Source organism: Streptomyces sp. NPDC059816 (assembly GCF_042732055.1).
GTDB lineage: Bacteria > Actinomycetota > Actinomycetes > Streptomycetales > Streptomycetaceae > Streptomyces.
Genome location: NZ_JBHWIQ010000021.1, coordinates 1 through 57,671 on the forward strand (window position 1 = coordinate 1; position 57,671 = coordinate 57,671).

Sequence of the window (57,671 nt, forward strand, 5' to 3'; positions counted from 1 at the left end):
AGGCGCCGGGGATCCCGCCGTTCCTTGCCAGCCCCCAGGGGGGCGGGTGTCAGCGCTTCCAGACGGTCGCACGCCAGGTCGTCGCGTTGCCGGCGCCGTCGGTGCCGACGGAGAATCCGGTGATCACTCCGGCGTCGTTGATCCCGAACGCCGCGGCGTAGGGGCCGAGGGACGACGGCGGCAGCTGGACGACCGTACCGTCGGGCTTCCACAACAGGGCCTTGTCCAGCGCGGGGTTGCCGGCTGGCGGCCAGGCGTACCCGACGGCCGCGCCCCGGTTGTTGATCGCCAGCACCTCGCCGGCGGCTTCCGCCGGGTTGGCGAGCACGGTCCTGGTGCCGTCCGCGTTCCAGCGGGCCGTGTCGCCGTTCGGGTTGTCCTCCAGCGAAGCCCCCACGGCGGTGCCCGCCCGGTTGACGTCGTATCCCCGCCCGCGCCCGGCGTCACGGACGGTGCCGTCGGCCGCCCACACCAGGACCCGGTCGTACGCCGTGCTCCCGGCGAGCCGCCCGTGGCCGAAGACCACGCCGTTGTCGGTGATCTGGCTCGTCCGGGCCCCGACGATCCCCGCCGGAAGGGGCAGCGCGCTCACGGCACCCGCCGCGTTCCAGCGCACGGGGTGCGCGGGACCATCGGTGCCGTCGCGCTTCTCGGTCCACCCGACCGCGGTGCCCGCCCGGTTGATCGATGTCGCGGTGCCGCTGTCGTCGCCGGGCAGCACGGGCAGATCGTTTCTGCTGCCGTCGGACTGCCAGCGCAGGGGCTGGGAGCGGTTGTTCTCCACGGACGCGTCGCCGACCGCGACCCCGGAGTTGTTGACGGCCGAGGCGTTGCCGTTGCTGGACCCAGCGGGAAGCGCCAACCGGGTCGGGACCCCGTCCGATCTCCACCGCACGGGGTGGGAGTTGGGCTGGGTGTCGTAGGACAGGCCGACCACCCATCCGCGGTCGCTGAGCGCGGTCGTGCGGCTGAACTTCTCACCGGGCAGCGGCGCCAGGCGGGAGTAGCCGGGGCGGCCGGCGTTCCACCGGATCCCGAGTGGCCCGTCGGAGCCCTCCACGTAGTAGTCGCCGACGACCGTGCCGCTGCTGTTCAGCCCCTTGACGAAACTGTGGATCCCTCCCGACGGGATCGGGAGCAGCCGTGAGGTCAGCTGCCGTTCGGAGGGTTCGGCCACCGCTGCGGGCGCCGACCCCAGGAGGAGCAGGGCGGTTGCCGCGGCGGCAAGGGATGCAGGTCGGCGAACGCGGAAGCGGGCCATCCGGACACTCCTGATCTCTTCAGTGACATGGACGTATACATGCATGGGCGTTGCGTCTGTTCCCAGCCAGCAAGGAACCCGCAAACAGAGCAAGTTTCCGCCTCCACCGACCCGTTGGCAGCTCGATCTACGAAACGGCTGGATTCGTACGCCCGTTCACTTTGACCCGTATCACCTGCTGTCCGACACGTCCGCCCCGCCCCATGGACGGGTGCGGCCTCCAGATGACGGCGCCCCAGCAGCACTTCCAGCCCCACGGCGACGGTCACGGCCGACGGGCGGTGACCACCCTCGCCCGCACGTGCACGGCAGGAGAGCGCGACGGCTTCCGGCCACCCGCTCGGCCCCATGCCCCCGCGCGGCACGGTCTCCAGAGACCGCCTGGCTGCGTCAGGCGGCGGTTCTGACGACGCTGAGGCTGGGCATGCCCACATTGCGCAGTCGCAGCACGCTCCCGTTCAGTCGCATCAGGGGCTGCACGAGAAGGTCCACCACGACCAGGAAGCAGACGGTGCCGATGCCCACCGGGCCGCCGAGCAGATAGCCGCTGACCAGAAGCAGCAGTTCGGTGCTGAACTTGGCGGCCCAGAACGGCCAGCGCCAGTGCTCGGTCATGCTGATCGCGATGAGGTCCATGGCTCGGATGCCGATGCCGCTGATGATGATGAGCGAGGACCCGTACGCGCACAACAGGCTGCCGAGCACCATCAAGGCCGTGTCGGGAACGGGCAGTCCGGCGAGGTCCCAGGCGCGCATGAGGTCGATCATGCTGCCGCAGAAGAGGAAGGTGACGAACGGCGAGAACACCGGGCGACGGCGGTTCCAGATCGACCAGACGGCGATGCACAGGGCGGCGAACAGCGCCTGGGCGATTCCGATGGTCAGCGGCAGGTGCTCCAGCAGGCCGAGCGCGAAGACGTCGAGCGGGTCGGTGCCCAGGTCCGATCTGATGAAGCACGCGGCACCGTAGGAAAAGGACACGCATCCGGCCAGGTAGGCCGCGAACTGGGCGGGCTCGAAACCGCGTGACCGCTTCGGTCCGGGGATCACCGACTTCGCCATGAACATGCCTCCGATGGGTCGAGCAACTGGCACGGGACAGTGCTGAACCACCTGCCGGGGCGGGAAGCGCCCCGGCAGGGTCGGGCAAGTGGTCGCGCGGTGCGTGCGGAACGTGGGTCAGGCGTTGATGTCGCGACGGGCGAACGCCCGCATTCCCACGGCCAGCGCCGCCGCAGTGGCGGCGAGGAGGATGATCACGCCCAGGACGTCGAACCCCTCACGCAGCGGGTGGGTGCCCTGCGCCCAGTAGAAGGGCGTGATGCGCTGGAGGAAGTGCGCGCCGTCGATCTGCGAGGCGATCGCGTTGAGCACGTACGTCCCCACCGCGACCGCACTGGTGGCGCCGAGGGTGAACGGCCTGCTCCCGGTGTAGGCACCGATGGAGAGCGCCAAGGCACCGAAGAACAAGGCCAGCAGGCCGAGTTGCACAGCGCCCGCGATGATGTTCCCGGCGGGTACGCCCATGTCCTGGGAGGACGCCAGTGCCGTGACCTCCAGACCGATCAGCACGGTCAGGGCGAGCAGGGCGACGGACAGGGCGCCGAAGCGCTCAAGTGCCAGGCGTCGGCGGGTGATCGGATAGGCGAGATAGAGGTCCAGCACCCCGGACTGCTCCTGGGCCGCGACGGCCCTGGTCCCGGTGGAGATGGCGAAGATGAGGAGCAGCAGCGGTCCGAGCAGGCCGAAGACCGTGCCCTCCAGGAATCCGGCGCCGCTCGACAGGTCGTCGAAGTTCATGGCGCCGGACATGCCGGAGGGGAGCGAGTCCAGCGAATCGGCCTGGTCCTTCACCTGGGCGTACGACGAGGTGTAGATGGCCGTGACCACCGCGAGGCCGATTCCCCAGAGCAGCAGCCCGCGCCGCTGGTCGCGCACCGCCTTGCCGAACACGGGGAGTTCACTGGACAACGGAGGCGCCTTCCTTGACGTATTCGTCCATGAAGAGGGATTCCAGGTCCGGCTTCTGGCAGAACAGGGCCTCGACGCGGTAGCGCGCGGCCTGCTTGACCAGGGCGTCGACGCTGCCGTCGACGGTGCAGTGCAGCGTGTGGCCGTCGGTCCGAACGGCGCCGACGTGGTCGAGGCCGGTGAAGTCCGATGCGCTGAACGACTCGGCGAAGCGGATCTCGACCTGGCTCACGGCCTGCTGCTGGAGCGCGGCGACGGTACTGGTGGTGACCAGCCGGCCGTCCTTGATGATGGCGACGCGGTCGGCGACCTCCTGCACCTCGCTGAGGATGTGGGAGGACATGAAGACCGTCTGTCCGTTGGACTTGGCCTCGGTGACCAGGGTGAGGAACACCTGCTGCATCAGGGGGTCCAGACCGCTGGTGGGTTCGTCGAGCACCAGGAGCGCGGGCTGGTGCATGAACGCCTGGATGATGCCGACCTTCTGCTTGTTGCCCTTGGAGAGGCTCTTCACCTTCCGCGAACGGTCGAGTTCCAACCGTTCGGCGAGCTCGGTCACCCGGGCCTGCTCCACGTTGCCCTGGAGCCGGGCGAAGAAGCCGAGCAGTTCTCCGACGTTCTCGGTGCCGTCCAGGACGAGTTCACCGGGCAGGTAGCCGAGCTGCGCCCGCAACTCCGCTCCCTGGGCGGCCGGGTCGAGCCCCAGGACCCGGATGGTGCCGGACGTGGGGCGGATGAGGTCCAGGATCATCTTCATGGTCGTGGTCTTCCCGGCCCCGTTGGGGCCGAGGAATCCGAAGACCTCCCCGCGCTGCACGGTGAGATCGAGATCCGCGACGCCGCGACCGCCGGGGTACCGCTTGGTGAGACCGGACGTCTCGATGGCGGCTAAGGTCACTTCTTTCCTCCGTTGAGAAGCCGTTGCTCCCGGTGACGGGCGAGCAGCGGCGGGAGTTCGCGTTGCATCCAGCGGTACAGGTCCGCGACGTTCTCCAGGCGCGCCCGGCGCACCGGGGTGTCCTGCGCGAGGAGTTCGCTGCCCTTCTCCAGCACCTTGAGGATGTTGGTGACAGCTGCGAGCCGTTCGAAGACCGAGTCGACCCAGCCGCTGTCATTGATCCGGTAGTACGTGCGCCGGTCGCCCGGCGCCGAGACCTTCTCCACCAGTCCGGCCTGTATCAACTGCCGGGTCGACGTGGAGATCGACGCTTTGCTCGCCTGTAGGGTCTCCGCCAGTTGACCCGCCGTCTGCTCCGGCGGATCGCAGATCAGCAGCCACCCGATGACGCGACCGGAGATCCTGGGAAGTCCGGCGTCCTGTTCGAAGTACAGGGCCACGTCCTCGGCGAAGCGCACTGCCTCGTCGTGTGTGATAGCCATGACGTTCAGCGTATTCCGAACGTACTGTATCTACAACGCAAGAAGAACCGATGTCACTCGGACAGGTGAACCCGGTGTGCACGGGCTGAAGCGTCCGATGCGGTCGCACCGGACAGGTCGGGACAGGACAGGTCGGGACGGGACGGGACGGGACGGGCTAGGGCACCACTGTGCGTGCCAGGTCCTGGGTCAGCCGGTCGAGGAGGGACTCGCGGTGCTCTTGGAGGAAGAAGTGACCGCCGCGGTAGGAGTGTTCGGCGAAACCTCCCCTGCCGTGGTGCCGCCAACCCCGCATGCCCGCCGCACTCGCCTCCGGGTCCTCAGCTCCGCAGAGCGCGGTGATCGGGCAGCGCAACGGCGGCTCGGCGCGGTGGCGGTAGGTCTCCAACATGGTGATGTCACCGCGCAGCACCGGCAGATAGAGGGCCCGCATCTCCGGGTCCCGGCGGATCTGTTCCGGTACGGCGCGGAAACGACGGTCCAGGGCGTCCAAGAACGCGTCGTCGGAGAGTAGTCGGGACATCCGGCCCGGCTGGGGGACATCGGGTGCGTTCCGCGCCGAGACCGTCAGATGGGAGGCTTCCAGCCGGTGCGTACGGCTCAGTTCCCGCGCCATCTCGTAGGCGATGAGCGCACCCAGACTGTGACCGAACAGGGCGAAAGGGCGGTCGAGGGCGGGTGCCAGCGCCTGGGCCGCCTCCCCGGCCAGGGTCAGCAGGTCGGTCCGCGGCTCCTCCCTGAGCCGCACCTCGCGCCCTGGCAGCCTCAGCAGCCACACGTCGATCCAGTCGGGGAGTCCGGCCACCCAACCGTGGAAGACGGTGGTGCCTCCCCCGGCGTACGGCACGCACAGCAGTCGCAGTGCGGCGCCGTCCCGGGGCTCCGGGCGGAGCACCCACCTGGGGTCGACCGCCTGAGTGGCGGCCGAAGCCGGTGTCTGCATCGATGAGCTCCCCTTCAGAACGCGTCAGGCGAGGTCGGCGCTGGTCTTCTCGTAGCGGTGCCAGAGGGCCGGCATCTCGGCGGCGAGGTAGCGGAAGAGCTTCTCCATGTTCCGCAGCCGGGCCAGCCGCCCCGGATCGGCACCTTCGGCTTCGAGGGCTTCGAGGCCGTCCGCCATCGTCCGGTGGAAGTTCGGCCAGCTGAGGAAGGTGTGTTGGATGACCCGGGGCCAGGTGGCGTCCTGAAGGGTGAGGTAGTAGTCACCCTCCTCTGCGTTCTCTGTGTTCTCTGTGTTCTCGGCCTCGGCGTCCTCGCGGATGAAGAAGCCGGCCGGAACCAGCTGGTCGGACATCTTGTCCACCGCGTCCCGGGAGATGCCCAGCCCGGCACTGATCTCCGACGCGCGCTGACGCGGCGGGTCGGAGATCAGCAGGTAGCCGATCACCTCTCCGCGGTCGGCGGCCATGCCGTCCTTCTCGTAGTAGCGGCCGATCCGGGTGACGATCTCCCGTTCGGCCTGCGGGATGGCGGATGCTGCGGTCATCGGGCGTGCCCTTCGCTAGCGGTGGATGGAGGTGGTGTTCCGTCAGTTCACGGGCGGGGTGACGCCGACCGAGCGCAGGTGCACGGCGTGGCGTGCGGGGGTCGAGTGGTCCAGGAAGGCCGCGAGGCCACTGCCGGCTCCCCAGTCCTCACGGATCCGTCCGACGATCTCTATGGCGGCCAGGGACTGACCGCCGAGCTCGCTGAACTCGTCGTGGGCCCCGATGCCCGGGCGGCCGAGGACCTCCTCCCAGAGCCGGATCACGGCGGCCAACAGGGCGTCGCCCTGTTCGGCGACGGCTTGTCCGGGCTGCGCCGGCTCTTCGGGGAAGGGGAGTGCGGAGCGGTCCGCCTTGCCGTTCGGGAGCAGCGGGATGCCCGAGAGGAAGAAGAAGCGGGTGGGCAGGGAGTGCGCGGGTACGGTCCGGGCCAGGTGCTCGCGGCACTGTGCGGGGGTCAGCAGGCGGCCGACCTCCGGCACGACGTAGGCGACGAGGACTCCCTCACCGACCCGGGGATGACGGGCCACGACGACCGCCTCACGGATGTCCGCGTGCTGTTCCAGTGCGGTCTCCAGCTCACCCGTCTCCACCCGGACGCCCCGGATCTTCACCTGGCCGTCGAGGCGGCCGAAGAACTCGATGCCGCCGTCGGGCAGGACGGCCGCGAGGTCTCCCGTGCGGTACATGGTCGCGCCGGCCGTCGTGACGAAGGGATCCGGCAGGAACCGTTCGTCGGTCAGCTCGGGCAGACGCCAGTAGCCCTGGCCCACCCCCACACCGCCGATGTGGAGCTCGCCGCGCTCGCCGTCGCGCACCGTGCGCCCCTGGTCGTCGAGGACGTAGGCGGTGTGACCGGGCAGGGTGCGGCCCCAGGGGATCGCGTCGCGCTCCGCGTCCTCCTTGCGCACCGCGAACACCGTGCTGCAGCAGGACACCTCGGTCATGCCGGCCACGTTGTACGCGCGGATGCCGGGGCCGAGTTCTGCCAGTGCGGTCACCGTGGAGGGCGGGAAGCGGTCACCCGCCAGCACCACGGTGCGCAGCGTCGCGGGCAGTCCGCTCCCCCGCCGTCGGGCGGTGTCGGTGACCGGGCGCAGCAGCGCCGGGGCCGAGGACCAGGTGGTGACCGACTCGGTGCCCAGCAGGTCCAGCAGCGCCCCCGGGTCGGTGCGTTCGGCCGCACTCGGGATGACCACGGTGCCGCCGACGGCGAAGGTCGCGAAGAGCTCGATCACCGACAGGTCGAAGTTGAGGGAGGACACCTGGAGCACGCGGTCGGTGTGGTCCAGTCCGACCGCATCGGCCAGGGACCGCATCGTGTGTGCCACGCCGCCGTGCCGGTTCATGGCGCCCTTGGGGCGGCCGGTCGAGCCCGAGGTGTAGATGAGGTACGGAAGCCGGGCCGGGTCGGGCTCCGGGAGCGGGAGCGTTCCCTCCGGGTCGACGGCCCGGTCCGCACGCAGGCCCTCCAGTCCGGCCAGGTCGGGAACCCAGGCCGCGGCCTCGTCCACCAGGACGGTGCGGGCGCCGCTGTCCGCGAGGATGAACCGGATCCGTTCCTCGGGGTACGCGGGGTCGACGGCGACGTACGCCGCACCGGCCCGCATCACGGCGAGCACCGCGACCACCAACTCCGCGGTGGGCGCCATGGACACCCCGACCAGCTCGCCCGGGGCCACTCCCCGCCGCAGCAGCAGACGGGCCAGGGCGGCACTGCGTGCGTCGAGCTCGCGGTAGGTCGTTCCACGGCCCGCGTGCCGGACCGCCGTGGCTTCCGGGCGCTGCTCGACCTGTGCCAGAGCCAGCCCGTGCAGGGTCCACCCGGAGTGCCGGTCCACGTCGCCGTCAGTCCTGGTATCAGGCATGAGTCGATTCCTCCTACGGCGGTGATAATTCACTGATGAGTTTCCCGCGGATCCCGACAGCGATCGATACTAGCGACCCGAACACGGCCGGCACAATGGCCCTCGAAACAAATTTCGTGCGAGCCTGTCGACGCCGTCCGAGCGCCCTTTCGACGCCCTCCTGCCATTCTTCCGGCGTCCGTCCGCGGATTCTTCCGGATGCTTGACCGACCCGGGTCCGCACTGCTCTATCATCTCAGCCCATGACCGAGACTCAGCTGGATTCCGACCGCTGGTTTCTCCGTGCCGGGCGCAGGCAGAACCCCCGGCTGACCGTCCTGGCCGTGCCCTGGGCAGGCAGCGGAACCGCTGCCTACCACGGCATCGCCGATCTGCTGCCGCCGGACGTCGCGCTGTGGATGCTCCGGCTGCCGGGCCGTGAGGTCCGACGCTCGGAACCGCTCGCCACCTCGATGAGCGAGCTGACGATACCCGCGGCAGCCGCTTGCGCCGAGGCTCTGAACAGTGACTTCGTGCTCTTCGGGCATAGCTCGGGTGCCCTCGTCGCGTTCGACATCGCTCGTCGACTACGCCGGGACCATGGGCGGCTGCCCACCCTGCTCGCCGTGTCGGCGCAACCCGCACCGCACCTCCCGCCGCGCTACGCCCCCATCCACGCACTGCCCGCCGACGGCTTCCTGGACGCCCTCGACGCACGCTGCCACAGCGTCCCGCAAGCACTGCGCGAGGACGCGGAAATGAGGGAGGTATATGTTCCGGCCATGCGGGCGGACGTGACCGTGGAGGAAACCTACGAATACATTCCGGAACCGCCACTGGAATGCGCACTATCGACCTTCGGAGGGAAATCCGATACCGAATGCAGGATTTCCGATCTGGAGGCATGGCAGGTTCACACGTCAGGGACGTTCACCCTCAACGCGCTACCGGGTGACCATTTCTTCTTCCAGACCTCCCGCGAATCGGTGGTGAAACTCATCGTCGATCAGGCCGGCTGACCCGAACCCGGTGCCCCGCCGGGCGGGGCACCGGAGCGTCCGCGCCGGTCACCGGTCCCGGACGCTCACTGGTCGTAGTAGCCGGCCAGGGTGCGCGGTCGGGGCCGGTCCTCGTCCGCGGAGGGCGGCAGGCAACTCCGGCGCAGTGCGTCGAGCCTGGGCAGGCCGGCCATCACCTCGTCGAAGGGCAGTCCGAAGTCGACCAGGCAGGCGATCTCGTCCACACCGATCCCGGACAGCCGCTGGACCACCTCGGTGCACTTCGCCGGGGTTCCCAGCAGCGAGCGGCGGTCGTAGAAGTCCCTGGCCACCAGGCCGGCGAGTTGGTCCTGCTCGGCGTCCGACATGGCGGTCGAGGTGTCGTCGCTGCGCTTCTGACTCAGGAACGTGGACAGGTAGCGCTGCACCGGATCGCGCACCAGCGCCCACACCTGCTCCTCGTCCTCACCGACGTAGGTGTGCATGCCGACGGTGACCACACCCGCGGCCGGGTCGAGCCCGGCGGCGGAACGGGCCTTGCGGTAGGCGGCGACGTTGTCCGCCAGCCGGTCCCAGTTGTCCAGCAGGGTCAGCACGCCCAGGTCGCGACGGCCGGCCTCCAGCCAGGTCTGGGGGTTGGACGTGTGCACCATCCAGAGCGGCAGTTCCGGCTGGTGCGGGCGGGGATAGGTGCGGACCGTCAGCGTGCTGTCCTCGGGCCCCTCGAAGTCGGTCGGCTCCCCCCGCCACAGGGCGCGCAGGGTGTCGACGGTGCTGAGGGTGTACTCGCGCCGGTCGGCGAAGTGTTCGGGCTGGAACACGAAGTCGCCGCGGTGCCAACCGGTGGCCAGGCACAGGCCCACCCGCCCGCCGGACAACTGGTCGACCAGGGCCCACTCCTCGACGATGCGCACCGGATGGTGGTGCGGCACGACCACGCTGCCCGCGCGCAGCTGGATCCGCTCGGTGACGGCTGCGATGGCCGCGGCGAGCACCGAGGGGTTGGGGAAGCTCCCGCCGAACTCCTGGAAGTGGCGCTCGGGGACCCAGATCGCCCGGAATCCGCGCGGGTCGATGAAGCGGGCCACGTCGAGGATGAACCGGTACCGCTCGCGCGGAGTCCGCCGGTCGTCCGCGGCGAAGAAGTACACACTGAAGTCCATCGCTCACTCCTGGTCCAGTGAGGGCCGCAGCAGGCCCGCGATCCGCTGGAGGTTCTCCTCCAGCACGATGGTGAAGTGGTCGGCGTCCATGGCGTGAACGGTCAAGCAGGTCGAGGGAACGAGGCCGGCGAGCCCGTTGCTGGTGTCGCCGTCCGTGCGCGGGATGGCCGGCATCCCGAAGGGGTTGCCCGGGGCCGAGAAGCCCCGCTCGGCGTGGAAGACGGTGACGTCCACCGCACCGGGCAGCGGCACCGCCTGGTAGCCGTCCAGGAGTTTGCCGTTGAGCTGGAGCACGTCCCACTTGCTGCGCATCAGCTTCAGCACGTGGTCGTGGGCCAGGGTGGCCGGCGAGTTGCCGACGACGTGCCGGGCCATCGCGTCGAACCGCTCGTCGAGGGTGAGACCGCGCAGCGCCTCGACGACGATCTGCTCGTCGACCCGCCACAGCTGGCATGCGGAGTTCCCGATGAGCATGAGGGCCAGGTTCTCGCCGTCGCTCTCCGCCACACCGCTCGCGTCCACGCCGTCCCACGCGCCGGTGCCGGGCATCAACGGGTCCACCAGGTACAGGTGGGAGACCTCCTCCCCGGCGGCCAGCAGTTGCTGCGTCATCTCGTAGGCGATGACGCCGCCGAAGGAACAGCCGCCCATCCGGTACGGGCCGTGCGGTTTGCGCCGGCGCAGCGCGGCCAGGTAGGCGGAGCTCATCTGCTGGATGTCGTCGAACGACCGGAAGGTCAGTTCGTAGTCGACCTGTTCCAGGGCGAACACCGGGTAGTCGGGGCCCAGGTGGCGGGAGAGGTAGACGCAGTAGCTGACGTCACCGAAGAGGTGGTGGGTCCAGAAGGTGGCGGGGCGCTCGCCGCCGCCGTTCACGGAGACCAGATGGGCGCCTTCGTCCTCGTCGACGCTGCTCTCGGTCCCGTCCGCCGTGTTCGGCTCCGGCTGCCGCTCCGCCTCCGTGGTCGGGTCCGCGGCGCGGAGCCGGTCGGCCGCCGACGCATCTCCCAACAGCCGCATGTTCGGGGGTAGTTCACGGACGATGGGCGGCGGAACGATCAGACGGTGCCAGTCGGCCGGTTCGGTCTCGGCGGCGGCGAGGATCACGGTGCGGGCCACGCCGGCCAGCGGTCGGGGGGCGTAGTCCGCAGCGGCTCGTCCGAGCGTGCCGCGCCAGCCGCCGGCCGACGACAGCCAGGGGGCCAGTCGTCCCTCCGGCACGGGCGGTTCGGCGAGTGCGCGCAGCAGCCGGGCGGCGCCGGCCGCCACCGTGGGCACGTCGGAACCGGCGGGCAGCATCCCCTCGTCCAGCCGCTCGCGGGCGCCCCACGCCTCGGCGAGGTCGATCGCGGCCCGCCGGACCTCGTCGGCCTCGTCGCCGCCCGTGGGCCGGCCGGGCACGGCGGGGGCGACCAGGGTCAACCGTTCGACCTCGTGTCCCTGTTCGGCGAGGGCGCGAGCCGCCTCGACGGCCACCAGCGCGCCGGTCGAGTGACCGGCCAACCGGAAGGGCCCGGAGGTCCGTTCGCGCAGGACCGCGTCGGCGCACTGCCGGCCGAGTTCGGCCATCGTGGCGGTGGTGGGCGGTCGCGTTCCGAAGCCCGGGGCCTGGACTCCCAGGACCGCTCCCGCTCCCGTCAGACCGTCGAGGAGGTTCACCAGCCAGCTGAGTTCACCGGTGTCGCCGTACAGGGCGAAGACGGGTGGGCTTTCGGGGTCCGTGGGCGGGGCCAGCTCGAAGACCTTGGCCGCGAGCGGAACCGGGGGCGCGGCCTGCTCCGGGGCCGGTGCCGCCCGGTCCGCGGTCCCGGTGCCGGGTGCGGTGCCCTGTGCGTCCCGGGCGGGCGCCTGCTCCGTCGCGTGCCCGTCCGCCGCCAGGTGGGCCGCCAGGTCGCGGACCGTGGAGTACTCGAAGATGGCGGCCATCGGGACGTCTTCGCCGAACCGGGCCTGGACGCGTTGCATGATGCGCAAGGCGGCGATGGAATCGATGCCGTACGAGGCGAAGTCCCGGTCGAGGTCGAGGCTTTCCGCCGTCATGCCGACGCCTTCGGCGATGATGGCTCCCAGTTCCTCCGCCGCTGAGGCCGGGGTCCGCGCGGCCTCAGCGGCGGGGTCCGGGGCCGGGGCGGGCGGCGGGGTCTGGCGGGCGGGAGCCTGCGCCCGAGCGGGAGCCGACCGGAGAGCGACCGTGGGGTCGGCCGCCCGGTCCGCGCGTGGCTGCGGCTGCGACTGCGGCCGGGTCTCCAGGGCCGGCTCCACGGCGGGCGGCACCGCCGCGACCGTGGGCGCCGTGGTGACCGCAGCACCGGGAAGCCAGTGGCTCTGCCGGGCGAACGGATAGGTCGGCAGGTGCAGTCGGACCGGTCGGCGCCCGTCACCGTGCAGCGCCGACCAGTCCACCTTCGCTCCCCGTGCCCAGAGGGAGCCGATGCGGCGCAGGCCCTCCTCTGCTCCCGAAGCGAGCAGCCGCACGGGATCGGGGCCGACGAGCGCCGCGAGGTCGGCGCCGTCGTCGGCCCGGCCGAGCGTGACGGTGCCGTCAGTGCCGTCAGTGCCGTCGGTGGGGGCGGCGCCCTCGACCACGGCACGCAGTGCGGTGGTCAGTTCCTCCCGGCTGGACGCCACCAGGGCGAGCCGGTGAGGCAGTTCGGGGCGCCCCGTCTGGAGCGTCCTGGCCAGGTCCGCCAGATCGACATCCGCGTCGACGCCCCGGAACAGAGCCCGTTCGACGTGCGCCAGCAGGGCGGCGGCGTACTCGATCAGCTGCTCCTGGTGGACCGCGCTCAGCACGACCAGTTGCGGTCCGGGGGCGCCGGGACCGACCGGCCGACCGCGGTACTCCTCAAGCACCACATGGGCGTTGGCGCCACCGAAGCCGAAGGAGCTGACCCCGGCCCGGCGCGGCTGCTGGCGGCCGTCCACGGCGCGGCTGTCCCAGGGGCGGGCGCTGTCCACCAGGTGGAACGGGCTGCGCTCCAGTTCGAGCAGCGGGTTGGGGCGGTCCAGGTGCAGCAGCGGCGGCAGCATGCGGTGCCGCATGGCCAGGGCGGTCTTGATGACGCCGGCGATGCCCGCAGCGGTCTCCAGATGACCGACGTTGGTCTTCACCGTGCCGAGTGCGCAGTCACGTCCCGAGCCGCTCCATCCGTTGTTGCGGAACGCCTCGGTGAGACCTTGCAGTTCGATGGGGTCACCGAGCACGGTGCCGGTGCCGTGGGCCTCGACGTAGCCGATCGTGTCCGCTCCGACCCCCGCCCGCCGCAGCGCACTGCTGATCACGGCTGCCTGGGCGTTCGGCGAGGGAGCCGTGAGGGACGTGGCCCGCCCGCCGTGGTTGACGGCGCTGCCCAGGATCACCGCGTGGATCTCATGGCCGTCCGCCTCCGCACGGCTCAGCGGCATGAGGAACAGCGTGCCGACGCCCTCGCCCCGGGCGTAGCCGTCCGCCCGGTGGTCGAAGCTCTTGCAGCGTCCGTCGGCGGCGAGCATCCCCGCACTGCCGAACGCCTGGAAGCCGTTGCTGTTCAGGATGAGGTTGACGCCGCCTGCGAGGGCCGCCGAGCAGTCGCCGTCCTGGATGGCCCGGACCGCGCGGTGCACGGCCACCAGGCTGCTGGAGCAGGCGGTGTCCACCGGCTCGCTCGGGCCGTGCAGGTCGAGCAGGAAGGAGAGGCGGTTGGCCAGCATGCTGTGCTCGTTGCCGGTCGCCATCTGCCCGTCCACCGGAACACCGCGTGCCAGCAGGAGTTGCGAGTACTCCGAGGAGGCGACGCCGACGAACACGCCCGTGTCGCTGCCGGCGAGCCCGAGCGGGTCGTGACCCGCGTCCTCCACGGCCCGCCAGGCCGTCTGGAGGAAGAGCCGGTGCTGGGGGTCCATGAGCCGGGCCTCGCGGGGCGAGATCCGGAAGAACTCGGCGTCGAAGTGGTCGATGCCGCTGAGGAAGCCGCCGGTTCCGTCGGGGGCGGCCTCGTCCGGACGACCGGCCGGGACGGTACCGACCAGATCACGGCCCGCGATCAGGTTGGCCCAGAACGCCTCCAGGTCGGGGCTGCCCGGGAAGGCGCCGGCCATGCCCACGATGGCCACCGGCTCGGGGCCGGTACGCGGGACGGCCGCGCGGGACGGCCGTTCGCGGGGTGCCGTGGTGGGCTCGGAGACTGGGGGCGGTGCCGGGGGCGCAACGACGGCCTCCGTGGCCGGGGGTACCGGTGGGGGCGTGGCGATGAGGTCCACCAGCCCGGCGAGATCCGGTGCGGCGTACAGGGCGGTGGGGCTGACCGGCACGGCCAGGTCCGCCTCCAGACGGGCGGCCAGGGCCAGCACGCTCACGGAGTCGAAGCCGTAGTCGCTGAGGTGATCCGCGAAGTCCACGTCACGGGCCGAGACCCCGAGCACCTCACCGATCGCGGAGACCACCGCGGCGCGCACCCGGTCCGGCGCGGCCGTCGCCGCTACGGGCACGGGCTCGGCCTCGGCAGCGGCCTCGGCAACGGACAGGAGCTCTGCGGGCGAGGGGTCGGGCACGGGCGACCCGGTGGGCTCGGCCGCCCGATCGGCACCCACGCGTGTCGGGACGGCTTCCGGAAGGGAGGGGGGAGCCGGTGTGTCGGACATCCAGTAACGCTCCTCGGCGAAGGGGTAGTGCGGCAGCGGGACGACACGGCGGTCCTGGTCGCGGTCCTGGTCGGTCCAGTCCACCGGGGCGCCTGAGATCCAGGCGGCAGCGAGCGCCGCAGGATCGTCGGTGGGCAGGGCGGTCGGCTGCGGGGTGCGCCGCGCCCGGCCGGTCAGTACTCCGTGCTCGGTGCCACGACCGTCCAGGTGGGCGGTGAGCGCGGCCACGGCTCCGGCCGTGTCCGCGGCGACGAAGGCCAGACGGTAGGCAAGTGCGGTGCGGCCCCGTTGGAGCGTGCGGGCCACGTCGGGGAGCGCCAGGCCGGCGCCTTCGGTCGCGAGGTGGTCGCGCAGCCGCTGCGCAGCGCACCGCAGTCGCTCCTCCCGGTGGGCGGAGACCACGACGACCTGTGGCCGTGTCGGGCCGCGCCCTTGCCTCGGCCGGGCGGGCGGAGCCTCCTCGACGACGACGTGCGCATTGGCACCACCGGCGCCGAAGGCGTTCACCGCCGCGCGCCGGCGGCCACCGGTCGGCCGGGGCCAGGGGGTCTCCGCGCGAACCGGGCGTAGGCCGGAGCCCTCGATGTCCGGGTGCGGCGGGTCGCAGTCCAGCGTCGGCGCGAACCGTTCGTGTCGGAGCTGGAGCAGCACCTTCGTGAGCTGCGCCATTCCGGAAGCCGCCTCCAGGTGGCCGATGGCGGGTTTCACGGAGCCGACGTACAGGCCGCCTTCGGCGCCGTACAGGTCACCGAGCGCCATGGCTTCCAGTGGGTCGGCCAAGGGGGAACCGGCGGACGCGGCCTCCACGTACTGGATGTCCCCGGGGCGCAGTCCGGCCCGGTCGAGCACATCGCTCAACAGGCGTTGCTGTGCGGCCCGGTCCGGTGTCGCGTAGGCACCGGTGGAGGCGTTGGCGTTGATGCCGGAGGCGAGGAGCACGCCGTGCACCCGGTCTCCGTCACGGAGCGCGGCCTCAAGCGGTTTGAGGACCACGGCGCCGACGCCCTCCCCGGTGACGATTCCGTCGGCGGCAGCGCTGAAGGCCCGGCCGTGGCCGTCGGGGGAGAGCATGGTCGCTGCGGACAGGGCCAGGTGGTGGGAGGGATGGAGCACCAGACTCACTCCGCCGGCCACCGCGACCGCGCACTCCCCGCTCCGCAGTGACGCACAGGCGAGGTGGAGCGCGGTCAGCGAGGAGGAGCAGACGGTGTCCACCGCGATGCTGGGCCCGCCGAACCGGAAGACGTGCGAGACGCGGTTGGCCACCGACCACGCGCCGGAGGGCGGGGCTTCCCGGTGGCCGCGGCCCCAGCGTTCCAGGGACAGCTGTTGGTACGGGGCTCCGCTGGCGCCGACGAACACGCCCACGCCTGTCGTGCCGGCCTGGTCACGGAGGCCTTCGGCCGTGCTGCCGGAGTCTTCCAGCGCCTCCCAGACGCAGTGCAGGAACAGCCGTTCCTGGGGGTCCATCCGTTCCGCCTCGCGGGGCGAGATCCGGAAGAGACGCGGGTCGAACAGGTCCACGCCGTCCAGGAAGCCGCCCCAGCGGTGCGGGGGCCGGCCGGGGGCGTCGTGATGCTGGGCGGGTGTCCAGCGGTCCTTCGGCACCTCGCTGATGGAGCGCCGCCCGGTGCGCAGGTTCTCCCAGAACACGTCCGGGTGGTCGGCTCCGGGGTAGCGGCCGGCCAGCCCGACGACGGCGATGGGTCGGGGCGGGTGGGTGCTCCTGACGGCCGGATCAGCGGTTCCGATGAGCTGTTGTTCGGTGGCCGTGGAAGCGCGTGCGCGGAGCGCGGTGGCCCCGGCGCCGACCGCCGCAGCGTGGTCGCCGTCCTCCCGCTGCCGGGCGACGGCGGCGGGGTCCGGCGTCGTGCCCGCACCCTCGTGGGCGAACCGCCCCGCTGCGGCCAGCGCCTGTGCGACGGAGTCGATGGTGCCGCCGAGGAACGGCAACGGGCCGATGTCCTCGCCCAGTTCCCGCTCGACCCGGTCGGCCACCTCCATGGTGATCAGCGAGTCGACGCCGTAGACCTCCAGCGGCGCGGCCGTCTCCAGTTCCTGTGCGGGAAGGTGCAGGGCTTCGGCGAACGCCCCGGTCAGCCAGAGCACCGCCCGGCTCCGTGCGTCGGCCGACGGCGCGGCGACGGCCACCGTGCCCGGGGCCTGCTGCGGCGCCGACCCAGACAGCGCCGGCCCAGACGGCACGGGTCGGGACGGCACGGGGGCGGTCACCGGTGCCGCGGCCCCGGTCGTCTCCTCGGTCCAGCCGTCGTGTTCGGCGATCAGGACGTGCTGCCCCGACTCCGCTTCGGGCACCTCGGGCACCCCCTGGGCACGGACGTCCCGGAAGCCGGAGGTGGCGAGCACCGCCCGCCAGGCGGCGAGTCGCAGCAGGGGCGCGTGCGGCAGCCGCAGTTCGCCGTCCCGGTAGGCCCACCAACCGTCCGTGAGGCCGAAGACCACGTTCACCGAGTCGAGTACCCGGGTGGCCTCGTTGAGTACCAGGACGCCGCCCGGACGCAGCAGCCGGTGGCAGTGCGCGAGGGTCTGCCGCAGGTCGGGCGTGGCGTGCAGGACGTTGGCGGCGAGCACCACGTCCCAGCCGCCCGCCGGGAACCCCTGCGCCTGCGGATCGGTGGACACGTCCAGCGTCCGGAAGCGGACGAAGGGGTGTGCGGCGCCGAGCCGTTGCTCGGCCCGCCGCACCAGGCCGGTGGCGAGGTCGGTGTAGTCGTAGCTCAGCCGGGACCCGTACGGCGCCAGGGCGTCGAGGACCGGACGGCTGGTGCCGCCGGTTCCGGCGCCGATCTCCAGTACCGACACGGAGGCGCCCGGGTCCGCGTCCAGCACGCGGGTGACCGCCGCCCGCACGGCGCCGGCACAGACGTCGTTGAAGAAGGCCGACCGCGGGTCGTCGTGGTAGAGGGGGGCGACCCGCCGGTCGGAGCCGCCCGGGAAGAGGAGCTCAAGGCCCGCTCTGCGGCCCGCGAGCACGTCGGGCAGTGCCGCGGCGCAGTCAGCGATGAGTTCCAGGGCGCCGGCACTGTGCGGATGGGTTCTGGCCAGGTCGGCGCGGAGCGCGGGGGCGTCGTGGTGCAGCGCGGTCACCGTGCCGTCGGCCGTGAGGTGTCCGCCGTGCACGAGGGCCGCGTACGCGGCGGCCAGCAGGCGTCGCCGGCCGGGCAGCACCGCCAGGCGCTCCGCCAGCTGCCCCTGGTCGATCCGCTCCCCCGGTCGCAGATCCCCGAGGCCGCGCAGCGCGTCCATGATCTGCTGCCTGGCCAGTCGTTCCACCCCGTCGAAGTAGTCCCGGCCGGGGAGCGCCGCCGGCCCGGCGCCCAGGGCGTCGGCCGCGCCTTCGGCGGCCGGGCCTGCCAGCCTCGGGGCGGCGGTCGATCGGAGCCGTCGGGCCGGGCCTGTCGGTGGTGCGGCGAGGCGGATGGGCGCCAGTTGGACGACCGGTGCGGCGAGCACCCGGCGGAAGGCGTCCAGTCCCTGCTCGTCGCTGAGCGGCTCCACCCCGGACGCACTGATCCGGGCCCGGTACTCGTCCGTGGCGACGGAGCCGCTCTCGCCCCAGAAACCCCAGTTGAAGAGCCGCACACGACGATGCAGGCGAGCGCTCAGATAGCGCCCGAAGGCGTCCTGGAAGGTGGATCCGGCCGCGTAGTTGGCCTGGCCGGGGTTGGCGGTGTGCGAGATCGCGGAGGAGAACAGCGCGACGAAGTCCAGGTCCTGGTCGGCCAGCACCTGTTCCAGCACCACCGTGCCGCGCACCTTGGGGTCCAGGGCGGCGCGGAAGGTGGACTCGTCCATCCGCTCCAAGGTGCGGTCCGCCAGGACGAAGGCGGAGTGCACGACCCCGTCGATCGCGCCGAAGCGTCCGCGGACCGCGCCGATGACGCGGCGCATCGCCTCGGGGTCGGTCACGTCGGCCGACTCGTAGAGCACGTCGGCGCCCGCCTCGCGCAGCCCGTCGAGGTATCCGGCGGGCAGCTCCTCGCCGGGCCGCCGGCCGACGAGCGCCAGCCGTGCCCCGTACCGGACGGCGAGATGACGGGCGATCACCGAGCCGAGCCCGCCCGCTCCGCCCAGCACGAGGTAGCAGCCGCCCCGACGCAGCGGCAGCGCGTTCTCGTCGATGGGCGGTAGCCGTGCTTCGGTCAGCCCGCACTCCAGGAGCACGCCGCCGCGCAGCGCGCGTTCGACGACCGTCCCCGCGTCGGCTGCTGTGGTGACCGTGTCCAGCAGGGCTCGGGGGGCGTCGCCTGCGGCGAGTTCGGCCGGATCGAGATCGAGCAGCCCGACCTTCAGGAAGGGCAGTTCCCGGGCTAGCGAGCGGGTCAGACCGATCAGCGAGGCCGCGAACGGGTGGTCGGCGGGCACGGCCGGGTCCGGTTGTTGGACGCCGGAGGTGATCACGGTCAGTCGGGCTCCGCGCGGGCGTGCGGCGGCGAAGGCCCGGGCCAGGTGGAAGAGCGCGACCGCGCCGCGTTCCTGGCTCCGTTCCAGGTGGTCCAGGTCCTCGTGGCTGTAGCGGATGCGGTCGACTCCGCCGAGGAAGTACACATCGGGGGCGGGTCCCGCCTCCGCGAGCAACCGCGGCAGGTCGGTGGCGGCGTCGAGCCGGGCGAGGTCGGCCACCAGCGCGCCCGGGGACCGCTCGGCGAGTCGTGCACCGAGCCCGAAGTCGTCCGGGGTGGACAGCACCAGGGTCCGCCCGCGCCCGGTGTCGGCAGGACGTGCGGGCTCGATCGCGGACCACTGGGGTCGCAGATAGGTGACCGGTTCCCCGGTGGCGCGGGCCCGGCCCGCGACCGTGAAGTCGTCGAGGACGAGCACGGGTCGTCCGTGCTCGTCGGCGACCACCACCTCGCAGCGGGCGGTGGTGGCGTCCGAGCGCCGCAGCCGGGCGTACGCGTAGCGGGCCGCGGCGGGCTCACCGAGCAGGCGCACCGCCGCGACGGCCGCCGGTACGGGGGCGCGGGCCGCGAGTTCCTCGGGAAGGACACCCTGGACCGCGTGCAGTGCGCTGTCGATCAGGCCGGCGGGGAGGACTCCGGGGGCGGTGGGCTCCGCCGTCGGCTCCAGTTCCACCAGGGACTCGCCAGCGCCGTGCAGCAGTCGGCGGACCCGGCGGTAGGCGGGTCCGTAGGCGAGTCCCGCGGCGGCGGCCCGCGCGTACAGTTCCTCGCCGCTGACGGTCTCCGGGCAGCGGGCGCGCAGTGCGTCCAACGGGAGCCGTTCGGCGGGGTCGTGGTCGCCGTCGTGGAGGGTGCCGGTGCTGTGCACGGTCCGGGCGCCCTCCTCGCCCGTGCTGATCTCGTACGTCACGCCGTCATCTGCCGGACGCAGCACGACCCGTACGTCGCTCCCGTCGGCACCGACCTCCAGCGGTACCCGCCAGCGGACGTCCGTCAGGGCCACGGGGTGGGCGCCCCCCGCCGCGGCGGCGGCTCGGGCGAGTTCCAGTTGCAGGACCCCCGCGACGAGTCTGCGGCCGTCCACCACGTGGTCGGAGACCAGCGGGTCGGAGGGTTCCAACCGGACGGTGACGGTCTCGGTTTCGGTCTCCGGCCGGTGGGCGGTCGTACGGATCCAGTGGCGGCCACCCGCGAACGGATAGGTGGGCAGCGGCACCCGGCGCACCCCCGGGCGGTCGACGCGCTGCCAGGGAATGTCCGCTCCGGCCGTGAACGCACGTGCCAGTTCGTGGAGTTGACCCTCCTCCACGAGGCGGAGCAGCTTCCCGGTGTCCGGGTCGGCGGGCCCCGCCGGGTCGGCCCGGCCGGTGAGCAGGCCGGGTACGGTACGGCCGGCGAGGTGGCCGCGCAGGGCGGGAGCGATCTCCGCGACGTCCTGGACGACGAGGGCGAGCCGGGTGTCGAGCGGGTCGCGTCCCTGTTGCAGGGTGACGGCCAGCGCATCGAGCGGGAGCGTGGCCCCGGACCGTTCCAGGTGATCGGCGAGCCGTGCGGCGACGGTCCGCAACCGCTCCTCGTCGAGCGCGGACAACACGATCAGCTCGGGCCGGGTCGACGGGCCGGACTGCCGTGCGGCCGGCCGGTACTCCTCGACGATGACGTGGGCGTTGGCCCCGCCGGCCCCGAAGGAGCTGAGCGCCGCGAGTCGGGCCCGGTCACCGCGCTGCTCCCAGGGCCGGGCGGTGCGGGGCAGGACGAAGGGGGTCCGGGCGAGGTCGAGGGTGTGGTTCTCGTCCTCGCAGTGGAGGGTGGGCACGATGGTGCGGTGCTCCATCTGGAGCAGGATCTTGGTGAGGCCGCCGATCCCCGCCGCCGACTCCGCGTGCCCGATGTTGGACTTGACCGACCCGAGGGAGCAGAAGCCGGTCGCGTCCGTGTACTCGCCGAAGGCGCGGCGCAGCCCCGCCACCTCGATCGGGTCCCCGAGCTGGGTGCCGGTGCCGTGCGCCTCGACGTATCCGACGTCGCGGGCGTCGACCCCGGCGGCGCGCAGCGCGTCCGCGACCACCCAGCCCTGCGCCTGCGGGCTGGGCACGGTGTACCCGTTGGTGCGACCGCCGTGGTTGACGGCCGTGCCGCGGATGACGCCACGGATCGGGTCGCCGTCCGCGACGGCGGCCGACAGCGGCTTGAGGACGACGGCGCCGACGCCCTCCCCGGGCACGAAGCCGTCTCCTCCCTCGCCGAAGGCCCGGCACCGCCCACCGGGTGCGAGCATCCGCAGCTCGGAGAGGACCACCCATTTGCTGGGGTGGACGTTGATGCACACGCCCCCGGCGACGGCGATCCGGCTCTCCCCGGACCGGAGACTCTCACAGGCCAGGTGGAGCGCGGTCAGCGAAGCGGAACAGGCGGTGTCGACGACCATGCTCGGGCCGTGCGCGTCGAGCCAGTACGAGAGGCGGTTGGCCGCCGAGAAGTCCATGGCCGGTGCGATCACCCGATGGCCCCTGCCCCACTCCTCGGCGCCCAGCAGCCCGTAGGAGGAACCGGTGACGCCGACGAAGACACCGATCGCGTGGCGTCCGCGGGCATCGCGGGTGCGCTCGTGGAGCAGGCTCCGCGAGTGGCCGGCGTCTTGCAGGGCGCTGGCGGCGACCTCCAGGAACAGCCGCTCCTTGGGGTCGCTGCGCTCCGCCTCGCGGGGTGAGACGTGGAAGTAGGCGGCGTCGAAGCGGGCCACGTCGCGCAGGAAGCCACCGGAGTCGCCGTACGACATGCCCGGCCGTCGGACGCCGGGGGCGTGGTAGTCCGCGTGTTCCCAGCGGTCGGGTGGTATCCGGCCGACGCAGTCGCGGCCCTCGGACAGGGAGTGCCAGAACTCCTCCAGGTCCTCGCCTCCGGGGTAGCGGCCGGCCAGGCCGATGACGGCGATCGGCTCCTGGGAGGGCACGGGTCCGGGCCGCGCCTCGACCACGGCCGGTCCCCGTTCGGCTACGGGTGCGGGCCGGGTGGACGGCAGCAGGCGGCTCAGTTGCTCGGCGTGCGTACGGACCAGTCGGGCGGCGAGTTCCGCCACGTTGCGGTACTCGAAGAAGAGCGTCACGGGCTGCGGGCCTAGTTCGTCCTCCAGGACGGTGGTGAGCCTCCTGATGAGGATGGAGTCCACCCCGATGGTGGAGAACTCCTGGTCACGGCCGAGCCGTCCGACCGGGAGCCGGACGGTGTCCGAGACGAGTCGCAGCAGCCACGCCTCCACCGCGACGAGCAGTTCGGGAGCCGGACCGGTCGCCGGCTCCGGGTTCGAGGTCAGACGGGCGCTGGGCTCGACGGCAGTCGGATCGACGGCAGTCGGATCGGCGGCGGTCAGGTCGGCGGTGGAGTCGTTGGCGCCCGGGTCGGTGGACGGATCGGTGGACGGGTGGTCCGGGGTCGGGTCGGCGGTCCGGTCCGCCATCCGTGAGGCGATGAAGTCCGCGGCCCGGGACGGGTTCCCGTAGACGGCGAGCCATTCGGCGCCCTCACCGCGGACGGCTGCCTCCAGCGCGGCGAGGCCCTCGGTCGGCGGCATCGGAACCATGCCCTGGAGCTGCTCCAGCACGCGCTGGTCGCTCGGCTCCAGGTCCATGCCGCCGCCGCTCCACAGCGGCCAGCAGACGGAAACGGTCCGACCGCTGCGCCGCCCCTCCCGCACCAGGGCCTCGCGGGCTGCGGCGAATCCGCCCAGGCCCCGGTTGGCCGCGGCGTAGTCGCTCTGGCCGGCCATGCAGAGGTAGGCGGCGGTGGAGGAGAACAGCGCGAAGAAGTCCAGCGGCAGTTCGGCGGTGGCGAGGTCGAGTTGTCGGGCACCGGCGAGTTTGGGCGTGGTCACCGCGAGCACGTCGCGCGGATCCTTGTTGACCACGTAGGTGTCGTTGTTGATCCCCGCGGAGTGCAGGATTCCGTGCAGGGCCCCGAACTCCCGCAGGGCGAACCGCACGGCGGTGGCGACGTCGGCGGGCGTGCTGACGTCCCCGCGGACGTAGTGGGCCGCTCCGCCCAGCTCACCGATCCGAGCACAGGCCGCGCGGACCCGCTCGCCGGGCTCCGACCGTCCCATCAGGACGAACCGGGCACCGTGGCGCGCGGCCAGCAGTTCGGCGAGGCGCAGGGCGATGCCGCCCCCGCCGCCGGTGATCAGATAGCCGCCCCCCTGTCGGAAGACCGGCCGGTTCGCCTCCGGTGCCGCGGTGGGCAGCACCGTGCGAACGGTGCGGCCGTTGCGGTCGTGGCGGACCTGGGCGGCGCCCGGCCGGGCCTGAGCGAGTTCGACGAGCCCCAGTCGCAGTGCCGCCGCGGCCCCGGCCACTCCGGTGGGCAGCTCGGGGGCGTGGACGGCGACGGCGCGGATGCGGCGGTCCTCGAAGCCGGCGATCTGGCAGAAGCCGCCCAAGGACGAGGCCACCGCTTCCCGGCCGGGGCCGGTGACCACGCAGACGAGGTCCACCGGCCCGTTCTCCCGGTCGACGACCACCGCTCGGACGGCCGCGAAGACGGGGTCGAGGGCGTGTTCCGCGGCGTCGGCCGCGGTGTCGACCAGGAAGACGGCGCGGCGCGGTGGCCGCCCCGTCCGGCGCTGGTCCGCCCAGAGCGCGGACCAGGCGGCCGTGTCGGTCGGATCGACGAGGTGCACCGTGTCGTCGGGCCGTGCGTCGGCGGCTTCGGTGGCGTCGGTGGCTCCGAGGGCGACGCGGAGCGCGCCGGCCGGCGCGGCGGCGAGTGAGCGGCTGTCGGTCGCCACGACCATCAGGCCCGGCGGTTTCGACCCGACCGGCGCGGCGGCCGGCCGACGCTGCTGCCACTGCGGGCGGAACAGGGCGAGGCTGTGCCCGCCGGGTCGCAGCAGCGACACGGCTTCGGCGGGTGTGAGCGCGCCGGCGTCGACCCGGGCCAGGATGCTCCGGCGGAGGGAAGCGGACTCAGCGGTCATGCGTGGGATCCGTTCTCGCTCGTGGCCATCAGCCGGTCGGCCTCGTCGACCGACAGCTCACCGCGTTGCAATGCCTCCAACACGCCCTGGAGCCGACCGTTGGCCGGGGCGTCGGCGGGAGCGCGGACCGTCTCCGACGCCTCGGCCTGCTGGGTCGTCGACTGGGGCGCCTCCTGCGCCGGGCCGTGGGCCCAGTGCCACTCCGGTGCGAACGGGTAGGTCGGCAGGGAGACCCGCCGGGCGTTGCCCCGCGGGCCGTGGAGCAGGGACCAGGGGAGGTCGGCGCCCGCCGCCCAGGCCCGGCCCCGCTCCAGGAGGTCCTCCGGGACGGAGCCCTCGGGCCGCGTGGTGGGCGGCCCGGCGGTGTCGACCGCGTACCGGCCGGGCCGCCCGGCCAGGAAGGCGGTCAGTTGCTCCCGTACGCCCTCCTGGTCGCAGGCGACCAGGGCGAGCCGCGCGGCCATCGCGTCCCGGCCTTCCCCGAGCGTGAACGCCAGGTCGGGCACGGTGATCTGATGGCGCGACAGATGGTCGAGCAATCGTCGCGCTGCTGCCCGCAGCCGGTCCTCGTCGCGGGCGGAGAGCAGCACCAGCTGCGGGCCCCCGGCCGTCGGCACGGGGGTCTCCCGGCCGGGCGGCTCCTCCAGCAGGACGTGGGCGTTGCCGCCGCCGAAGCCCATCGAACTGATGCCGGCCCGGCGCGGAAGCTCCCGCCCTGCGGCGTCCGTCAGCCGACGCCACTGCCGGGTGGTGCCGACCACGTGGAACGGGCTGCCCTCCAGTTCCAGCAGCGGGTTGGGCCGGTGGTAGTGGATGCTGGCGGGCAGCGTGCCGTGCCGCATCGCCAGCACGACCTTCACCAGCCCCGCGATGCCGGCGGCTGCCTCCAGGTGGCCCATGTTGGACTTGATGGTGCCCAGGCCGCACCAGGGGGCCGTCACCTCGCCCTGTTCCCCGGTGAGTTCCGCGAAGGCGAGCCGCAGACCGCGTACCTCGATCGGGTCGCCGACCGCCGTGCCGGTGCCGTGCGCCTCGACGTAGGTCACCGTGCGCGGGTCGACTCCCGCCCGGCGGTACACCGAGGAGACGAGGTCCGCCTGGGCGGCCGGGCTGGGCACGGTCAGGGACTGCACGTGGCCGCCGTGTCCCGTGCCCGTTCCCCGGACGACGGCGTGCACGGTGTCGCCGTCCGCGAGGGCCCGGCTCAGGGGCTTGAGCAGCACGGCGGCGACTCCCTCGCCGCGGACGAAGCCGTCGGCGGACGCGTCGAAGGTGCGGCACCGTCCGGTGGGCGAGAGCATCCCGGTCTGGCCGAGCGCCACGTACAGCGGTTCGGTGAGCACCAGGTGGACGCCGCCCGCGACGGCCTGGTCGCAGTCGCCGTCACGGATGGCGCGGACGGCCGCGTGCAGGGCGAACAGCGAACTGGAGCAGGCGGTGTCGATGGACTGGCTCGGCCCTCGCAGATCCATCAGGTACGAGACCCGGTTGGCGATGATGCAGTGGGCGAGTCCACTGCTGGAGTGCGCCTCGCGGTCCCGGCCGATCGCCGTGAGGTGGCCGTCGTAGTCGTGCGAGGTGGCGCCCACGAACACTCCGGTGCGCGTGCCCCTGAGCTCCGAGGGTCGGTGGCCCGCGTCCTCCACCGCGGCCCAGGCGGCCTGGAGGAAGAGTCGTTGCTGGGGGTCCATCAGATCGGCTTCCAACGGGGAGATCCCGAAGAAGCCCGCGTCGAACTCGCCCACGCCGTCGATGAAGGCGCCCCACTTGCTGTTGGTCCGCCCGGGGGTGCGGACCGGGTCCCCGTGGATGCGCCGCCAGTCGAACCGCTCGGCGGGCACTTCGGTGACCAGGTCGGCGCCGTCGTGCAGGTTGCGCCAGAGCGCGTCCGCGTCGGGCGAGCCGGGGAACCTGACCGAGAGCCCGACGACGACGACCGGGTCCTCGGCGGCCGCCCCGTCCGCTGCGGGCAGCGGCGCCGGTGCGGGCGCGGACGCAGGGGCCGAGGCCGCGGTGAAGCGGGCGCAGGCCGCCGGGGCGTGCTCACGCAGGTAGTGGGCTACGGCGTCGAGTGCGGTGCGCTCGTAGAGCAGCACCTTGGGCAGCCGCCCGAAGTCCTTCTCCAGTCTGCGGACCAGTTGGATCGCCCCGAGCGAGTCGAGACCGTAGCGGTCGAAGGTCGCGGTGGGGTCGATGTCTGTGACGGGCAGTCGGAGGAACTCGGCGAAGATCCGGCCGAGGTGGGCGATCAGGGAGTCCTGCGACCCGGCGTCCGGTGCGGGCGGGGCCATGGCGGCGGTGTTCCCGGTGACGGACTCGGCGGAGGGCTCCGCGGCGTCCGGTGCGCGCACCGGACCCGCGGCGACGGCGAGCAGCACCGACTGGTCCCGCTCGGCCTCGTCGAGTCCGGCCGCACCGAGCGGACTCACTCCCGTGAACCCGGCCGCCACGAGCGCGTCCCGCCAGCGCGGTACGTCCAGCAGCGGTGCGCCGGGCAGGCGCTCGGCGGGCTCCTCGAACGCCCACCAGCCGGGGATCATGCCGAACATCAGGGCGAGGTAGTCGAGGTTGCCGGTGACTTCGTTGAGCACCAGCAGGCCGTCATCGGCCAGCAGGGTCCGCATCCGGTCGAGGCTCCGCGAGACCCGCCGGGTGGCGTGCACCACGTTGGCCGCGATCAGCAGATCGGCCGAGCCGGGTGCGAAGCCCTGCTCCGCGGGGTCGCGCTCCAGGTCCAGCACGTCGAAGCGGAGCGGGACGCCGTGGCTGCCGAACTCCTGTTCGGCGGCGCGGAAGAAGGACGCCGAGACGTCGGTGTAGCGGTAGTCGACCAGCCGGGCGTCCGGCCCGAGCGTCGCGAGCAGCCGCAGGACCCGGTCACTGGTCCCGCCGGTGCCCGCTCCGATCTCGACGATCCGCACCGGCCGGCGCGGATCGGCGGCCAGCCGTGCGGCGGCGAAGCCGTGCACGGCGCGGGCGACCAGTTCGTTGTAGTGGTCGGCGATGGCATTGCCCCGGTAGATGTCGGCGAGCACGTTCGGGTGCTCGCCGGAGAAGTACAACTCCAGGGGGTCGACCCGGCCCGCGAGCACGTCGGGCAGGGCGGGCAGGCACGCGCCGACCAGCCGCACGTGGGCCGAGAGTTCGGGGTGCCGGGCGAGCAGCAGGTCCAGCTCGTCCGCTGTGTACGGGCTCGGGTCGGCCGCCCGGCCACGGCGCAGCACGCCCTCGATCACTGCGGTCAGCCGCTCGTACGACGGATCGGCGGCCAGCGACGCGATCGCCCCGGGGGCCAGCGGGTCACCGCCCAGGCGGTTGCGCAGATCCGCGTCGAGCATCCGTGCCGCGACCGTACCGAGGCTCCGCAGGGCGGTCGCGACGCGCCGGTCGTCGTACGTGCTGCCCCGCAGGTGGGTGTCGACGGCCCGCTCGGCAGCTCCGGCCGGTCCGGCACGGCCGGTGGTGCCGACGGCCGTCGCGAACGGCTCGCCCGGCGCCGGCACGGGAACGAACCCGGGCACAGGCGCAGGTGCATGCGCAGGCATCGTGGCGGGGGGCGGCGGGCCGGGGGGCGCTGTCGGGAGCGCGGCAGCCCGTTCGGGTCCGGGCGCCGCCAACCAGTAGCGGTCACGCGCGAACGGATACGCCGTCGTTGCCAGCCGGGGCGCGGACGCCTCGGGGCGTGACGACCAGTCCACGGCTTCCCCCTCGGTCCACCGCAGTGCCGTCCGTGCTGCTTCGGCTGACGGGTCGGTGCCCACCAGGCGCAGCGGATCGCCGGTGAGCCCGGCTGCCAGGAGCTCGTCCAAGCCGCGCAGCAGCGCCCCGCGGTCGGACGCGACGACGGCGGCGCGGGCCTTCAGCGCGAACCGACCGCGTTGCAGGGTGACGGCGATGGAGTCGAGCGGGTCGTCCGAGTCGACCAGGAAGGCCCGCTGACGGGAGATGACCTCAAGCAGTCGTCCGTGGTCCGCGGCCGAGTACGGGAACACCAGCGGCCCGTCGAACGACGGGGTCCGCCCCGGGCGCGACGGGGCCTGCTCGACCACGACATGGGCGCACGCCCCGCCGAACCCGAACGAGCTGACTCCGGCGCGGCGCGGCCGGCCGTCGGCGGGCTCCCACCGTTCGGTCGTTTCGTTGACGCGGAGCGGTCCGCCGGCGAAGTCGCAGTACGGGTTGGCGCGGGCGTACCCGGGCATGGCGGGAACGAGGCCGTGACGTACGGTCAGCGCGGCTTTGATCAGGCCGGTCAGGCCGGCCGCCGCTTCGGTGTGACCCAGGTGGGCCTTGGCCGTGCCGATGGTGCAGAAGCCGGTGGCGGACGTGTGCCGGCCGAAGGCCGCGACGATCCCGTCGACCTCCACGGGATCGCCCAGCTTGGTGCCGGTGCCGTGGGCCTCCAGATAGCCGATGGTGTCCGGGCTGATGCCCGCATCGGCCCAGGCGGCTTCGAGGAGCGCGCTCTGTCGTTCGGGGTTGGGCGCGGTGACGGCGCCGGCGCGTCCTTGGTGGTTGGCCGCGGTGCCCCGGATCACCGCGTGCACGGGGTCGCCGTCGCGCAGCGCGGCGGCGAGCGGTTTGAGCAGGACGGCCGCGACCGCCTCGGCGGGCACGTAGCCGTCGGCCCGTTCGTCGAAGGCGTGGCAGGCACCGCTCGGCGACAGCGCACCGATGGCGGAGAGCTGCGTGTAGTGCCGGGGGGCGAGGATGAGGTTGGTGCCCGCGGCGAAGGCCATCGCGCACTCGCCGCGGCGCAGCGCGGCCACGGCCAGGTGCACGGCGTAGAGCGAGCCCGAGCAGGCCGTGTCGACGGTGAGGCTCGGCCCGGTGAGGTCGAAGAAGTGGGAGGGCCGGTTGGCGGACATGGACACGGCGGTCCCGATCGGCTCGTAGGGCCCGACCGGGCGGTCGCCGCGGATCATCTCCTCCTCGTAGTCCCGGAAGGAGCGGCCCACGAACACCCCGGTGTCCGAGCCGGGCAACCGGTCAGCCGCCGCACCGTCCTCGGCCGTCTCCCACAGCACTTCGAGCAGCAGCCGGGACTGTGGGTCGGTGGCCTCCGCCTCGTCGGGCGACATCCCGAAGAGGGCGGCGTCGAAGCGGTCGGCGTCCGCGAGGAAGCCGCCGCGCGGGCAGTCCGTCCGGCCGTCGCCACCGTGCGGGTCGTAGACCGAGCGGTGGTCCCAGCGGTCCGCCGGCACCTCGGTGACCAGGTCGGTGCCGCTCAGCAGCCGTTGCCACAGTTCGGCGGTGTCGCGGGCTCCGGGGAAGCGGCCGGCCATGCCGATGACGGCGATCGCCCCGTCGGCGGATGCCCCGTCAGCGCAGGACGTTGCCGGCTCGGGCACCGGGCGGGCCAGTCGGGAGCACTCCTCGGGGAACTCGGCGCACAGGTGTGCGGCCAGCCGTTCCACGTCGGGGTGGCGGAAGAAGACGGTGGACACCAGGGGACGGCCGAGATCGGTCTCGATCCGGTCGTTCAGGGTCATCAGGTCGGCCGAGGTGAGCCCCAGGTCGAGGAAGCCGCCGGGGTCCGGGGCGACGGGTGTGCCCAGGACTTCGCGGACGAGTTCGTGGAGGTAGCCGGTGACGGCATCGAGGACGTCCTCGCCCGATGTCATGTCGTTCGCCTCCTCGGCGGTGGCGGTGCGGGCGGTCTGCGGTCCGCTCGGGTGAGGAGCGGTGGGCGGCGGCAGGGCGCTGCCGGGGCCGCCGGCGCCCCCCGCGATCCACCTGCGGCGCCGTTCGAAGCCGGTGAGCGGGAGCGGGGCGCGGCGCGGTCGATGGCCTTCGGGTGCCTGCTCCAGCACCACATGGCAGTTGGTGCCGCCGAAACCGAAGGAGGACACCGCCGCGCGGCGCGGTAGCCCGGGCTCCGACTGCCACGGGCGACCGGTCGTGACGGGGCGGAACGGGGTGCGTTCGAAACCGAGCCTCGGATGGGGTTCCGTGCAGTGCAGGGTGGCGGGCAGATAGCCGTGTTGCACCGCGAGCACCGTCTTGACCAGCGAGGCGATGCCGCCGGCGTGCAGCAGTGCACCGAGGTTCGACTTCACCGAGCCGACCGCGCAGTGCGGGGTGTCACTGCCCATGCTGCGGTAGACCTCCGTCGCCGCGTGGATCTCGATGGGGTCGCCGAAGCGGCTGGCGGAACCGTTGACCTCCAGGTAGCCGATGGTGGAGGAGCCGACCCCCGCGGCCCGCATCGCGGTGCGCAGCAGGTCGGTCTGCGCCTCGTGGCTGGGGGCGGTGAGGCCGAGGGTCCTGCCGTCGTTGTTCACGGCGGAGGCGAGGAGGGTGGCGAGCACCTGGTCGCCGTCGCGCAGGGCCGCCTCCTCGGTCTTCAGCAGCACCATGCCGAGTCCCTCGCCGGGCACGGTGCCGGTGGAGGCCCGGTCGAAGACCCGGCTGTGGCCGTCCTGCGAGAGCACGCCCGCCCGGCCGAGGCCGAGGTAGACGAACGGGTCGAGCAGCAGCTCGCAACCGCCCGCGATGGCGTAGTCGCACTCGCCGGCCAGGAGGCTCTGCGCCGCCTGGTGCACGGCGACCAGGGAGGAGGAGCAGGCGGTCTCCACGGCCAGGGACGGGCCCCGGAAGTCGAAGACGTGGCTGATCTGCGTGGCCACCATGTTGGGCAATGCGCTGACCAGGAGTTGCGCAGTGGTCGGCGGGCCGCCGATGCAGTTGCGGCGGACGTAGTCGTTGGCGCCGACTCCGAGGAAGACGCCCACGCGTTCTCCGGCGACTTCCCTGCGGGAGTAGCCCGCCCGATCGAGGAGTTCCTGCGCCAGTTCCAGGCAGAGCCGCTGCTGGGGGTCCATCCAGGCGGCGTCCTGCTCGCTGATGCCGAAGTACTCCGCGTCGAAGCGGTCGATGCCGTCGATGAACCCGCCCCAGCGGGCCGCGGCGACCACTTCCGGGGCGGCGCCCGCGAACCAGTCGGGCGACCAGCGGTCGTCGGGGGTGCGGGACACCGAGTGGATGCCGTGCACCAGGTTCTGCCAGAACTCCTCGACGGAGGGTGCCCCCGGCACGCGGACCGCCGCCGCCACGACGGCGATCCGCCCGGTGGGCGCCGCCGGCCCGCGCGCGGGGACCGTACCCGACGAAGCGGCGGGTGGCCGATCCGGGACGGAGACAGAGACGGACACGGACACGGGGTCGGAGGTGGAGTCGGGGTCAGGGTCCGGTGCGTCCGCAGGACCCGCGGCGGTGGCCGGGAGTTCCTCGGCCAGGTGCTCCGCCAGGGCCCGCAGGGTGCGGCGGCGGGCGACCACGGACGGCGCGATGGCCGTGCGGTACCGCTGTTCGAGCACGTCGAGCGCGCGCATCGCGGCGATCGAATCCACCCCGTAGTCGGCGAGGTCCTCCTGTGGGTCCAGGTCCTGTGCGGGCAGCTTCAGGACCTCGGCGAAGACCTCGACCAGCTCTCGGCAGAGCGCGTCGGCGCTGACAGCGGTCCGCTCGACCTCGACCTCGACCGGGTCGGCGCCGGTGGGCGCCTGAGCGCGGTGCAGGGTGAGCCGCTGCTCCAGCCGTGCCGCATCCCCCCGGAACACGGCGAGTTGGGGCGCGCGGTGCCGCAGGGCGAACTCCAGGGCCGCCAGTCCGTCGGGGGTCTTCAGCGGTTCGAGGCCGTTGACTTCCAGCACCGTGCGTTCCACCGCGGGGTTGATCCGCATGCCGCCGTCGGCCCAGAGCGGCCAGTTGACCGACAGGCTGCGTCCGTGCCGGGTGCCCCGGGCGCGCAGTGCTTCGCGGTGGTGGGCGTAGGCGTCGAGGTAGCGGTTGCCCGTCGTGTAGTCGGTGGTGCCGACGGTGCCGAGCACCGATGTGGTGGAGGAGAACAGCAGGAAGTAATCGAGCGCGGCCTCGCTCGTGGCCTCGTCCAGCAGACGGGTGCCGAGGATCTTGGGCGCGGTGACGCGGCGGACGCCTGCGCCGTCCTTGTTGAGCAGCAGCCCGTCCTCGACCACGCCGGCCGCATGCAACACCCCGGTCAGTTCGCCGAGTTCGGCCACGACGGCGGAGACCGTCCCGGCGAGCGCCGACCGGTCGGTGATGTCGCAGCTGTAGTAGCGGGCACGGGCGCCCAGCGCGACCAGTTCGGCGACCGCGGCCTCCTGTTCCGCTCCGCGCGCGGAGCGGCCGAGGAGGGCGATCGCCACCCGGGCCCGCCCCGCGAGGTGACGGGCCACCAGCCGTCCGAGGCCCCCGGCCCCACCGGTGATCAGGTAGGTGCCGCCGTCCCTGGCCACGGGCACGGCCGGGCCTTCGGCCGAGAGGACCCGGCGAAAGCCCAGCACCTCCCGTCCCGCGGGGGTGACCCGCACTTCGATGTCCTGCCAGGCGGCGGCCTCGGCAAGTAGGGCACGGCACTGGTCCGTCCGGCCGAGGGCCGGGTCCACCCGCACCGTCTTCAGCGCCAGCTTGGGCTGTTCCCGCCGTACCCCGCGGGCCAGGCCCCCCACGGCGGCGTGTTCGGGGTCCTCCTGGGCCCCGGCATGGGCGTACACCACGGGCAGGGTGGTCGCACAGCACGTCAGCCAGGCGCGGGCCAGCGCGAAGGCTCCGTCACGTGCGGCGGCACCGTCCCGGTCCAGTGGCCACAGGTACAGGACGGCGGCGGGGGCGGTGCCCTCGTCGCTCAGGGCCCGTGCCAGGGCCCGGTGGTCGCCCTCGTTCGACGGGTCGAGCGTGAAGTCGTCGGGGCCCGTGCGGGCGAAGGCCGCCGCGGACCGCACGGCGATCACCCGGCCGGTCAGGCGGCGCAGTGCGGCCAGGCGTTCGTCGTCGTCGTCCAGGACCAGCAGCACGCCGTCCGGCCGGGCGTCGACCGCGGCCCCGGGCGCCCACACGGGCTCGTAGATCAGCAGGTCCGCGGGTGCCTCGACGCCCGCGACCGCGACCGTGGCCGTGTCCGTGTCCGTGCCCGTGTCCGTTACCGGGGAGGCGGAGGCGGCGGGTGTGCTCGCCGGCGCCTCCTCGGTACGAGGAGCGCGGTCGGCCAGCGGGATCCAGCACCGGCGTCGGTCGAACGGATAGGTGGGCAGCGAGATCCGCCGCCCGGCGGTGGCCGACCAGCCGGCGTCCGAGCCGACGACCCAGGCCGCCGCGGTCTCGGCCGGACCGCTGCCCGCGGCCGGGCCGCCCGCACCCCGCTCGACCCGGCCGGTGAACAGTCGGGTCGGGTCCGCCCGGCCGGCTCCGTACCGGGTGAGCAGGTCGATCAGTTCCGCGGTGTTCCGGGCGAGGGCCGCGAGCCGGTGTTCCATGGCCCGCCGTCCGATGCGCAGCGTGTGGGCGACGTCGCCGAAGTCCACTTCGGGGTGTTCGGTCAGGAAGCGGACCAACTGGTCGGCCTGGGCCCGCAGCGCCTCGGGGGTGCGGGCGGACAACGGCACGACCTGGACGTCGGAGGGTCCGGTCCGCGCGCCGTCCCCGGCGGCGGGATCCGGGTGCCCCTCGTACTCCTCCACCACCATGTGGACGTTGGCCCCGCCGAAGCCGAAGGCGCTGATCCCGGCCCGTCGCGGCGCGGGCAGGCCGGTGCGCGGCTCGGTCACCCGCGGCCAGTCCCGCCGCTCGCGCGCGACGTAGAAGGGGCTGTCGTCGAAGGGGATCTCCTGGTTGAGCCGCTCGGTGTGCAGCGTCGGCACGATGGTCCGGTGGCGCATGGACAGCAGCACCTTGGTGAGGGCGGCGATGCCCGCAGCGGCCTCCAGATGACCGACGTTGGACTTCAACGAGCCCACCGCACAGAATCCGCGGCGGTCGGTGGAACGGCGGTACGCCTTGGTCAGCGAGGCGATCTCGATCTGGTCGCCCAGTGTGGTACCCGCGCCGTGCGCCTCGATGCTGGTGATCGTCTCCGCATCGACGTCCGCCCGCCGCAGCGCCTCCAGCACCACCCGGCCCTGCGCGTCCGGACTCGGCACGGCGAAGCCGCTGGTGCGGCCGGAGTGTTGGACGGCCGACCCCCGGATGACCCCGTAGATGTGGTCTCCCGCCGCCTCCGCCTCGGCCAGCGGACGCAGCATGACGGCTCCGACCCCCTCACCCGGCACATAGCCGTCGGCGCCCGCACCGAAGACCCGGCAACGGCCGTCGGTCGACAGCAGGTTGTTCTCGGCGAGCCGGAGGTACTTGAACGGGTGCAGGGACAGGTTCACCCCTCCGGCGAGGGCCGCCCTGCACTCACCGCGCCGGATCGCCTCGCACGCCAGGTGGATGGTGGTCAGCGAGGAGGAGCAGGCGGTGTCGAGCGAGACGCTGGGGCCGCGGAAGTCGAAGGCGTACGAGACCCGGTTGGTGATCAGCGAGAACGTGGAGGCCACGATCTGCGGGTTGTCCCGGGCGAGTTCCTCGATGGCGTGGAGCTGGTAGTCGTTCCACATCACGCCCGCGAAGACTCCGACCGCGCCATCGGTCTGCCGGCCGAGTTCCTCCGGGGTGTAGCCGGCGTCCTCGACGGTCTGCCAGGCGGTCTCCAGGAAGAGCCGCTCGTGCGGGTCCATCAGTTCGGCCTGGCGTGGCGAGATGTTGAAGAACAGCGGGTCGAAGTCCTCGATGCCGTCGACGAATCCGCCCCACTTGCCGTGGGTCTTTCCCGGCTCGTGGCGTCCGGGCGCGAACCAGGGCGCGTGGTCCCAGCGCTCGGCGGGAACCTCGGTGACGCAGTCCCGGCCGTCCCGCAGCACCCGCCAGAACTCACGGACGTCCGCCGCGCCCGGATAGCGACCGGCGAGACCGACGATGGCGATGTGCCCGCCGTCGTCCGCGGACGGCTCGGCCGGGGGACGGGCTTGGGCGACCGGCCGGGAGTGTGACGCGGCGACCGGCCGGGTGCGTGGCGCGGCGGTCGGGACCTCCACCGCGGCCGGTTCGGCCCGTTCCTGCGGCGTCGCCGTGCCCGCGCCGCCCAACCGGTGTCCCTGGTCCTTGAGATGGACGGCGAGGCTGCTCACGGTCGGGTACTCGAACAACAGCGTCGGATAGAGCTCGGTGCCGAGCAGCTTCTCCAGCGAGACGGCGATGGTGAGCAGGTTGACCGAGTCCAGACCGAGGTCGTAGAACCCCCGCTCCTGGTCGACCGGTGCGTCCCCGTTGTCCAGGGCCTTGGCCACCAGATCGCTGATCGCCTCCTCCAGACTGCGGTGCTCCTCCTTCGCCTCCTCCCCGGCCTCCTCCCCCGGCGGATCGGCCGGGGGCAGTGCACGCGGCGCGGGCGGAGCGGACCCGGCGCCGGCCTCGCTCTCGGCCAGTCGGGTGATCAGGTCGGCGGTGCGGACCCGCTTGGCGCGGAAGCCCGTGATCCGGGCGACGACGCTGCCGTCCGGGTGGCAGATGTGGAGGTCGGCGGTGACCGTTTCGGCGTCCAACTCCCTTTGCTCCACGCGCGGGACGTACACCTGGGCCGCAGCGCCCAACCTGCCGTACGCGCGGAAGCACTCGATGTAGATCGGGATGAACGGCCGCGCGGCCTGTTCCCGTTGCCCGGGCTCGAACTGGAGGAACGGCACCAGGGTGGAGAAGTCGAGGGTGACCGGGTGGATGTGGAAGTGGTCCAGGTACTCCTGTGCGTCGGGACCGAGACGGACGTCACCGAGGGAGAAGCCGTCGCCGCGGTAGACGGTCCCGTCGACCTTCATGAAGTCGCGGTGCCGGATGTCCACTTGGCGGGCGAAGGCGTACAACGTGTCCGCGTCGTAGATCTGGTCGGCGGCCGACTTCAGTCGGTCCGTGTCGACGCGTCCCGGCTGTTCGGCCTCGGACAGTCGGATCTCGGCCTGGAAGTTGGTCTCCCACGCCTCGTCCAGCACGACACCACCGCTGGTCGGGCGGCTGCGCACGGTCACGGGGAGGACGCCCTGCGGGGACGGGGGGTCCACCGAGATCTGCAACTGCCGGTCGCGGTCGCCCGCGGCGACCACGGGCGCGATGAACAGGCAGCGGCGCAGTTCGGCCGCGGCCGGGTCCACACCGGCGTGGCGGAGCAGCCGCAGGACCAGGTCGAGGAAGAAGACGCCCGGCAGGACGGGGGTGCCGTGCACGAGGTGGCCGCGCACGATCTCGTCCTGGGCGGTGACGCTGGTGACCAGATGGCGGCCGGCCAGGCGGTGCTGGTCGGCCTCGAAGCGGGGATCAACCACGGGCGACATCGTCAGGTCAGCTCCTCGTGGAGTTCGAGCACGGGTCGGCGCGGAACGGCCGGCGGCCGGGGACTTGGTGGCGGAACGGAGGGGCCGGGGTCGGGCGCGGTGGGCAGCGGCAGACCGGGTTCCGGCTCCAGGGCGAGCAGTGGTTTGGCAGTTCGCCGGGGGGCCGGTGGCTCCGGGCCGTCGATCCAGTGGCGGGCGCGGCGGTACTCGGCCGGCGGGCGTGGCGTGCGGGTCGGCCGGTACGACGTCCGTTCCTCGGGCAGCAGTTCACGGACCAGCGCGTGGGCGTTGGTGCCGCCGAAGCCGAAGGCGCTCAGTCCGGCGCGCCGGACACCGCACTCCGGTTGCCAGGGCGCGGCGGCGAGCACGGGGTGGAAGGGCGACGTGGCGAAGGAGAAGCGGGGGTTGGGCCGATCGCAGTGCAGGGTCGGTGGGAGGGTGCGGTGGACCAGCGAGAGGATCACCTTGTGGAGCCCGGCCATGCCGGCCGCCATCAGCAGGTGTCCAATGTTGGACTTGACGCTGCCGACCGCGCAGTGGCCGACCGCGTCCGAGGTGCGGCGGAAGGCACGCGTGAGCGCCTGGAGTTCCATCGGGTCGCCGATCATCGTGCCCGTTCCGTGGGCCTCGACGTAGGTCACCGTGTCCGCGGTGACGCCGGCAGCGGCCAGGGTGTCGGCCACCAGTTGTTCCTGGGCCCGGGGGCTGGGAGTGGTCAGTCCCATCGTCCGGCCGTCGTTGTTCAGCCGGCAGGACTCGATCACGGCGTGGATGCGGTCGCCGTCGGCGAGCGCCCGGTCCAGCGGTTTCAGCAGCACGGCACCGGCGCCCTCACCGAGCACGATGCCGTTCGCCGAGGCGTCGAAGACGTGGCAGGCGCCGTCGGGGGAGAGTGCCCCGGAAGCGCTGAGCTTCAGGAAGGGGGTCTCGTCCAGGAGCAGGTCGGCGCCGCCGACGAGCGCGGCGTCACAGTCTCCGGCGTCCAGCGCACGCAGCGCGAGGTACAGCGCGGACAGTGCGGAGGAGCAGGCGCTGTCGACCGTCAGATGGGGCCCGCGCAGGTCGTAGACGTGGGCGGCGTGGGCGGCGATGAAGTTCTGGTTGAGGCCGGTCACCGTGTTGCGGTGCGGGACGGGCACCCGGCTGCCGTAGGTGCTGGTGCCGGAGCCCATGAAGAAGCCGATCCGCCCCCCGGCCACGTCCTCGCGGCGATAGCCGGCGTCGCGCAGGGTCTGTTCCACGGCTTCCAACGAAAGCCGGATCAGCGGATCGACGTGGGCGGCGTCGGCGGGTGCGATGTCGAAGAACTCCGGGTCGAACTCCTCGATCCCGTCGAGGAATCCGCCCCATTTGCTGATGCTGCGGCCGGGTGCGGGTTGCGGCGACCACAGGTGGCGGTGGTTCCATCGGGAGCCGGGGACTTCGGTGATCCCGCTGCGCCCTTCGCGCAGCAGTTCCCAGTAGCGGTCGAGATCGGGAGCACCGGGATAGCGGCCGGCGGCCCCGATCACGGCCACCGGTCCGGGGGCGGGGGCGGGCCGCCGGTCGGCGTATTCGTGGGCGACCGGGTCGGATGCCGTCGGACGGTCGTCCGTGCGGAGGGTGCCGGTGGGCCGGGCGTGGTCGACCTCTCCGACCGGCCGGGTCCAGCGGGCCGTTCCGGCGGGGTGTTCCGCCACCAGATGCGCGGCCAGCAGCGCCACCGTCGGGTACTCCAGGACCAGGGACGGCGACAGCGGCTCGCCGATGCGTTCCTCAAGGTCGGCGACGATGCCGGCGACCAGGATGGAATCGACGCCGAGTTGGCTGAAGTCCGTTCGGTGGTCGATCTTCTCGACCGGCATCAGCAGTGCGCGGGCGAGGAGTGCGGCCACGGCGCCGGCGACGGTGGTGAACGTCGGGCAGGCGTTCTCCACAGCCTCCCCGACCCCGACCCCGGCCTTGGCCTCGCCCCCGACCTCGTCATCGTGTCCAGGCGCGTCCTCCTGCACCCGTCCCTCCTCGTCCTCGTGAGCGGGCGACGGCGCGGGCCACACCGCCGGGTCGACCGCGGCCGCCACGACGTGCGAACGGCCGGACGCCAAGGCGGCTTCCAGAAGGTCCAGGCCCTGTTCGACGGTGTGCGGAGCGAACCCCAGCTCGGCGTAGCGCGGACTGCGTACAGCGCCCATGCCGGCGCCCGTCCAACTCCCCCAGCCCACCGAGACGTGGCGGGTACGGCCGGTGGCCCGCTCCGCCACGGCGTCCAGCACCGCATTGGCCGCCGCGTAGTCGGCCAGGCCGACGGCCAGCTTCGGCAGGGCGGCCGACAGCGAGGAGAAGAGGACGATCCAGTCGGGTTCGTCCGCGCGCAACTCGTCGAGGAGTGCGAAGAGTCCCTCGCCCTTCGGTCGCCAGGTGTCACGTATCGAACCGAGTTCCTTGCGGACGAATGCGGGTGTCTTCCGCTCGACCGACCCGGCGCAGTGCAGCACGCCCGCGATCGGCCCGAGGTCGTCACGGACCCGACCGAGGAAGGCGCGCAACTCCGCCGAGTCCGTCAACTCACCACTATGAACGGCGATGTGGACGCCCAGGTGCTCCAGGTGCAGGAGTGCGGCGACGCGCTCGTCGGGCGTGTCCGGGCTCCAGGCGGAGCGCGGGGGCAGGGGGCGTAGGCCCATCAGCGCCAGCCGCCGGGCGCCGCGTTCGGCCAGCCGTCGCGCGCTCGCGAGACCGAGTCCACCGGTGCCCCCCGTGATCAGGTAGGTCCGGTACGGGTCGACCCGTAGGGGTTGTCGCCCGTGCTGCGGCAGCCGCACCCACCGGGGTGCCAGCCGTCGACCGCCGGTGAGCCGGACCTCCGGTGCCTCCGGTCCCCACCGCCCCGCGCCGAGCGCCAGTTCCCCGCACACCAGACGCACCAGTGCTTCGCCGTCGGCGAGCGGCGCGTCGCACTCGACCGTGACGGCCGACACGTCGGAGTACTCGGCACCGATCGACCGGACGAGGCCCGCCATCCGGGCTGCCGCGGGCCAGGGCGCCCCGCTGGCGGCGGGGGCGAGGTGCACCAGCAGCAGCGGTCGGCCGCCGGACGCGGACACCAGTGTCTGGAGCAGCCCCAGGCGCCCGAACTGTCGTGCCAGTGTGGGCGGGCCGGCCAGATCCACGAGGTCCACCACGGCGTCCACCCGGGGGTGGGCGGCGCGCAGTCGTTCCCCGAGCGCGCGGCCCGCCGCACCGTCGTCCAGATCCAGTTCGTACTCGTCGCTCCCGAGCCGGGGCAGGGTCGAACGTTCCCGCACGACGATCCAGTCGGCCTCCTGCGCGCCCGGCAGTGCGGCGGTCACCGGCAGGGTGGTTTCGCGCCCGAGGAGAAGGACGTTCACCTGACGGCGGTCGCGCGGCGCGGCGGGCGGGGCCGGCACGGGGTGCCATTCACGAACGAGCAGTGCGGGCTCGTGGCGGGTGGGGCCGGTGACCGCCCGCCCGGCGCGCGGGGCGGTCACCGAAGCGGGAGCGGACGCGTCGAGGTCCGGCAGTGCGCTCTCCCCGGCGCCCGGGGGGCCGTAGCGCAGTCGGGTGTCGAACGGGTACAGCGGGAAGCGCACCCGCCGCCCGCCCCGGGGGAACAGGGCCGCCCAGTCCACCCGGTCGCCCGCCGTCCAGGTGCGCACCGCCTCGGCCAGGGCCGGGGTGAGCGGGTCGCCAGCGGGTCCCGCGTGGTCCCGTCCGGCGAGGAAGTCGCCGAGTTTCGCACGCAGTTCGTGGATGTCTCGGCACACCACGGCCAGCCGTACGGGCAGGGCGGTCCGCCCGGTGCGGGAGGTGTGGGCGAGGTCGGCGAGCGTCACGTCACCGTCGAACGGGAAGGCCCGCAGCCGCTCCGCGTAGGCGCGCAACCGCTCGTCGTCCGTTGCGGAGAGGGTCACCACCTGGAGCCCGGGTCCGACGACGGGAGCGGCCGGGACCTCGGGAGCCTCCTCCAGGACGGTGTGCGCGTTGGTGCCTCCGAAACCGAACGAGCTGACGCCTGCGCGCCGGGGTTCGCCCGGATGGCGCCGTTCCCAGGGCTCAGGACCGGTGGCCAGCCGCAGGACGCCCCCGGTCAGGTCGATGTGCGGATTCAGCTCGGTCACATGGGGGGTGCCCGGCAGGGTGCGGTGGCGCATCGCCTGGATGACCGCGATCAGCCCGGCCATGCCGGAGGCCGACTCGGCATGGCCCGTGGACGCCTTCACCGCCCCGAGGAGACAGCCGGGCGACGGGGACGCGCCCGGACCGCCGAGGGCCGTGCGCAGTCCCTCGATCTCGATCGGGTCGCCCAGCTCGGTACCGGTGCCGTGCGTCTCGACGTACGCCAGCGAAGAGCCCGGCACACCGGCGTCCCGCAGCGCGGCAGTGATCACCTCGGCCTGGGCGGACGGCCGGGGCGCGGTGAGCGAGTGGGCCCGACCACCGTGGTTGACGGCGGTGCCGCGAATCACGGCGTGCACGGCATCGCCGTCGGCGAGCGCCCGGGCCAGGGGCTTCAGCAGGACGGCCGCCACGCCTTCGGCACGGACGTAGCCGTCCGCCGTCCGGTCGAAGGAGTGGCACCGGCCGGTGGCGGACAGCATCCCGGCGCCCGCCAGCGAATCGAAGTACGTCGGCGTCAGCAACACATTGACCCCGCCCGCCAGTGCGAGGTCGCAGCTGCCGGAACGCAGGGCGGTCACGGCGTGGTCCAGGGCGACCAGGGAGCTGGAGCAGGCGGTGTCGACCGCCTCGCTCGGGCCGCGCAGGTCCAGTTGGTGCGAGACGCGGTTGGCGATGACGCCGTGCACGTTGCCGGGGGCCAGCTGGGCGTGGGCGGCGTCCCCGCTGCGGGTGAGCCGTTCGGTGTAGTCGCTGAGCGTCGCACCGACGTAGACGCCCGTGCGCGAGCCGGCGAGGGCGCGCGGGTCCAGACCGGCGTCCTCCACGGCGTGCCAGCACTCCTGGAGGAAGAGCCTCTGCTGCGGGTCCATCAGGGCCGCCTCGCGCGGCGAGATGCCGAAGAAGGGCGCGTCGAAGGCGTCCACATCGGTCAGGAACCCGCCCTGCGGACCGGAGCCGTCCGCCCAGGACCGCACCGGCCCGCCCACCCGTTCGCCCGGGTCCGCGTCCGGTGCGCGGCCGACGCAGTCGCGCCCGGCGAGCAGGTTCGCCCAGAAAGCGTCGACGTCGTCGGCGCCGGGGAAACGCCCGGCCATGCCGATGACGGCGATCGGCTCCGCGCCCGTAGCGGCGGGTTCCGGAGGGACGGGGACGGCGTCCGGTACGGTCCCGGGGACGGGGGCGGGGAGGGCCGAAGGGTGGGCCGACGCACCCGGTCCCGGGACGGCCGCCTCACCTTGACGCCCCGTCAGATGTGCCGTCAGCGCGGCGACCGTGGGGTGCTCGTACAGGGTCACCGGTGTCAGATCGCGTCCGAACAGCTCGTTGAGCCGGTTGACGAGCCGGATGGTCAGGACGGAGTCCATGCCGACGTCACCGAAGCGTTCGTCCGCCCCCAGGGCGTTGCGCCCCAGCTTCAGCAGGGCGGACACCTCCGCCGTCAGCCGTTCGCGCAGCGTCTCAGCGTCGGTCGCCACCGGCCCGACCGTACCGGCGCCGGGGTCCGTTCCGAGCGCCGCGGCGATCCGGTCCTGGTCGCCGTGGCCGACGAGGTAGGCACCCGGATCCGCCTCCAGCAACGCGTCGAGTGCGCTCAGCGCCCGGGCGGTGGCGATGGGCCTGAGTCCGGTGGTGGTCTCGGTCAGTCGTACGACGTCCGCGGGCATCCGCATGCCGCCGTCCTGCCACAGGGGCCAGGCGGCGGAGACCGTGCGCCCGCGCCGCAGGCCCTGGCGCCGCTGCTCCTCCCGCTGCTCGACGAAGGCGTCGAGGAAGCGGTTGGCCGCCGCGTAGTCGCACTGGCCGGCGTTTCCGGTCCAACCGACGAAGGAGGAGGTGAGGAGGAGGAAGTCCAGTGGGTCGGCGACGGTGAGGCGGTCGAGGAGCAGCGTGCCGTCCACCTTCGGAGCCAGGACCGCGCGCAGTGACCGGGGGGTCTTGGCCGCCAGTGGGGCGTCGTCGACGACACCCGCCGCGTGGATGACGCCCCGGAGGCCGCCGGTCAGTTCGCGGGCGTGGGCCAGGGCGGCGTCGAGGGAGCCCTCGTCGCTGACGTCGGCCCGCAGGTAGTGGGCGCGTGTCCCGTGGCGGCGCAGGCCGGTGAGGAACCGCTCGGTGTCCGGGGAGGGGTGCGAGCGGCCGAGCAGGACGAGGTCGGGTACCCGGTGTCGCTCGGCCAGATGGGCCGCCATCAGCCGCCCCACTCCGCCGAGCCCACCGGTGATCAGCACCCCGCCGGCAGCACCGCTGGTGCTCGCCGGTGTGGCGCTCCCGAGCGGTTCGGCGGGGACGTGCGCCACCGCCGCGGACCGCAGCGTCCAGCGCTGCGCCCCGAGCCGCCGGACCTGGCGGTCCGGGCCGCCGGCCTCGGCCAGCAGGTCCTGCACCGGAGGGAGTTGAGGATCGGCCACCTCGATCCGGCCGAGCCGCAGCCGTACCCCTTCCAGGGCGAGGGACCGGCCGAGTGCGTCCAGCGCCGTCACGGCGGGGTCACCGGGACGGCACACCACCGTGCAGGCGACGGGGTGGCCGTGCGCGGAGGACCAGCGGGCGAGCGCCAACGGCAGGTCGGCGGCGGCCTCCAAGGAGAGCGGCGGCGCGAGGTAGGGGCGCAGGTCCAGGACGACGGTCGGCTCCGCGCGGGCCTCCAGGAGACCGAGGACGGCTTCCGCGTCCACGGCGTGCGCCGTCGTCACGGCCGACCCCGCTTTGGCACCGCGGGGCGGCGTCTCACCGCCGACGGTCACCACGAACGGTCCGTCGTGCGCCGGGGGCGGCGTGCCGGGGTCCGGCGGGGCGGCCGGCGCCCATGTCGCGCGGTAGAGCACCGTCTCCGTCTTCGACACGTCCCCCGCGCCCCGGGGTTCCCCCGCGCTCGGCAGCACCGCGGCGGTCACCCCGGCCGGGAGCCAGTGTTTGACCGGCGCGAACCGGAACGGCGGCAGACTCACCCGTCGGCACCCCGGCTCCGTCAGTTCGTCCCAGGGCAGGTTCGCGCCGTGCGTCCACAGGCGGGCCGGCACCGTCAGGTCCCCGGCACGCAGCCGCTCCCGCAGGAAGGCGACGCCTTCCGGGCCCGAGCCGAACACGTCGCCGAGCGGGGAGCGGTCCCCGATCCGCCCGTGCACCAGTCCGGCCACCTCGGCGGACCGGCCGTCCGCGATCAGTTCGAGGGTGGCGAGCAAGTGCGGCAGGTCGGTCGCCGGGTACGCCACTCGTTCGTCCCGCGGCTGCCTCCCGACCTGGAGCGTGAAGGCGATGTCGGCGATCCGGTGCCCCGGCCCCGGTCCTGGCCCCGCCGACAGCGCGGACCGCAGCCGGCCCGCGTAGTCGCGCAGGTCGGCCCCGTCCCGGCCGGACAGCACGATCAGATGGGGCCGGCCCGCGGCGTCCTCGGCGGTCGGGGCCGTGGCCGGCGCTTCCTCCAGCACGAGGTGGACGTTGACACCGCCGGCGCCGAACGAGCTCAGCCCGGCGCGCAGCGGACCGTCCGGCGCCAGCCAGGGTTCCGCGGACCGCTGGAGGCGGAACGGTGTCCGCGAGAAGTCGATGTGCGGGTTGACCGGATCGGCGTGCAGGGTCGGGGCCAGGGTGCGGTGCCGCAGTTGCAGCAACACCTTGGTGAGCCCGGCGACGGCGGCGGCCGATTCCAGATGACCGATGTTGCTCTTGATGCTGCCGATCCCGCTCCGGCGCCCCTGCTCCCGCGGTCCCCCGAACGCCTCGGTGAGTCCCCGCACCTCGATCGGGTCGCCGAGCGCGGTGCCCGAACCGTGGGCCTCGACGTAGCCGATCGACTCGGGCTCGACTCCGGCGGCCCGGTGCGCCTCGCGCACCAGGGCGGCCTGGGCCGCGGGGCTGGGAACCGTGAACCCGTGGGTGCGGCCGTTGGAGTTGGCGACCGCGGAGCGGATGACGCCGTGGAGGTGATCGCCGTCGGCCAACGCCCGGTCGAGCCGTTTGAGCACGACGGCTCCCACGCCCTCCCCCAGCACGAAGCCGTCCGCCCCGGCGCCGAAGGACCGGCAGCGGCCGCCGCGCGCCAACATGCCCATCTGTGCGTACTGGACGTGCCGGGCGGGATGCAACACCAGGTTGACCCCGCCCGCCACCGCGGCGGTGACCTCGCCCCGCAGCACCGCGCTGTAGGCCAGCTCCAGGGCCGTTCCCGAAGCCGAGCAGGCGGTGTCGACGGTCAGGCTGGGACCGGTGAAGTCGAAGAGGTGGCTGACCCGGTTGGCGATCTGGTAGCCCTCCGCCCAGGGGTAGGGCGCGGCTCCGGTGAGCGCGCCCCGGGCGCTGAACAGTGCGTAGTCGTTGGCCATCGCCCCGACGTACACGGCGGTGTTCCGGCCGATCCCCTCGGGGGTGTATCCGGCGTCCTGGAGGGCCTGGTGGGCGGTCTCCAGGAAGAGCCGCTGGCGGGGGTCCATCAGTTCGGCCTCGGCGGGAGAGATCCCGAAGAAGAGGGAGTCGAACTCGTCGACGCCGTCGATCAGCGCCGCCCAGCGCGAGTAGGTGCGGCCCGGGCCGCCTTCGGCGTCGTAGAGCGCCTCGTGGTTCCAGCGCTCCGCGGGGATCCCGCCGACGCAGTCCCGTCCGGCGAGGAGGTTGTTCCACAGTTCGTCGACGTCGCGGGCTCCGGGGTATCGCCCGGCCACCCCGATGACGGCGACGGCGACGGCGACGGCGACGGCCTCGGGGTCGGGGTCGGGGTCCGCGGTGACGGAACTCCTCCGGGGGCCGGTCTCGGCACGGGCGGCGGCGGGTCCGGGGGGCGGTGCAGGGGGCACGACGGGTCCTCGGGGCGGCTTGGTCCGGGCCTCGGGAGCCAGTGCGTCGGCCAGTGCTCCGAGGGTGCGGTGCTCGAACAGCACGGTGGGGGGCAGTTCGCCGTACCACTCCTCCAGTGCCACCGTGGCGTCCACGACGGCGAGCGACGAGGGCCGCAGTTCCTCCAGGGTGGTGTCGGCGTTCAGGGAGGCCGCGGGCAGCCCCAGGGTGCGGGCCACGACCTGCACGACCCGGTCGAGTGCGGTCCGCCGACCGGTCGCGAAGGGGTCGGGGTCGCGCGGGCCGACGGCGATCGTGGCCGTCTCGTCCACGGCGGGGAGTGACCGTTCCTCGGCCAGCTCGGCCAGCTCGGCCAGTGCGCCGCGCCCCGGCGCCGCCGACGGGCGGGCCGGCCGGGCCGCGCCCTCGATCGCGGGCTCCTCGGTGACGGCCTCCGGGTGGAACGCGATCGCGGCGGCGGCCTCGACCGGCAGCTCGTACACGACCGATCCGTCGGGCCGCTCCCGGGCCCAGGCCCCGGCCACCGAGTCCAGGAACCGCCGGGCCGGCAGATTGCGTTCGGTGGGCCGGTAGGTCACCCGCAGCACCGTGCACGCGTCGGCCACCTCCGCCGCGAGCCGGGCCAGGAAGGCGTGTTCGACGCCCCTGCCGAGCACCCGGCAGCTCATCAGGAACATCTCCAGGTCAGCGGTCGGGCCGTCGGTGCGCACCACGGCAGCGCCGACCACCCCGTAGTCGCCGAACCGGTCGGTGACCTGGACCGTGCGGCAGCGTACGGCGGGGTCCGCGAGTAGCGCCGACAGTTCGGGCTCCTGGTACCGGGCGGGGGCCGCATTGAACTGGTTGGTCCGTTGGGTGAGTTGTGCGACGCGGGTGAGGGCCGCTCCCTGCGCGGGGCGGACGTCGACGCGCAGGTCCAGGTCCCGGATGAAGTCCGCCAGGGTGGTGAAGGTCCCGCGCAGCTCCTTGCGCCGGCCGGCCGCCTCGTAGAAGGAGGCGCGGGCGCGGTCCTCGTCGGTGACCTCGAAGCGGTCGAAGGCCCAGATGCGGTCGACGAAGCCGGGGAGGTCCGCGGGGTCGGCCGGGCAGGTGAGGGACAGCACCTGGGGGCAGGCCGCCCGTAGCTCCGCGATCTCGACGGGGTTGTCGTCGATCACCACGAACGAGTCGAGACCGAGGTCGAGTTCGCGGGCCAGATCGGCGAGGTTCGCGGACTTCGGCTCCCAGTCGATGCGGCGTGCCGTCAGGTGTTCCTCGCCGAGCGGCATGTCGTCCCGCAGGCGCAAGGCCTCGGACACGTCCTGGGCCTCGTTCTTGCTGGCGAGGCAGAGCAGCACGCCTGTGGACCGCAGTTCCAGCGCCCACTCCTGTAGTCGGCGGTGCCCCGGTTCCACCACCACCGCGTGCGGGCCGTCCTCCCCGAGGACACCGCGCCACAACGTGTGGTCGCAGTCGAGCACCAGCACCTTGGCCGGCGGGACGAGCGCCGCGCGGACGGCCCTCGCCGTCGCGGTGGCGAGCGCCGCGTAGCCAAGGGCCTCGTACGGGATGTGGGCGATGCGCAGGCGCCGGGCGTCGTGGCGGTCGGCGATCCGGGGACCGCCGCCCCGCCACTCCTCGGCGTCGAGCAGGTGTGCGCCGGGCACTGCGGCCAATGCGTCGACCAGCCGGCGGCGCAGCGTCGCGAGCCGGGCGTCGTCCGACCCAGGAGGGTCCGGGCAGAGCAGCACCAGCAGCGGTACCGGTGACCGGCCGCGCAACTGGGCGGCGGCGCCGGCGAAGTCGTCCACCGTGCGCTCGGGGTCGTCGCCGAGCCAGTCGTCGAGGCGCAGCAGTACGACGTTGCAGCCGCCCGGGTTGCGACCGCTCTCGCTGGCGGGGTCGAGCAACTGCTGGAAGACCTGGCCGTAGTCGGCGCACACGACCTCCAGTCCGAGGCCCAGGCGTTCCGTCCAGGCGCGCACTCCGTCCACCAGCGGGTCCGTGGTGAAGGTCGCCGAGATCACCAGGCGCCCGGCGGCGGGCGGTGCAGCGGCGTCGAACCGGTCGAGGACCGTGACCCGTCCGGGGTGGGCTTCGGCGTCGAGGCCGTCCACGACGGCGGCGGCGACCTGTTCGGTGGCGAGCACGGCGTCCGAGCCGAGGACGGAATCGGAGAACGCCGTACGCATCCGTCCCGGCCGTACGACGGTGCAGCGCAGTCGGGGCCGTTCCGCCGCGGCGGCGCGCACCAGACCTTCCAGGGCCAGCTTGGCGGTGACGTAGTGGGACCAGCCGGGCGGCGGGGTGTCCACCCATGCGGTGGAGACGGCGACGAGGTGGCCGGCGTGCTCCGCGAGGTCCGGCAGGAGGGCCGCGAGCGGTACCCGGGCGAGTCGGAGGGCGTCGTGCAGGTAGTCGGCGGCGCGCCCGTCCGTCTCCGGTTCCAGGGTGAGCTGGGTGACCGGCGGGAAGGCGTTGAGCACCAGGACGTCTAGGCGTCCCTGCTCGGCGATGATCCGCTCCCGGGCGGACCGCGCCCAGGACCCGTCGGCGGCGTCGCCGGGCAGCAGGTGCACCCGCTCGGAGAGTTCGCCGAGGGCGGCGCGGACCCCCGCGGCGTCGTCCGCGCTGCGGCGGTGTCCCAGGTAGACGGTGTAGCCGGCCAGGGCCAGGGCCTGGGTCAGGCTCGCGCCGAGGCCGCGGCTGCCGCCGACCACCAGTGCGGTGCGGCCGGTGCCGGGGGCGCCGGTGGGCATCAGTTCGCGCAGCTGGGTGACGTCGGGGGCGGGCACCGTGCGGCGGGCCAGCGCCCTCACGTCGACGCGGCCGTGTCCCGGCAGGGCGCCCGTGAGATCGATCCGGCCGTAGCGACCGTCGGCCGCACGGACCCGGAGTCGACCGGACGTGCCGTCCACGGAGTCGTCGAAGTGCAGGGTGAGTCCGGAGACCAGCGCGTCCCGGCCGGGTATCTCCATGCCCGCCAGATGGCTCGCCCAGCCCAGCAGCATCGCGTGCCGGACCGTGATGCCGGCGGCTTCGGCGCCCGTGGCCGTCAGCAGTTCCCGCCACTGGTCGACGGCGGCCGGGCAGCCGACCTCCCGCCGTTCCCCGATCCGGGTCCGCTCGACGGGCACGTGGTCGCAGTCCGCGCGTCGGGGTCCCGGGACGTCCACCGGGGTGTCGCGGCGGGGCCGGCCCGGCACGGTCCGCACCGTGAGGTCCAGCAACAGACGGCTTCCGTCGGTCACCCGGACGCCGAACCCGTCCTCGGTCCGCTCGACGGCGCGCCGGTAGGTCTGCCCCGGGTAGACGGGGGCGTGGAACCGCGCGGTGATCCTCGTGATGCGCCGCGGGGTCCGCCGGCCGGGCAGGGCCGCCAGCGCGTGCAGGGTGACCAGCGCACCATGGGCGATCGGTACGCCGAAGGACGTCTTCGCCGCGTAACCCGCGTCGGTGTGGAGGGGGTTGACGTCACCGCTCGCCGCTGCGAAGCGCTGCACGTCCTGTTCGGTGACGTGGAACTCGGTTGCGGTCACTCGGGTCACCTCTCCGCCCCGACGGGTGCTGCTTCACGGATCTTCCGGACCAGTCCGGTGAGCACCTGGCCGGGGCCGACCTCGCGCAGCACGGGTTCGGGCCGCTCCAGCAGGTAGCGCACGGTCTCGGTCCACCGCACCGGCGAGGTGAGTTGCCGCCGCAGTTCGTCGGCGAGCCGGTCGTCCGTGTGGGGGCGGGCGGTGGTGTTGGCCACGACCGGGATGCGCAGCGGTGCGAGGCGGTGACGGCGCAGGGTCTCTCCGAACTCCTCCGCCGCCGCGGTCATCCGCCGCGAGTGGAAGGCCCCGCTGACCTTGAGCGGGATCACGGCCTCCGCGCGTCCCTTCAGGGACCGGCTCGCCTCCCGTACGTCCTCCGGGAGGCCGGAGATGACGATCTGGGTGGGGGCGTTGAGGTTGGCGATGTCCACGTCGGAGTCCTCCCGGAGGGCTTCGCGCAGTGCCTCTTCGGTCAGGCCGATGACGGCCGCCATCGCACCGGGCCCCGCCTTGGCCATGGCCTCGGCCCGGTGCCGGACCAGTTCGAGTCCGGTGAGGAAGTCGAAGGCTCCCGCGGCGAACAGGGCCACGTACTCGCCGAGGCTGTGTCCGGCGAGGTAGTCGGGTACCTCGCCGCTCTCCCGGACCAGGTCGAGATAGCCCAGTGCCCCGACCACGTAGAGCGAGCACTGGGTGTAGCGGGTGTCGGAGAGCCGGTCGGCCGGTGCGTCGAGGCTCAGCTCCTCGATCGAGTAGCCGAGCAGGGCGTCCGCTCGCCGTACCAGGTGCGGATAGCGGGGGAAGAGGTCACGTCCCATGCCCTGCCGGTGGGCGCCCTGGCCGGGGAAGAGGTGGACGAGCGTCATGACGGTCACTCCGAGGGGTCGGTGAGGCGCCGGTGGACGGCCGGGCGGCGCGGGGCGGCCACGTTCAGTGCGCGGCGATTCGGGTCAGCCGGACGCGGAGCAGCGCCGCGGCCTCGGCCATCAGCAGGTCGGCGAGCGTGTCCGGGTGGCGGGCGCGCCAGTTCTCCAGCGAGGTGCCGGCGAGGTACCCGTTGAGCGCTCCCATGGCGGGTCCGCAGGCGACCTGGTAGTCCACCCGTCGCTCGCTCCTGCCGGCCATCGCCAGCCGGGTGGAGTGCACGAAGTACCACTTGAAGACCAGGGCCATCCGGTGTTTGGGGTCGGCTTCGGCGCGGGCCAGTCCGTCGGGGTCCCGGGTCGCGTAGTGCGCTGCGGTCTCCTGCCAGATCTCCTCGAAGCTGCGGCGGAAGAAGCGTTCTTGGAGCTGTCGGCGGGTAGGGGCGTCGATGGCTTCCAGGGAGTCGTACCGCCGGTAGAGCTCGTAGAGCTTGTTGGCGCGGGCGGGGAAGAGGAGCCCCTTTCCGAGCACCTGCGCCCTGGCGCCGATCTCCAGCATGTCGCCGGCCGGGACCATGGCGGTGTCCTGCACACCGGCGGCCTGGAGGAGGTCCTTGACGTCGTCGGCGGTGCCCGCCTCCACGGTGCACTGGTTGATGCTGCCGGTCAGTACGAAGTCGGCGCCCAGCAGGAAGGCCGCGGCGGTCGCCTCCGGCGTGCCGATGCCCCCGGCCGCGCCGATGCACACCGTCCGCCCCGCGGCCGTGCGGTCCCGCATGCGGACGATCTCGGGCAACAGGGTGATGAGCTGCCGCTGGTCGGTGTGGCCGCCCGAGTCCCCCTCCACGCAGAGGTCGTCGGCCATCGGTACGTACGGTGCCAGTGCCGCCTCGTGCGCACCGATGGCCGACGAGGCCGCGAGCGAGGAGACCAGGTGGGCGGGGGCCGGGGCGAGGAACGACCGTGCGGCCTCGGGGCGGGACACCTTGCCCAGCACGGAGTTGGGCACGACGACGGACCCGTCGGCGGCCCGGTGCACACCGCTGAGCCGGTAGCGGACCAGGGCCGCGCTCGGCTGGATGAAGGCGGCGGCCTCCACCCGCCGTACCCGCCGCGCGAGGAAGAGGTCGACCGCCTTCTCCTCGCGGCGCGGGTCCTCGGGATTGGCCAGCAGGTTCATGCCGAACGGACCGTGCGGGCCCACGGCCTCGCGGATCCGCCCGATCGCCTCGTCGATGTGTTCCGGGCGCAGACCTCCGGTGCCGAAGTAGCCGAGCAGGCCGGCCCGGCCCATCCGGCCGACGAGCTCGGCGGAGGAGATGCCCTTGTACATGGAGCCGGTGACGTACGCGAGGCGCACGCCGTGGCGACGGCGGAACTCCGCGCTGCCGAGTGCCTCGGCGGGTGGCCGGACTCCGGCCGGTGCGACCCCGTCCAGGGTGGTCATGTCTCCCCTACTCCTCGGATGGGCACGGCGGTCGTGGGGTGCGCGGTGCGCACGCACAGGGCGGCGCGGAAGTCCGCTGGGGCGTCGAGGCAGTGGCACGTCCAGAGCTCCGGCGCGGTCACGGTGGCGCTCCGGCCCAGCAACGGCCGGCCGTTCCTCCAGGAGAAGTCCAGGTCGGCGAACGGCAGGCGCAGTCCGGCGCCCACGGCCTTGGCCAGGGCCTCCTTGAGCGTCCACAGTTGGATGAACTCGGACTCCCGCTGCGCGGCGGGCAGGGCGGCCAGTCTCGTCAGTTCGTCGGGGGAGAGGCTGTTGTGCAGGAGCGCCCGCGGTCCGTCCGCTCGCCGTCGTCGTTCGATGTCCACCCCGACCCGTCGCCCCGTGGAGACGGCGACCAGACAGGTGCCTGCCGCATGGGAGAGGCTGAACTGGCGGGCGTCGCCGAAGCGACGGGCGATCCGGGGTCTGCCGTACTGCTCCTGGGTGAAGTCCCAGCTCTGCGGTGGTACGGACGTGCCGGTCGACAAGGTGAGTCGCAGCAGCCAGTGGGCGAGGACGTACTCGTCCCGGTCGGCCTGGCGGCGGAAGCGGGTGGCGCGCTGCCGTTCCGGGTCGGACAGGACACGGAACCGGTGCCGGCCGGCCGCCTCGTCGGCCGTGCCGGGGAGCCGGGCGAGGCGCAGCACCACATCGGGTTCGGGTGAGGGGAGTTCCCGGATCGACGGTCGTGGGGGGCCGTCCCGAGCCCCCGTCACGAGGCCTTCGCCGCGGCCTCCTCCTGGGCGGCGTAACTGGCGAGCAGCTCCGGGACCTCCTTGGCGATGAATCCGAAGAGGTGCTGGGTGCGGTCCAGGCGCTGCGTCCGCTCCGGGTCCTCGTCCTTGAGGGTGTGCTGGGCGTCGCGCAGGATCCGGTCGAACTCCGGAATGTTGGCGAAGACTTCGAGGACGGCGTTGGGCCAGGACTCGTTGTTCATGAAGAGGGCGTACTCGTCGGTTCCGGGGACGTCCCTGCGGAGCACCACATGGGCGGGGACGAGTTGGTCGGCGACCCGGTCGATCGCCTCGCGGGTGGTGCCGAGGCGGGCCGTCAGTTCGGCGGTCGTCTGCTCGGTCGGGTCGCAGATGATCAGCCATCCGATGACGCGTCCACGCTCGTGCGGCATGCCGTCGTTCTGCCAGTAGTACTCGGCGACTCCGTCGACGATGATGCGCTCGGCTTCGGTGAGGCCGGGCAGCTCTGCGGCTTCGCTTGCAGCGGTCGGATCGGTAACCATGAGTATCCGCCAATCTGTCGGCCAGTCGGCCCGTATCAGCCCTGTGATTACTTCTGATCGTTAGGCACATGCTGTCTGACGGATATTGAGCAAATCTGTCAGAGATCTGCAATGGCTGACGACATACCCTCGCTCCACCCCTGTGGCCATGGCCTCCTACCGGGAAGGCTGCGTCACGTGCTGAGATGAGGGACGTGGTTTCGGCAAGCCCCCCACCTACCGATGAAGGAACCGCTGTGTCTCATGCCATCGGCTTCAACCTGCTCGGAGCCATGACCGCGCATCACGGGGACCGGCAGATCAGGCTCGGCCCTGCGAAGCAGCAGTGCGTGCTGGCCGCCCTCCTGGTCGACGCGAACCGGGTGATCCCCTTGGACTCGCTCCTCGACCGCGTATGGCACGAGGACCTTCCGCCCACCGGAAGAGCGGTTCTGTACAGCTACGTCGCCCGCATCCGTCGGCTGCTCTCCTCAGCCGGGCAGGACGGTGAGGGAACCGAGATGCCCGCCATCATCCGCTCGTCGGGCGGCTACATGGCCCGGGTCTATCCGTCGCAGGTCGATCTGCACCGCTTCCGCAGCCTCGTCGTCTCCGCCCGCAACCGCGCGTCCGATCCCGCCGCCGCCGTCGAGCGCTACCGTGCCGCACTGCGTCTCTGGCGCGGTGAACCGCTGCTCGGACTCACCGGCCGCTGGGTGGAGGCGGTCCGGGAATCCCTCGCCGCCGAGCGAACGGCGGCGCTGATGGAATGCCATGCCGCGGAACTGCGCGCCGGACGACACGTCACCCTGCTGCCGGAGTTGGAGGCCGTGGCCAAGGGCCGCCCGTACGACGAGGTCTCGCTGCGGAACCTGATGACGGCCCTGCACCGCAGCGGCCGCAGCGCCGAGGCCGTGGCCCGCTACGACCGCACCCGCCGACTGCTCTCCGAAGAACTCGGCATCGACCCGAGCCCCGCCACTCAGGAGCTGTACCAGGAGCTGCTCCGGGCGACCGACGCGCACGGCCAGGACGGGGCCGGCGGTGCGCCACCGCGTGAGCCGGTGATCCAGCCCCAGCCGATCACCCGGCCGGCCCAATTGCCCCCGCTCTGTCGCGGCTTCACCGGACGCCACCAGGAACTAAGCTTCCTTGATGCAATCTTGACACAGTCCCCGTACGAATCCGGCCAGTCCCGAACCGTTCTCCTGGAGGGCATGGCGGGGATCGGCAAGACCGCCCTCGCCCTCCAGTGGTCACACCGCGCCCGCGAGGGATTCCCCGACGGACAGTTGTACCTGGACCTGCACGGAAGCGACCCGCGCCGACCCCCGCTGACCCCCGCGGCGGCCCTCCAACGCTGTCTGCGGCAACTGGGCATCCCCGTCCCGCTCGCCCAACACGACGTGGACGAGGTCTCCGCACTGTGGCGTTCGGTCGTCGCCGACCAGCGGCTGCTCCTGGTGCTCGACGACGCCGCCTCCGCCGACCAGGTCGAACCGCTGCTGCCCGGCGGCCGCGGCTGCGCCACCCTCATCACGACCCGAAGACGGCTCGACCGTCTGACGGTCCGCCACGAGGTCCATCCCCTGACCGTCTCGAACCTGCCTCCCGACAAGGCCACCGATCTGCTCGCCGCGCTCGTCGGACCGTCCCGGACGGACGCGGAGCCCGAGGCCGCCGAGCTGCTGGCGGATGCCTGCGGCGGGCTCCCCTACGCCTTCCACGTGCTCGCCGTCCGACTGCACCGCCGCCCCCGGGAGCCGCTGTCCGCCATGGTGGCGCAGCTCGACCGCACCTCCCCGCTGGACCTGCTGCGGACCGGCGCCTTCGGCTCCGCCTCGGTCCGTGCGCTGCTGGACACCTCCGTCAAGGCCCTGCCCGGCAGGGCGCGGCGCGCCTTCCCCACCCTGGGCATGCTGTCGGCCGATCCCTTCCACGCCGAGGAGTTCGCCGCGCAGGCGAAGTGCACACCGCTGGAGGCGCAGGACATCCTGAGCGCCCTCGCCGAGGAACACCTGCTGGACGACAGCGGTTCACACGAGTACACGACCCATGCCCTGGTCCGTTGCTACGCGCTGGAACAGGGCGACCGGTCGAACGCGGCCGTGGCCGCCACCCCGGGCCGAGGGGCCTGACACCACAGCACCGGTCCACTGCAACGACGCGGGGGACCCCGGCCGACCGACCACCCGCCGCCCTCTTCCTCTCCGTCGCGGGGCTCGTGGCCGCGGCGCTCGCCACGGCGCCCGGGGCGCACGCCTCACCACGGGCGCCCGGGACGACGTACTACGTCGACGCCCTGTCCGGCAACGACGCCAACAGCGGTACGCCGACCGCACCCCTCACCGTCACCGCGTACGGAGACCGCTCCGCCGCCCTCCCCGTCGTCGGCGGTCACCCGTCCCGTGAGCGCTGCGCCCCGCCGGGGCGCAGCTGCGCGCAGGGTCGGGAGCCTCGGTAACGTGACCGCGTGCCGTACGGAACGTCCATGCGGCCGGCCGTTCCGTACGAGGGCTGCCGGCGGAGAGCGATGAGGTGGCAATGAGTGGACCGACGAAGCCCGAGGTGGACGTGCCCGAGGGGGCGGCCCCCACCGAGCTGACCTTCCGGGACCTGGTCGTCGGGGACGGGGCCGAGGCGAAGCCGGGCAGGGTGGTGAGGGTTCACTACGTCGCAGTCACCTTCGAGTCCGGGAAGGAGTTCGACACCTCCTGGGACCGGGGCCAGCCGTTCAAGTTCGCCGTGGGTGGGGGCCGGGCCATCAAGGGCTTGGACCGGGGTGTGCGGGGGATGAAGGTCGGCGGCCGGCGCGAGATCATCGTTCCCCCGCGTCTCGGCTACGGCAAGCAGTCGCCCTCGCCCTTGATCCCGGCGAACTCGACCCTGGTGTTCGTGGTCGACCTGCTTTCCGTCTGAGGCAAGCGGGTTGCCGGTCGGCCAGGGAGCCGACGGGAGTGCGCACGGCCGAACCTCCCGGCCGTCGGCGTGGCACCGGCCACCCGGAACGCCTCCGGCACCTGACTTCCCCCCATTTCGAACCAGCGATCGAAAAATCGCGACGACTACGCTTATGATCGTCCGCAGCAAGGCCGTAGCGCAGAGGTCGTCGCGCCCACGCATCGAGCTGGAGGACGTCGGTTCGAATCCGACCGGTCTTGCGCCTACTTGATGTCGACGCGGACGCCGGGCCCCGGCGCAAGACCGGTGGAGTGGTGATGGACCAGCCGACAACGCCCGTACGCTGCCCCGCGATCGAGCATCCCGATCTGCCGCTCGCCGACCCCGCGCTGCTCACGCCGCTGATGGCCCGACTCACCGAGGCGCGGCCCGTCGCCGAGGACGAGGCGTTCCCGCTGGGCACCCTCCGCGCCGACGGCCGGGTGGACCTGTGCAAGCAGGGACTCGGCCCCGAGGGCGCGGCGCGCCTGCTGCCGGTGGCCGCGGGCTCCCCGCACGCCATGCACCTGCTGCTCGGCACCAACTCCCTCGGCGACGAGGGCGTGCGTTCCGTGACCGGTGCCCTGGCCGCCGCACGGGACGCCGGTACCGCACACGGCATCCGGACCCTGTACCTCGGCTGCAACCGCATCGGCCCGGCCGGCGTCACCGCACTCGCGGACGGGCTCGCCGAGGACACCTCGGTGCGCGCCCTGTGGCTCAAGCGGAACCCGGTGACGGTGTCCGGCGCCCGCACCCTCGCCGTGCTGCTGCGCCGCAACAGCACGCTGCGCACCCTGGACCTCGTCAACTCCGGGATCGGACCCGAGGGCGTACGGATCCTCCTCGACGCCCTCCTGGACCGTGGGGCTCCGCTCGAACGGCTCTTCCTCGGGGGCAACGGACTGACCGCCTCCGACGCCCCGCTACTGGCCGCCCTCGTGCGCGACGCCGGTGTCCGTGAGCTCTACCTGACGGCCAACCACCTCGGCGACGAGGGCACCGCCACCCTGACCGCCGCCACTGACCCGGCCCGGCCCGTGCGCCTCGGCCTGGGCGGCAACGGCATCGGCCCCGCCGGAGCCCGCGCCCTCGCCGACGCACTCGACGGCATCGAGACCCTCGACCTGGGCCGGGCCATGTCGGAGCGCAGCCTCGGCTCACCCGGCAACACCACCGGCGACGACGGCGCCCGGACCCTGGCCGCCGCCCTGCCCGGAAGCCCGCTGCGCCGTCTCGAACTACGTCACACCGGCATCACCGGCCGAGGCGCCAAGAGCCTGCTCGCCGCGCTCCCCGACGGACACCGTCTCGAATACGTGGGCCTCGGCCCCGGCACGCCCCGCCGCCTCAAGCGGTCCTTCACCGAACGGCTGCGGCCGGCCCTGCCGACCCACCCCGACCTGCGGGCGATCGGGAGCGTGTACCGGTGACCACGCGTCCCGTCCCGCCCGGCGGCCTCTCCCCCGAGGACGTCTCCTCCTGGGCCCGCGTCCGCCGCTACGCCGTACCCCGCTGGATGATCGAGCGGGCCACCCAGGCCCGGGAGGCCGGCGACTGGCGGACTGCCTGCGCCGTGGCGGCCGTGGACGTGCCGGACGACCTCGACCCCGAACGGATCGCCGACCGGTACGGCACCGACGTGGCCGCCCGCGTCGCCGACGACCTGCGGCACCTGGCGCCCGACCTGCTGCGCTGGCACCTCCCGCGCACGCTCGGCGGCCACACCACCCTCGCCTGCTGCCGCCGCGTCGTCCTCGCCGCGTACGGCGACGTCGGCTGCGTCCTGTCGCTGACGAACACCCCGATGCTGGCCGGGCCGCAGCGACTCCGCCTACACCTCGGCCCGGCCGTCGCGCCCGACGACGACGAACTCCACGGACTGCATTACTTCACGGAGGACTGGACCGCCGCCCGCCGCTTCTGGGACGCCCGCCGCACCGGCGAACTACGCCGGAGCGCGGGCGCCGCCGACGCCTTCGTCGCCGCTCCCCACGGCCGACTGCCGTTCCTCCACCTCGACGGCACGCCCCTCACCCCCGAGGAACTCCCGGACGAGCACCCCGGCAGCACCGACCCGGCCGCCCTCGCGGAGTGGGTCGCGGTCCTCCAGGCGCGCGGCGAGCACACCGAGGCGTACGCCGCCGCCGGACTCGGCCTCGACCTCACCGCGCCACCGCAGGGCCCACGCACCTCCCAGCCGCTCGACGTCGCCCGGCTCACCTCGTTCATCGCCCCCGACCTCACCCGCCTGGCCCCCGAGATCCGCCTCCTCGCCCGCGCGGGACGCGGGTCGCGCTTCCGCCTCCCCGTGGAGTGGCGCGGCCACCTCCGGGCCACACTCGACCCGACCGACCCCGACCGCGCCCCGCTGCGCGTCACCGGCCACGACCGGGGCCAGGAGGACGACAGCCCGGGCTTGCCCTCGTACGTCTGGCAGCGGCTGCCCGACATCGG

At 73.1% G+C, this 57,671-nt stretch carries 22 protein-coding genes and 1 pseudogene (1 of these 23 running past the window's edge); 7 read left to right on the forward strand and 16 right to left on the reverse strand.

The window, feature by feature from the left end:
* Positions 1 to 49: 49 nt before the first annotated feature.
* From ACFV88_RS25500 to ACFV88_RS25535, 8 genes are all read right to left on the reverse strand, one after another.
* Positions 50 to 1,261, reverse strand: a complete 1,212-nt coding sequence (locus ACFV88_RS25500) for a hypothetical protein (RefSeq protein WP_385494211.1) — start codon at positions 1,259 to 1,261, stop codon at positions 50 to 52.
* 390 nt (positions 1,262 to 1,651) lie between these two features.
* Positions 1,652 to 2,329, reverse strand: coding sequence for a YitT family protein (locus ACFV88_RS25505; RefSeq protein ID WP_385494212.1), 678 nt, complete (start codon positions 2,327 to 2,329; stop codon positions 1,652 to 1,654).
* Between the two features lie 111 nt (positions 2,330 to 2,440).
* Positions 2,441 to 3,232 (reverse strand): ABC transporter permease subunit, encoded by a 792-nt coding sequence (locus ACFV88_RS25510; RefSeq protein ID WP_385494213.1) that lies wholly within the window; start codon positions 3,230 to 3,232, stop codon positions 2,441 to 2,443.
* Positions 3,222 to 4,130, reverse strand: a complete 909-nt coding sequence (locus ACFV88_RS25515) for an ABC transporter ATP-binding protein (protein ID WP_385494214.1) — start codon at positions 4,128 to 4,130, stop codon at positions 3,222 to 3,224. The genes ACFV88_RS25510 and ACFV88_RS25515 overlap by 11 nt, the downstream gene beginning before the upstream one ends.
* Entirely contained in the window at positions 4,127 to 4,612 is a 486-nt protein-coding gene (locus ACFV88_RS25520; RefSeq protein ID WP_385494215.1) for a GbsR/MarR family transcriptional regulator, read from the reverse strand. Before ACFV88_RS25520 ends, ACFV88_RS25515 begins: the two co-directional genes overlap by 4 nt.
* A 157-nt stretch (positions 4,613 to 4,769) precedes the next feature.
* Positions 4,770 to 5,555 (reverse strand): thioesterase II family protein, encoded by a 786-nt coding sequence (locus tag ACFV88_RS25525; protein WP_385494216.1) that lies wholly within the window; start codon positions 5,553 to 5,555, stop codon positions 4,770 to 4,772.
* A 24-nt stretch (positions 5,556 to 5,579) separates the two neighbouring features.
* The gene (locus ACFV88_RS25530; RefSeq protein WP_385494217.1) at positions 5,580 to 6,098 is read right to left on the reverse strand and encodes a hypothetical protein; all 519 of its coding nucleotides are present in this window, start codon (positions 6,096 to 6,098) and stop codon (positions 5,580 to 5,582) included.
* 42 nt (positions 6,099 to 6,140) lie between these two features.
* Complete coding sequence (locus ACFV88_RS25535; RefSeq protein WP_385494218.1) at positions 6,141 to 7,964, reverse strand: non-ribosomal peptide synthetase; 1,824 nt, start codon at positions 7,962 to 7,964, stop codon at positions 6,141 to 6,143.
* A gap of 242 nt (positions 7,965 to 8,206) precedes the next feature.
* Between ACFV88_RS25535 and ACFV88_RS25540 the strand changes: the two genes are divergently transcribed.
* The gene (locus tag ACFV88_RS25540) at positions 8,207 to 8,962 is read left to right on the forward strand and encodes a thioesterase II family protein (protein WP_385494219.1); all 756 of its coding nucleotides are present in this window, start codon (positions 8,207 to 8,209) and stop codon (positions 8,960 to 8,962) included.
* A 65-nt stretch (positions 8,963 to 9,027) separates the two neighbouring features.
* On the opposite strand, the gene ACFV88_RS25545 is transcribed toward ACFV88_RS25540, so the two are convergent.
* From ACFV88_RS25545 to ACFV88_RS25580, 8 genes are all read right to left on the reverse strand, one after another.
* Entirely contained in the window at positions 9,028 to 10,104 is a 1,077-nt protein-coding gene (locus ACFV88_RS25545) for a MupA/Atu3671 family FMN-dependent luciferase-like monooxygenase (protein WP_385494220.1), read from the reverse strand.
* A 3-nt stretch (positions 10,105 to 10,107) separates the two neighbouring features.
* Positions 10,108 to 24,117 carry an SDR family NAD(P)-dependent oxidoreductase gene (locus ACFV88_RS25550; protein ID WP_385494221.1) on the reverse strand — a complete coding sequence of 4,670 codons (14,010 nt, stop codon included), beginning with the start codon at positions 24,115 to 24,117 and terminating at the stop codon, positions 10,108 to 10,110.
* The gene (locus ACFV88_RS25555; protein ID WP_385494222.1) at positions 24,114 to 36,272 is read right to left on the reverse strand and encodes an SDR family NAD(P)-dependent oxidoreductase; all 12,159 of its coding nucleotides are present in this window, start codon (positions 36,270 to 36,272) and stop codon (positions 24,114 to 24,116) included. Before ACFV88_RS25555 ends, ACFV88_RS25550 begins: the two co-directional genes overlap by 4 nt.
* Positions 36,273 to 36,283: 11 nt before the next feature.
* A complete protein-coding gene (locus ACFV88_RS25560) occupies positions 36,284 to 48,709 on the reverse strand; it encodes an SDR family NAD(P)-dependent oxidoreductase (RefSeq protein WP_385494223.1) in 12,426 nt (4,141 codons plus the stop codon).
* Between the two features lie 5 nt (positions 48,710 to 48,714).
* A complete protein-coding gene (gene fabD / locus ACFV88_RS25565) occupies positions 48,715 to 49,575 on the reverse strand; it encodes an ACP S-malonyltransferase (protein WP_385494224.1) in 861 nt (286 codons plus the stop codon).
* A gap of 64 nt (positions 49,576 to 49,639) precedes the next feature.
* A complete protein-coding gene (locus ACFV88_RS25570) occupies positions 49,640 to 51,019 on the reverse strand; it encodes a PfaD family polyunsaturated fatty acid/polyketide biosynthesis protein (protein ID WP_385494225.1) in 1,380 nt (459 codons plus the stop codon).
* On the reverse strand, positions 51,016 to 51,774 hold the full coding sequence (locus ACFV88_RS25575) for a 4'-phosphopantetheinyl transferase family protein (RefSeq protein ID WP_385494226.1): 759 nt from the start codon (positions 51,772 to 51,774) through the stop codon (positions 51,016 to 51,018). The genes ACFV88_RS25570 and ACFV88_RS25575 overlap by 4 nt, the downstream gene beginning before the upstream one ends.
* A complete protein-coding gene (locus tag ACFV88_RS25580) occupies positions 51,771 to 52,295 on the reverse strand; it encodes a hypothetical protein (protein WP_385494227.1) in 525 nt (174 codons plus the stop codon). Before ACFV88_RS25580 ends, ACFV88_RS25575 begins: the two co-directional genes overlap by 4 nt.
* 236 nt (positions 52,296 to 52,531) lie before the next feature.
* On the opposite strand from ACFV88_RS25580, the gene ACFV88_RS25585 reads away from it, so the two are divergent.
* From ACFV88_RS25585 to ACFV88_RS25610, 6 genes and pseudogenes are all read left to right on the forward strand, one after another.
* Positions 52,532 to 54,412 (forward strand): BTAD domain-containing putative transcriptional regulator, encoded by a 1,881-nt coding sequence (locus tag ACFV88_RS25585; RefSeq protein ID WP_385494228.1) that lies wholly within the window; start codon positions 52,532 to 52,534, stop codon positions 54,410 to 54,412.
* Between the two features lie 86 nt (positions 54,413 to 54,498).
* Positions 54,499 to 54,738, forward strand: a complete 240-nt coding sequence (locus ACFV88_RS25590; RefSeq protein ID WP_385494229.1) for a hypothetical protein — start codon at positions 54,499 to 54,501, stop codon at positions 54,736 to 54,738.
* A gap of 80 nt (positions 54,739 to 54,818) precedes the next feature.
* A complete protein-coding gene (locus ACFV88_RS25595) occupies positions 54,819 to 55,193 on the forward strand; it encodes an FKBP-type peptidyl-prolyl cis-trans isomerase (protein WP_385494230.1) in 375 nt (124 codons plus the stop codon).
* Positions 55,194 to 55,362: 169 nt separating this feature from the next.
* Positions 55,363 to 55,435 (forward strand): annotated as a pseudogene (locus tag ACFV88_RS25600).
* A gap of 57 nt (positions 55,436 to 55,492) precedes the next feature.
* On the forward strand, positions 55,493 to 56,647 hold the full coding sequence (locus ACFV88_RS25605) for a gala protein (RefSeq protein WP_385494231.1): 1,155 nt from the start codon (positions 55,493 to 55,495) through the stop codon (positions 56,645 to 56,647).
* Positions 56,644 to 57,671, forward strand: the 5' portion of a protein-coding gene (locus ACFV88_RS25610; protein WP_385494232.1) for an ankyrin repeat domain-containing protein. Its footprint extends 886 nt past the window's final position; 1,028 of the gene's 1,914 nt are visible here — the first part of the coding sequence; its start codon is at positions 56,644 to 56,646; its stop codon lies off the right edge, out of view. Before ACFV88_RS25605 ends, ACFV88_RS25610 begins: the two co-directional genes overlap by 4 nt.

Excerpts from the sequence above, each read along its gene's own strand:
- ACFV88_RS25580 (WP_385494227.1), bottom strand. The coding sequence starts at position 52,295 with ATGGTTACCGATCCGACCGCTGCAAGCGAAGCCGCAGAGCTGCCCGGC.
- ACFV88_RS25530 (WP_385494217.1), bottom strand. The coding sequence starts at position 6,098 with ATGACCGCAGCATCCGCCATCCCGCAGGCCGAACGGGAGATCGTCACC.
- ACFV88_RS25520 (WP_385494215.1), bottom strand. The coding sequence starts at position 4,612 with ATGGCTATCACACACGACGAGGCAGTGCGCTTCGCCGAGGACGTGGCC.
- ACFV88_RS25605 (WP_385494231.1), top strand. The coding sequence starts at position 55,493 with ATGGACCAGCCGACAACGCCCGTACGCTGCCCCGCGATCGAGCATCCC.
- ACFV88_RS25545 (WP_385494220.1), bottom strand. The coding sequence starts at position 10,104 with ATGGACTTCAGTGTGTACTTCTTCGCCGCGGACGACCGGCGGACTCCG.
- ACFV88_RS25595 (WP_385494230.1), top strand. The coding sequence starts at position 54,819 with ATGAGTGGACCGACGAAGCCCGAGGTGGACGTGCCCGAGGGGGCGGCC.
- ACFV88_RS25540 (WP_385494219.1), top strand. The coding sequence starts at position 8,207 with ATGACCGAGACTCAGCTGGATTCCGACCGCTGGTTTCTCCGTGCCGGG.
- fabD (WP_385494224.1), bottom strand. The coding sequence starts at position 49,575 with ATGACGCTCGTCCACCTCTTCCCCGGCCAGGGCGCCCACCGGCAGGGC.
- ACFV88_RS25550 (WP_385494221.1), bottom strand. The coding sequence starts at position 24,117 with ATGACCGCTGAGTCCGCTTCCCTCCGCCGGAGCATCCTGGCCCGGGTC.
- ACFV88_RS25525 (WP_385494216.1), bottom strand. The coding sequence starts at position 5,555 with ATGCAGACACCGGCTTCGGCCGCCACTCAGGCGGTCGACCCCAGGTGG.
- ACFV88_RS25505 (WP_385494212.1), bottom strand. The coding sequence starts at position 2,329 with ATGTTCATGGCGAAGTCGGTGATCCCCGGACCGAAGCGGTCACGCGGT.
- ACFV88_RS25500 (WP_385494211.1), bottom strand. The coding sequence starts at position 1,261 with ATGGCCCGCTTCCGCGTTCGCCGACCTGCATCCCTTGCCGCCGCGGCA.
- ACFV88_RS25570 (WP_385494225.1), bottom strand. The coding sequence starts at position 51,019 with ATGACCACCCTGGACGGGGTCGCACCGGCCGGAGTCCGGCCACCCGCC.
- ACFV88_RS25535 (WP_385494218.1), bottom strand. The coding sequence starts at position 7,964 with ATGCCTGATACCAGGACTGACGGCGACGTGGACCGGCACTCCGGGTGG.